Below are 57,671 nucleotides of genomic sequence, written 5' to 3'. Positions count from 1 at the left end.
AATATTTATATACTCCTGAAGCTCAACGAGAGTTTGCTAAAGTGGGTTTTCGTTCTGTTAATCCTACTATTGCCAAGGAAACAGCCAGCAAATACCCAAAAGTTAATCGATTATTCACGGTTAGCAATTTTGGCGGCTGGGATACAGTTCAAAAGAAATTTTTTAACGATGGCGCAATTTTTGATCAAATTCAAGGTTCTGGCCGTTAATTGTTATTAGAGTTCTTGCTTTTATTGGGGGTAAAGGGGAAGGGGTAAAGGGCAAAGGGGAAGGGGTAAAGGGAAAAACTCCTGCCTCTTGCCTCTTACCATAAGTTCAACTTTCCTAAATTTTTCTGATTAAATCCAACTTAAAAACCAAAAACTAAATTAAAAGAGTGGTTTGATTATCGACTAGATGGGGTTTTCCTTCTAGATTAACTGCATTAAATTTCTGAAAATAACGACGCACAGGGGGGGGAAATTCCGGAAAATCCAGCATGGCATCTCCGCCAGCAATATCTGCCCAGAAATTTCGTAACAGAGGCGTGAGAGGTTCAGCTTCTTCTACTGATAAATTTAGGGGAGGGGTGGTGAGTAACTTCATCATAAAAGGATAAGAGCGATCACCCAACCATTGACGAGACATTTCCGGTAAGTTGGGCCAGCCAGGAACGCCATTAACCCGATAAGATTTTACTTCTATTTCCTGTTGTTTTTGGCCTTTATATTGCACTTGTATAATGCGATAGGGATGAGGATAACTCACCAGTGAGCCTGTGGTAATTTCATATATTCCCTGTTGATAAGCCACATCTTGAACGTGCAAATGGCCTGTAAAAATGAGCTTGACTCCATATTTATGCAATAATTTAAATAAAGCCGGCGCGTTGCTTAACATATAACGCCGTCCTAAAATATGATGAGATTGTCCGGGTAAATGTTCAATCACATTATGATGAATCATTACCATGACTAATTGATCTTTAACTTCGGCTAAAGTTTTCTCTAACCAAGTTAATTGTTGCTCATCTAGATAGCCAATTTGTTGTCCTTCTTGATTAAATTGATTAGAGTTTAAGCCAATTAATTGAACCCCAGGCAACAGTTCACAATGATAATAGAGTTGTTGAGGGTTATGATAACCAAAGTTAGGATAATAATAGGGGAAGTCTTTTAAGCCAATAGATTGATCAGTGGGAAATAAAGTAGGAACATCATGATTACCCGGAACAACGTACACTGGAAAAGGTAAAGCTTCTAAACGTTGTCGTAACCATTGATGATTTTCGGGTTCTCCATCTTGGGTTAAGTCTCCCGGAAGCAGCAGGAAATCTAGGTCAAGCCGCTCTAAATGAGTTAAAACTAATTCTAAGGCCGGAATGCTGACTTCTACTAGATGAAAACGGTTAGGAACATTTCTGATGGTTTCAGAAATAGCAATGTGAGGATCGCTGATAACAGCAAAGCGAAAGTTCATCATGGGTTCTCGCTAATTATATTGATCAGGTCTATTTTTTGAGGATATACAGGAGGGATCAATTTTGACAAGAGTAAGAGTACGTCAACACGTTAACCCACTCAGTCATAAATATAGTAACCCAATCAGCATCCCCAATTGGCAGGAAGTATTTGCTGATACTGCTCTACCTTTACATCTAGACATTGGTTGTGCTAGAGGTAAGTTTTTATTAAAGATGGCATCTTTATATCCTCAAATCAACTTTCTGGGGATAGAAATTAGAGAACCCTTGGTTAAAGAAGCTCTTGTCCAGCGTGAGCTACTACAATTATCTAATCTTCATTTTTTGTTCTGTAATATCAATGTTTCTGTTAGCCCTTTACTCGAGTCTTTACCTGAAGGGGTTTTACAGTGGGTAACCATTCAATTTCCCGATCCCTGGTTTAAAGTTCGTCATCTTAAACGCCGGGTTGTTCAACCGGCTTTAGTGGATGCTGTGGCTAAATATCTGAGAAAAGATGGATTATTATTTTTACAGTCTGATGTGGAGTCTGTAGCTCTCGAGATGTGCGATCATTTTCAGCAAAATCCTTGTTTTCGTAAAACTCATCAAGAACCTTGGTTACAGACTAATCCGTTTCCGGTTCCTACTGAACGGGAAATCGCCACTTTAAATAAAAATGAGCCGGTTTACCGGGCTTTGTATCAAGTTTAGTCATTAGTCATTGGTCATTAGTCATTAGTCATTGGTCATTATTATTAGTGGAGATGTCAATCATTCGTTAGGCTGTTAACTGTTATGTTTCTAATTTTGAAGGCTGTTATTAAGAGAATCAATAATTGCACTGGCCAAGGAGCTAAAATTAGACTTACCAGTAAAAAAATCACTGTAACAGCCCCTGTTAAATAAGTAATTTCGTCGTTCGCTGTGTAAGCAATGTAACCAGTTACTAAAGCGGTGATGAGGGGTATTAAGAAAACTAAGTACATTTTTAGCTGCCTTCCTCTTCAATAAACAATAGATAATTTATTTTTAGCTATTGAGCTAGATGTTCCCTCAAATCATTACCATCTGTCTGCTGATGGTTAGATTTAGCAAAGACTGCGACTAACTTTTAAAAGTTGTAGCATCTTTGTTTATGCAACGGTACCTAAATTTAGTGCAGAAAAATTTTCATTTTTTGCCTCGATGTCAATAATGTGATCTAACTGAGAGTACAGTCAGTCAAGCTTGGAGCGCATGGATGAAATCGAGACATTTACTATCAAATGCTGATTTTGAGCGTCTCCTCTCAATGCCGACGAGGTTAGCTGACGGGCTAGAACTGAGAGATGTTCTTCTCTAGAATACGCACCATAGAGATTAGCCCCTGATATCGGTTCCCCCGTTCCCGACTTTCCCAAATTTTTCTTAGGGTTGATTTGGCAAGGTTTAGGATTAGGCTGACTTACTCTACTAAAGCCATTTTTTCACTATAACACTTATAGAGCAATCTGACAAGTCTTTATTTAGGATGCTTATGTTCTAACTCGTCAGTCTTATCGTAAGCTAAAAAAGAACAACTTAAATATTATTGCCTATGGACTGGCGTTCTTTTCAGGTTGTCCTATCTCGCTACCTTGAGTTCTGTAGCCCTATGCTTGCCCCATTTCGCCGTTTTTCGGGGTTTCAATGGGGGATGTTGGGCATTTTTCTCTTTTCGCTCTTTTTGCGCTTTTGGAATTTAAGTCAGTTTAATACTTTGGTCTTTGACGAAGTTTATTATGCTAAATTTGCCAATGATTACTTAATCGGAACTCCTTTTTTTCAATCTCATCCGCCTTTAAGCCAATATCTAATTGCTTTTGGAATTTGGTTAGGTTCTCATCTACCCGCATCCCCCGATACGGTTAATAACTTAACGGGTTCTATGCGCTCTACCTTTAGCTATCGCTGGTTAAATGCGCTCACAGGTTCATTTCTTCCTTTAATTGTCGGTGCTATCGCCTACCAACTGACGGACCGCCGGAATTATGCTTTGATAGCCGCCGCCTTAGTGGCTCTTGATGGCTTATTTTTGGTAGAATCTCGCTATGCTTTGAATAATATTTACTTAATCTCTTTTGGGTTATTGGGGCAATTATTTTTTCTTTTAGCCCTCAAAAAACCACAGGTTCAATTCCGGCTCTTAATCATTGCCGGGGTCTTTTTTGGCTGTTGTGCGTCTATTAAGTGGAATGGATTAGCCTTTCTCTTAGGCATTTATTTGATTTTAGCGTTATATAATCTAAAAAAAATTCCTTTTCCTCCTCAATTGTCTTTATTTATTAGCCGCCTAACTCGCCCCGAAAAAATTTTAAATCATTGTCAAAACATCAACTTATTTCAGTTTTTTGTGGCTTTATTGCTGGTTCCTCTATTAATTTACAGCCTTCTTTGGATTCCTCATCTAATCGTCAATCCTGAGTATAATTTTTGGGAAGTTCATCGAGAAATTTATTTATTTCATCGACGAATCGGCGGCAATAGTCCTACTGTTCATCGTTATTGTTCTCCTTGGTATAGTTGGCTTATTATGTGGCGACCTGTGGCTTATTTCTATGAAACAGCCCAAACGAACCAAGGAAAAGTTATTTATGATGTTCATGCTATGGGCAATCCGATCTTATGGTGGATGTCTTTTCTTGCTATTTTGATCGTATTGATTTTATTCGGGCTACAAATTTTTAATAAAAAAACCGACAATTTCTATCCTTCGGAAATGATTATTTATTTAGCTTTTAATTATATGGCTAATTTGCTACCTTGGATGGAAATTAGTCGTTGTACTTTTCTTTATCATTATATGGGGTCTTATTTATTTACGATATTAGCCTTGGCTTGGCTCATTAATCAATGGTTAAACAGCCAACTTATATTAGAAAAAACTACAGGGGTAGTGACTCTGGTTCTGATTATAGTTGCCTTTATTCATTGGTCGCCCATTTATTTAGGAATACCTTTGTCAGACCTGGGATTTAAAATCAGATTATTATTCCCCAATTGGATCTAATCACCAATTTAGCGGCTTGAGTCACTGTTTAAAGGCTTAAAAATGCCTCAATATCTTATTTTTTTAGGGTTACCTGTTGTTCTCTGTCTCTGTTTTACCCTTAATGGAAGCCCACCTATTTATATTGAGTGGGCATTCATTTCTCAACATCTTCTCAGTAAAAACTCATCTAGGTTTTATCATTCTTATTTAATCTGAAAAAGTTATAGCTTATCTGAAGATATGATCAATTATGCTAGTTAACAGATTTCCCCTCTCTTGTTACCTATTGTTGGGCTTGTCCATCGTTTCATTGAACCTTGTTGTACCCATCAAAGGCGCTTCTCACACAACTGTTTCTGCTGTTACTCCCAAAGGGTCTGTTAAAATGCCAATTGCCGCAGCACCGAGAGAAGAAACCGCCGTTTTTGCTGGGGGATGTTTCTGGGGAATGGAAGCCGTTTTTGAGCATATTAAAGGTGTTTCTAATGTCGTTTCTGGCTTTTCTGGTGATAATCAAGCAACCGCCAACTATGAAAAGGTTAGTTCTGGAAACACCCAACACGCTGAATCAGTAAAAATTACTTATAATTCCTCACAAATTTCCTACAGAAAATTATTGGAAATTTACTTTTTGGTTGCTCATGACCCAACCCAATTAAACCGGCAAGGTCCAGATATTGGCAGTCAATATCGCTCAGTTATCTTTTTTGTGAATGACCAGCAAAAACAAATGGCACAAGCTTATATTGCTGAACTTAAGGGAGCGCATATTTTCCCAAAACCCGTTGTAACTCAGCTAATTGCTTTAAAGGGTTTTTATCCGGCAGAGGAATATCATCAAAATTTTGCCGCTCATCATCCCAATCATCCTTACATTGTGAGGTATGATTTGCCAAAGCTTCAACGGCTAAGGGAAACGTTTCCTTTGCTGTACAAAAAATAGTCCCCTAGGAGTTGGGATTTTTTAAGATAAAATTCAGCTTATTCTCAGGTTATGAGTAAATACTTGTAATTGTCCACCGACTTATCACATAGAAAAAGTATGAAGACCAAAATGTTCTGTTTACTCGCGGGTTTATTTTTTATTATTAGTTTAAGTGGTTGTTCTGGTAATACCACTAACACAAGTGATACTGCACCCAATTCTAATGCAGCACCGACTAATACTGATAGTCCAAGTAATAGTAATCAAGGCGATACTATGAAACAAGGCGATGCTATGAAACAGGGCGATGCTATGAAACAGGGCGATGCTATGAAACAGGGCGATGCTATGAAACAGGGCGATGCTATGAAACAGGGCGATGCTATGAAACAGGGCGATGCTATGAAACAGGGCGATACTATGAAACAGGGCGATACTATGAAACAGGGCGATACTATGAAACAGGGCGATGCTATGAAACAGGGCGATGCTATGAAACAAGGCGATGCTATGAAACAGGGCGATGCTATGAAACAGGGCGATACTATGAAACAGGGCGATACTATGAAACATTGAAAAATAGAGCGGTTCTCAATCTGCTGAGGTACAAATTTATCTGTATTTATCTGTCCCTTCAAGACCGTTCCTTTCGTCAGGGCCCGGCTGCTGGGCTGAAGGCTACGCGCACGGTTCTGGGCAAGGTTCATCTGTAAACAATTTCTTCGTCATATATAGCAACCCCTCCTGTAATTAGGACAGCTTGACTCATTTACATCTGTTTTCTGACAAGAATTTCCCTTCTGACTTCTGCTATAAGTACCTGGACATAAATAAAGCTTTCTGTATTAAGAAATGTATTTCTCTCCTAACTCTTACCCATTGCCCTTTCCCCGCAACCCCATTGCCCAATCTTACAGTTAACTTTAATTTTGTCCACCTACTTACCTCACGAACTTGGGAAACGCTATCTAATTTTTTAGCCAGAAAATACGTCTAAATTTCGCTTAGTTTATGAAAAAACATTGGATAAACAACAACTGGCTTAAGCGGCGACAATTTTTAACTTACCTGGGAATGGGAATAACAGGAGTTGGAGCAGTGGTCATGCCTCATCATTTTGACGTTAAACAATCTTTAACTGCTTCTACCTCGTCAAATAATGCTAATCCCATTGATTTTAATAAGAGACTTACTGCCTCATTTTCAAATAAAGCTCTGCCAGATTTTCAAGGGATTACTGAATGGTTAAATTCTAAACCTTTAACCATTGCGGATCTTAAAGGCAATGTTATCTTAATACAGTTTTGGACTTTTGCCTGCATTAACTGTCAGAGGACTATACCTTATATAGTTCGCTGGCATAACCAATATAAAACTAAAGGATTAAAAGTCATCGGGGTTCATACTCCTGAATTTGCCTACGAACGAGAGCTAAAAAATATTAGACGAGCAATGGAACAAAGGCAAATTTCCTATGCGGTTGCAGTAGACAATGATTATAAAACCTGGAATGCTTATAGTAATCAATACTGGCCTCATTTATTCTTAGCTGATCGTCAAGGTTTAATTTGTTATGACCATATAGGAGAAGGAGCCTATCAAGAAACAGAACAAATGATTCGTAAGCTTCTAGGTTAATATTATGTCTGCTACTGTCCTATCAGTTGGATTAGCTTTTTTAGCAGGATTTGTAACTGTCCTATCGCCTTGCATTTTACCTATTATTCCACTGTTAATAGGGCGCTCTTTTCAATCTCATCGTTTTGGCCCAATGTTTTTAGTCTTTGGATTAATCAGTGGGTTTGCGGTAGCCGGAAGCCTTTTAGGAGTGGCAGCTAGTTGGTTGAGTGAATTAGCTGGTATACTCCGAACTGTAGCACTTGCCCTTTTATTTATTTTAGGACTGTTGGCGATTTTTCCCCAATGGAGTTATCGTTTATTTAGTCTTATCCCTGTGGGAAAATCGGTTAAACAGGCTCTACCATTGGGGCTTTTAGGTGAATTTTACTTGGGAACTCAACTAGGTTTATTGTGGACTCCTTGTGCTGGTCCAGTGTTAGGAAGTATTCTAGTTTTAGCCGCCGTTCAACATCAGATTTTTGCGGCTTTTGCTCTTTTAGTAACCTTTGGAATGGGGTCTGCTGTTCCGTTATTGGTGATTGCTTATGGTGGACGTTATTTAAGTCAGCGACTATTAGGTTTACGTTTCCACAGCTACAGATTACAACGACTTGGGGGAATCTTGTTAGTAGGAGGAGCCATCATAATTCTGTTGGGTTGGGATATTAAAATTCAACTTTTACTAGCTCCACTTTTTCCCAAATTACCACTATAAAAGTTATGTTTAATCTATCTAAACGGACTAAATCTTCTAAACTTCCACGTCAGGCATTACTGGCTAAAGTTTTTCACTGGACGAATCTCATTAGTTTACTGTTAATGATCGGCAGTGGATTACAAATATACAACGCTAATCCAGTATTTGGCGGACGTTCAGGTTGGCATTTTCCCTCACTATTTTTATTAGGAGGATGGTTAGGAGGCGGCAGACATTGGCATTTTGCGGCTATGTGGTTATTTTCACTTAATTTACTCGGATATGGTCTTTATATTTTTCTGACTCGACGCTGGCAACATCGGTTTATGGGAGCCAATGATTTAAAAGCTTTACGAGTTAGTTCTAATCCTAAAAGAAAAATCTATGGATGGCATCGCTTAGTTTATACGGCTATTATTCCTGTATTAATAGGAGCGATTATTACTGGTTTAGGAATGTACAAACCGGCTCAATTGCACTGGATTGTCGATTCTTTTGGAAATTGGCAAACCCTAAGAACTGTTCATTTTCTAACTATACCGATCCTAATTATTTTTACTTTATGGCATGGCTTTTTGGCTTTTAAAGTAGGTGGAATACGTCTAATAAAATCGATATTTGCTACGTTTTGAGAGAGGATTGTCAAATAATGAAACGGATTAACTTTTCCCGTCTGTCACGTCGTCAAGTGTTGGAGCTATCCGGTCTTTCTGGATTAGGATTATTACTGAATAGTTGTGGCTCAACTTTTTTTGAGGATAAAGTTAATAAAATTTTTGAACCCTTAAATCAGTCTGTTGAAACTTTGTTATTTAATCCAGAAAAACCCGTCCCTGAGTTTCCTGCTAGTGCGATTCAAGAGGAGGCGTTATTAGTTAATACCTTTGATTTAACTCCCCAAATTGACCCAGAAACTTATCGACTAACCATTGATGGCGCAGTCAATCATCCTATACAATTAAGCTTGACTGACCTCAAGAATATGCCCTTTACTTCCATGACCATTCGCCATGTCTGCGTAGAAGGTTGGGCGGCAATAGTGCAATGGGGTGGGGTACGCTTACGGGATTTAGTGGCGATGGTACAACCCAAATCTCATGTTCGTTATGTTTATTTTAAATCAGCAGATGGCTATTATGAAAGTTGGGATTTAGCTTCAGCATTACATCCTCAAACGTTAATGGTTTATCAAAAAAATGGTCAGCCGCTTCCTGTGGAAAATGGCGCACCACTTCGATTAGCTTCTCCGATTAAACTAGGTTATAAGCAAAGTAAGTGGGTAACACAGATTACTTTGGTCAATCAATTATTTCCTCGGAAAGGCTATTGGGAAGACCAAGGTTATGAGTGGTTTGCAGGTCTTTAGTCATTTATACTAAATATATGTAATGTAATTCAAAACAAGAAATGACCGTTACCCTAACCGTTCCTGCTACTACCGCTAATCTTGGTCCAGGCTTTGATTGTCTAGGAGCCGCTTTAACCCTTTATAATCAATTTAAGTTTACTCTCACTTCAGAAACCGAAGAGAAAATTCTCGTAAGCGGCGCAGAAGCAGAACGGGTTAGTCGAGATAAAACTAATTTACTTTATCAATCTTTTGCGCTTTTCTATCAACATCTCAATCAACCGGTTCCTGCTGTAGAAATTGAGATCAAATTAGGGGTTCCTTTAGCCAGAGGGTTAGGAAGTTCAGCCACAGCCATTGTAGGGGGTTTAGTGGGGGCAAATTATCTAGCCGGTAACCCTTTAACTCAATCTGAAGTGATGGAATTAGCCATATCTTTAGAAGGACATCCCGATAATGTGGTTCCCGCTTTATTGGGAAGCAGTCGCTTATGTGTGGGGGAAATGGGGAATTGGCAAATTTGCGAGATTCCCTGGTATGACAAACTGATTCCCATTGTGGCTATTCCGGATTTTGAATTATCTACTCAAGAAGCGAGAGGCGTTTTACCCACTCAGTATAGCCGCGCTGATGCTATTTTTAATATTGCACGTTTAGGGTTATTGTTACAAGGACTCGAACAGGGGCGAGGAGACTGGTTAGCTATGGCGATGGAGGATAAGCTGCATCAACCCTATCGTCAAGGTTTAATTAAAGGTTACGAAGCGGTGAAACGAGCGGCTATCGCAGCCGGGGCTTATGGTATGGTAATCAGTGGGGCAGGTCCCACTTTACTCGCTTTAAGTTCTCAGGGTGAAGCGGATAGGGTGACTGAAGCGATGAGGGTGGCGTGGGAAAATGAAGGGGTAGCGGCGCAAGTGCAAGCACTCTCTTTAGATATGGAAGGGGCCAAAATTGTTAATTAAAGTCTGATCTTTAATTTCTGCAAAGTAGTATTTTACTTCTAATTAGGAGGTCGGAAAATGAATTTTCTCCTTTGTCCAAAGTCCAACCTTTATGACTGGCAGTATTTTAGAGTGGGAACTGGCTGACCATTAATTGTGTAAGCGGCTCCGGGAATTAAAATAAACTCGCTGGCACCGACTCGGCCATTTGGACTGCTCCAATCATAGGTATAGCCGAGACCAGTAAAGGGTTGGAGTCCTGGACGGATACTTATATAGTACAGGTTCTCGAAAAAGAGCTTATAGTCTGAGATTGATGCATCTGGAGTTGCTCCAATTACTTTAGGGATCTCGTCTCCCCACTTTCTATTACATTTTGTATCTGTAATTTCTGGATCAACGCAAGGGCGAAACAGATCTTTAGGATTGACCCACAGTTCTACAAAGACATCATAATTCCACTTAGGATCTAATCCAAGATACTGCTTTAAACGTAGGTTTAAGTCTGCTTCTGTGGCATTTGGATTATTTCGTAAATATTGTTTACAGAACTCTTTAACTTGAGGAGCAACTGTTACCCAGGTTAGTTTATTTCTTTTCTCCTCCGGGCTATTGCTGAAAGGTTTTATGTATTGATCATAAGTACGCTGGCTTTTCCAGGTCACAACTAAAATCCTTGTCTGAGTTTCATCCCAGGATGATTTTAGGAACGGGTTGTCTGGCGTAATTTGAATTAAATTATCAAAATCTTTCCCCTCTTCATCAACCAAAGCTGCATCTCTAATAGCAGACCTGTATCTTTCTTGTAAAGATGTTTCAATCGGCTGGGTAACTCCTTTCTGGAGCAAGCAAACTGATCCACCTAGAACAACCAAAAACAGGGTTATAGACTTTTTGAAGCTTTTATTTATCATGGGAGTGACTATAGGATGATTTGCTAGGTTGATGTTGAGTATACTCACATCTTGCACCTTTGAAAATACTGAGTAATTATGCTTAAACACTCAGCTAAGAAAATAAGCACTTAATCCGCTAAAATAGTCGAGTTTTAAGGTGTGATGAGTAAATTTGCTGATATTCAAGATGTCAATTTTAGAATTTGATCAAACAGATAATTATTCGCTAAATGCCTCAAATTCTTTCTCAATTCAGTTTGCTGAGGCGGAATTTGTTCAATCAATTCTAAAATGAGATCATCGCTACATTCACAAGCCGCTTGATGTAGTTGTGTCAGCCACTCAGTAGGCATCAAAGCGATTTCAGATTGAAGACTTTTAAGAGTCGCGGCTGATGAATCTTTCTCAGCAACCTGATAAGAATAAGAATGATCATAAATATATTGAACCCCCAAATGTTGGGCCATTTTTTCCCATAGCATCTCTTCTCTAAAAGGCTTACGCATAAAATCATCACAACCGGCCGATAATACCATCGCCCGGTCTTCTTCAAAAGCACTAGCCGTTAAAGCAATAATAACGGTTGCTTGCCCTCTAATACTAGACTTAATCTGTCTAGTCGCCTCATAACCATCCATAACCGGCATTCTCATATCCATCCAAATTAGATGAGGGTTCCATTCTTCCCAAATTTCTACCGCTTCTTTTCCATTAGTTGCCTCTCGTACATCAAACCCCATTAAAGTCAAAAGTTTCACCAATAATAGACGACTTTCAAGACGGTCATCCACCGCTAAAATTCTATATTTAGGCTGATGGGGAACTAAACCCATGACTTTCTTTTCGGGATGATTCTTTTTAATTTGTTTAGCTTCTGCCAATTGTGCCTGAATATCAAAAGCGAATAAACTCCCATTACCTGGCACACTACTCACGCGAATTTCTCCGCCCATCAGTTCGACAAACTTTTTACTAATGGGTAAACCTAAACCAGTCCCTTGATTAGATTTTCTACCCGTTTCTGTTTGTCCAAAGGCTTCAAATAAATTATCGATTTCATCAAGAGCAATACCCGGCCCAGTATCTTCAACTTCAAAGGTAATAGTCGCCATTTTAGGGGACTCTAGCGGCACTTTCCCCCCGCTTTTAACCCGCAGGGTAACGCCTCCTTCATCAGTAAATTTAATGGCATTACCGATCAGGTTGATTAACACTTGACGCAACTTTCCTTCATCGGTTTGAATATATTGGGGAACATCAGAGGCGCTATCAAAAATTAATTGTAATCCTTTTGCCTCTGCTCTGAGCCGCAGCATATCTTCTAAACTATCTAAAAGCCGATATAAATCAAAACTACTCTGATTAAAAGTCGTTCTACCGGCTTCTATTTTTGACATCTCTAAAATGTCATTAATTAAATCCAATAAATGCTCACCACTGCGGCTAATAATCTCTAAATTCGTCTTTTCCTCTTCTTTTAAAGCGGAATTCCTGGCCAATACCTGAGTAAACCCTAAAATTGCATTGAGGGGAGTTCGCAATTCATGACTCATACTAGCGAGAAACTCACTTTTTGCCCGATTTGCATTATCTGCCGCTTCTTTGGCCTGTTTCAAGGCTTCTTCAGCTTGCTTACGTTCGGTGATGTCTCGTACAATGGCAGTAAAAAGAATTTTTCCCCGTTGAACCAGTTTAGAAATAGAAACCTCAGCCAGAAACGCTGTGCCATCTTGGCGACGACCAAAAACCGGATTTCTTCCCCCCATTTGTTTTGCTGTCTGGGAGGCTTTGGCAAATGTATTGATATACTGCTGATGAATTTCGCCATAGTCAGAGGGTAAAAGTAAGTTAAATGACTGTCCTATGACCTCCTGAGCTTGATAACCAAAGGTTTTTTCGGCCGCATGGTTAAATAAAGTGATCTGTTGATTTTCATCAATGGAGATAATCGCTTCATTGGCATTATCTAGAATACCTGCAAAGCGTGCTTGTGATTCTTCTAGGGCGGCTTGTGCTTCGTGACGGGACTCAGCGATCGCAATAAATTCTCCGATCAGTTTTAATAAGTGTACATCTTCTTTCGTCCATGTTTTATGAGAGCCGGCATCTAGTCCTAAATATCCTACTGTTTTGCCGGCGTTAATCATGGGAACAATTAACACACAAGGAGTTAAACTCTTTAAGAGAGCTTCTTTTTCGGCTGTCGCTTCTGAGGGCAGGTCTTGTAAACGATTAATTTTAACGGTCTTGCCGCTTAATAATTGCTTTGTAAACCAAGGAAAAGTATCGACAGATTGGTTTTGGCATTTTTCAAGCTCTGATACAATTTTCGGGTTATGGGGATTACACCATTCATAACTCATACTCCATGAAGCTTGACAGTCTGAGAAACGAATAATATAGGCGTGTTCACTCCCTGTACATTCCCCAAGAGCTTGTAAAATAAAATTGATAGCTGTATTCAGGTCTTGATCGATCAAGGGTCGAGAAATACAACTGAGTAAGTGATCCCGTTTGGCTTGTTGTTCTAAGGCTTGTTCTTTTTGTTTGCGATCTGTTATATCTCGACTAATGCCGATAATTCCTAAGACTTCGCCATCTGACCCTAATACGGGAGTGGTGAAAGTATCTAAAAGGCGACGGTTTCCATTTTTGTAGGCTACCCATTCCTCATTGCGGTGGGAATTGTTTTGTTGCATCAACAGGGTATCATAGTGGTGTATTTGAGAAGCGATCTTACGGGAAAACAAATCAAAGTCGCTTTTGCCAAGGATTTCTTTATCTTTGCGTCCCAAAAACTCGGCAAAGGCTCGATTACAGACCCGGTAAATTCCTTGAGCATCTTTATAAAATATTAAGTCAGGAATACAATCAATCAGAGAGCGTAATAAACTCTGTCTGGCTTTTCGATCGCTAATATCGGTATGAGACCCTGCCATTCGCACGGGTTTACCGGTTGCATCCCACAATGCTTGTCCTCGAGAGAGAATCCATTTATAACTGCCATCTTTGCATTGCAGGCGAAATTCCACGACATAATAGGCTGTTTTGCCTTCAAAGTGTTCATGTAATACTTCCATCACCCGTTCTACATCTTTGGGATGAAGAAGCTTTCTCCAAGTTTTAAAATGGTTTTCTAGTTCGTCGTCTTGATAACCTAACATTTCTTTCCAACGGGGTGAGAGAAACAGTTCATTAGTTTTTAAGTTCCAGTCCCAGATCCCGTCATTATTCCCTCTTAAGACTAATTGCCAGCGTTCTTCGCTTTCGGTGAATTTTTCTTGTATTTCTAATGATCTTTGCTGTTCTTGGCGGAGCTTATCGAGTTCCGCTTGTAATTGTTGGTTCTTTAGTTCTAAGGCTTGGTATTGTTCTAAGGTAGCCATAGGGATTAAAAGGGAAAACCGGTTAAAAGAATTTTAGCTCCTTTAGAAGTAATACATTAATTAATTTTAGTTTTCGGAAATTTCAAAGACGGTTTTCCCAAAGCTAACTAATAAGACTGATATGTTTCAAAAATGCTTGTCTTGCCATTCTTTTCAAACCCCACCACTGAAAAGGGGTCTTTTCGGTTGCCCATTTCCATTCCTGGAGTTCCCACAGGCATTTGAGGGACGGATAGCCCTTGTAGCTCAGATTTATTCAGCACTAGCCGCTTAATGTCTTTTGCCGGTACGTGTCCTTCGATCACATAGCCATCAATTAAGGCTGTATGACAAGATGCTAGTTGTTCTGGGACTTGATACTTTTCTTTTATACTAAAAACATTTGGCGTTTTGATATTGGTTACTTTAAATCCCTGTTTATTTAAATGCTTGATCCAGCCTTCACAGCAACCACATGAGGGATCGCTATAAACGACGATAGAATTCTTTTCTAGAAGAGGGGTTTTTTGCTCCCAAATGCTTTGATTTTCTGCCCAGGCTGCCGGAGAAAAAGCCATGATTAAAATGGGTAAGAAAATTAGGAGAAGCAAAATTTTTTTTAACTTCATAAAGTTAGGCAAAAATCTACATTGAGCTACTTTTAATTATAGCTATTTTCTCCTCTTCTGATTCGCTTGAAAACAGCACAGCTTGTTAATAGAGTATGATTAGATAGCCGCACGAATTATCCCTCCTTCAACGCGAAGAGGGGCCCCATTAGTGGCTCTTGATAAGGGACTCGCCACATAAGTAACTAGATTAGCCACTTCTTCGGGTGTAGCAAATCTCTGTAACAGGGAGGACGGACGCAGGGTTTGAAAAAATTCTTTTTCTACCGTCGCAATATCTTTACCTTGTGAAGCCGCCATTTGAGAGACAAATTCTTCTACCCCTTCAGACAGGGTTGGCCCGGCTAATATGGAATTAACGGTTATTTCTGTCCCGGCTGTGGTTTCTGCTAATCCTCTGGCAATCGCAATCTGAGCGGTTTTGGTCATGCCATAATGAATCATTTCTGCGGGAATATTAACGGCTGATTCGCTGGAGATAAAAATAATTCTGCAGTTCTAAATAACTGCTCTGATTTTAGCAACAGTTATCAATTATGAATCATTAGTCAATTGTCTATTTTCCACTGCCTGTTAACTCACGACTCATGACTATTGACTATTGACTAATGACTATTGATTAATGAGCTTTACGCTGCATTATCTTCTTTTTCTTCAGCGTTATCTGAGTCATCTCGTCGGCTACGATATTGTCGGTTGCCTCTCCCTGTATTTTGGGATGACTTACGACGAAACTGACGAGCGTAGGCTTGATTTCTTTGTGCTTTCTCTTTTTTTAAATTTCGACGTTTTGCCACAGTAATTCCTCATTCATCCCACTTTATATCATAGAGTGATCGAAACTGTCAATCAATAGCACTCTTGACTTTTTATTGTATTAACAATTGTCTAGAAACGAGATTTATTTCTATAGCCTCCCCCATCTCGACTTCGGCTGTTTTCACGCTCTTTGGCTTTATTGACTTTCAGTTGTCTGCCCATCCATTCAGCCCGATCTAATTCAGCAATGGCTGAATCTTCCTGAGAGGTATTTTCCATTTCTACAAAAGCAAAACCTCGACGGCGACCAGTTTCTTTATCTACTGGCATATAAACTCGTTTAACTTGTCCATAGTCAGCAAAAATTTCGTTGATGTGCTTTTCTTCCACTTCAAAAGGGAGGTTTCCAACGTAAATCGACATTAATTGTCTCCTGAATCAAAAATGTGGTGAGAGATTCAGACCCTAGCAGAGCAGCCTTCCAATATTCAACACAGAACTAGAATCTGTCAATACCGAAAATTAACTAATTCTACAAATCCATACTCTCTATGGAGATTATAACACAATAAGGCTATGGGATGTAGGGAATTGAGTTAAGCGTTAACACTCTTTGAAAAATTTGAAACTGATAGGGCTTAACCCTTCCACTGAACGGTTTTATGTGATATAATACTACCCTCAAATAGATATTGTTTTTAAGGTAGCTGATCACAGTTGGCTAGTCTTTGGCTTAACCCCTTGCTCATTTGGGCGAATAGAGTCAAAGCTACCGAACTAAGTTGATCGACATCGGTGTGAATGTGAGGAGTGCAAAATGAAAAACATTATTTTTAACCATCAGGTTATTCGTAACTATCTGATTACTGCGGCGACGGTCATAACTATGAGTATACTCATAGGGGATTTGTTCCATAGTCAGGATAGAATCGCTCAACAAGATAGGCTCAATGGATATGCCCCTTTTCTCGGTGCTGGATTTGTCAATTATGGCAAAGAGCTTCGAGAACCTTAATCGTTGAGAAACCTATCTAAAAATCCTCACACAGCCAATCTCAATCCGTGTTAGGATTTAAAAAGTATTAGATAACACGGATGAGTAAAACCACAATTCGTCCTGCTCGGATTAGTAAAGTCTTACCCAATTCCATAGCGGCTGAAATAGGATTTGAGCCGGGAGATAAGATTATCTCTATTAATGGCACACAACCGAGAGATTTAATTGATTATCAATTTCTCTGTGCCGAGGAAATTTTAGAACTAGAAGTCATCGATGCCAAAGGAAAAACACATCATCTAGAAATAGAAAAAGATTATGATGAGGATTTAGGGCTAGAATTTGAAACGGCTCTATTTGATGGTTTAATTCAATGTAATAATCGCTGCCCTTTTTGCTTTATAGACCAACAACCCCCCGGTAAACGAGATAGTTTATACCTAAAAGATGATGATTATCGTCTCAGTTTTCTTTATGGAAGTTATTTAACCCTAACCAATTTAACAGCGCGGGAATGGGAAAGAATCGAACAGATGCGGCTGTCTCCTCTATTTGTTTCAGTTCATGCCACTGAACCGGAAATTCGCACGCGCTTATTAAAAAATCCTCGGGCCGGAAAAATCCTAGAACAATTACAATGGTTTCTTGAGCGGCGGCTACAAATTCATGCTCAAGTGGTGGTCTGTCCGGGCATTAATGACGGTAAACATTTAGAAACAACATTACTCGATTTAGCCCAATTTCATCAAGGAGATATTCCGGCTGTAATTTCGGCGGCTGTGGTGCCAGTGGGGTTAACTCGGTTTCGTCCGGGGGAAGATGAATTAATACCAGTTAGTCAAGAAAAAGCCAGAGAAGTCATTGCTCAAGTTCAAGAATTACAAGCTAAATTTAGAAAAAAATTAGGCACGAATTTTGCTTGGTTAGCCGATGAATGGTTTTTAATTGGGCGACAAGATTTACCGCCAGAATCTCATTATGAAGATTATCCCCAAATCGGTAATGGTGTAGGGTCGATTCGTCAGTTTATTAAAGCGTTTAAAACTTCGGCAAAAAAATTATTGCCAGCGACTATTACTCCGGCAAAACAATTAACTTGGGTGGTGGGAAATGCCGTAGAAAAAGCGTTTGAGCCTTTGGTACAACAGTTAAATAAGGTTGAGGGTTTAACGGTAAGTTTGGCTCCTTTAAATAGTGGTTATTGGGGACAAGAAATTACCGTGACAGGGTTGTTAACTGGGCAAGATTTAATCGAGGGTTTACAAGAAAAGGATTTGGGAGAGGGGATTTTATTGCCTTCTGTTATGCTTAAACATGATGAACCTAAGTTTTTAGATGATCTGACGGTGGAAGATGTGCAAGAGCGGCTCAAGGTTCCTATCTTTACGGTTGGGGGAATTGAGGAGTTACTTCAAGTTTGTGTTTCAGGAAAGGGAAATTAAGTTTATTTCGCGCTCATGACTAAAATGGTCTATCAGATCACAAAACAGATTAATTAGCGTCCTAAATAGGTTAATCTGGTTTTTGTGATAATCTGTTAAACCAAAGGAGATCACCTTGGAACGCACTTTTGTAATGGTCAAACCCGATGGGGTACAACGCGCTTTGGTCGGCGAGGTTATTCGCCGTTTTGAAGCTAAAGGGTTTACGTTAGTGGGACTGAAAATGGTGCAAGTGTCCCGAGAACTCGCTGAAAAACACTATGATGTTCATAGAGAACGTCCCTTTTTTGGCAGCTTAGTTAATTTTATTATCTCTGCCCCTGTGGTGGCGATGGTTTGGGAAGGTAAAGGTGTCATTGCTGCGGCGAGAAAAATTATTGGCGCAACTAACCCCCTTAATGCTGAACCGGGTACTATTCGCGGAGATTATGGTGTTGACATTGGCCGCAATTTGATTCATGGTTCTGATGCTCCGGAAACGGCGGCGCAAGAAGTTAGTCTTTGGTTTGGTGATGAGTTAGCTAACTGGGAACCGACGATTAAACCCTGGCTTTATGAATAGGGCATTGTACTAATTTTATCGCCTTATCCCCTGCCCTGGAGTGATCCCCCCAACCCCCCGCGAGGGGGGAAAATCTGAATTTTAGACCCCGAATTTTCGATAATAACTGCTAGTTCTAGCTCATTGTTTTAAACCGCTAAAAATTTCTGAATGATATCTTGGCTCAAATGACGGGTTAAACCCGAGGCAACAATGCCGCCTTTTTGCATCGCATAATATTTATCCGCTTGCCGCACAAAATGTAAATGTTGCTCCACTAATAATACAGATATTCCTGTGGTTTGAATAATCTGCCGCACGGCGGCTTCTATCTCTAAGATAATCGACGGTTGTATGCCTTCGGTGGGTTCATCTAATAAGAGTAATTGGGGTTTCCCCATTAAAGCACGAGCGATGGCTAATTGTTGTTGTTGTCCGCCGCTTAAATCTCCTCCCATCCGAGATAACATGGTTTTTAAAACGGGAAAGAGTTCAAAAATTTCGTCAGGAATTTCTTCTTTAACTTTTCTCGGTTTTTGACGTGCTTCTAACCCTAATAATAAATTCTCTTTTACTGTTAAGCGAGGAATGATTTCTCGTCCTTGGGGAACATAACCTATTCCCTGTTTAGCCCGTCTATCTGGGGATAATTTGGTAATATTTTGATTGAGATAATTAATCGTGCCGGTTTTGGGTTTTAACAGCCCCATAATAGTTTTGAGTAGGGTGGTTTTTCCTACCCCATTTCGTCCGATGAGACAAACCATTTCTCCTCTAGCGATGCTTAAGTCTACCTCTCGAAGAATATGACTTTCTCCATAATAAACATTTATATTAGAAATTTGTAACATCGGTGGAAATAAGATGTTATCGCTTTCTCGAGTCGCTGTTATATCCCCTTGAATCATCGGTTAACTCCTGCTGTAACTTTGGCTTCAATTTGCTGTACTACTTCTGTGGGTAAATTCAATTTTTCTACTAATCTTTGATAAGCCCGTAACTCATATTCATTGCTCTGGGTTTCATCAGAAGATACACTGATCACTTGATAACCTAACTTAAGAATTAATTCTCGTTCCTCATCACTGGTTATTTCCTTCAGTAAATTATCAATATCAACATCAGTCAGCAAATAATCTTTTAACTCTTGTTGTAATCTTTCTTGTTCTTCACTATCTCGGGAAAAGACACGACTTAAACGAGAGATGATAATATTTACTTCTTCGGCGGCTAATTTTCCATCAGCCCAAGCTAGAGAAGCCATGATGCGGAGAATTTTTAATTGATGAGAGGAAATACTCGGTTTAGTGCCTAAGTAAACTTCAATGACTCGCGGATTATTTTGCACGTCATCCATGCTGCCTTCACACAACACAGAACCCTGATGTAATACGGTTACTTTTCGCGCAATTTGTCTGACGAATTCCATATCATGTTCAATGACAATAATCGAATGACTCTCGGCTAAAGCTAATAATAATTTCCCGACATTTTCCGTTTCTTCATCTGTTAACCCTGCCACCGGTTCATCCACTAATAATAAATCCGGAGATTGAGCCACTAACATACCAATTTCTAAGCGTTGTTTCTCTCCATGAGATAGTAAGGCGGCGGGTAAGTCGGCTTTAGCCATTAAGCCTATGGTTTCTAATAAACTACTCACTTGACGCTGTTCTGAAGCCCGAGGACGACTAAATAAGCTGGAAAAAACATTTTTATTTTGATTAGCCGCTAAATCTAAATTTTCTTTTACGGTCAAGTTTTGATAAACTCTTGGCGTTTGAAATTTACGACCGATTCCTAAGCGGGCTATTTTATGTTCAGGCATTTTTTGCAAATTACGCCCTTTAAACAACACTCGTCCTACTGTTGGTTGCACTTTGCCGGTAATGACATCTAAAAATGTTGTTTTTCCAGCACCGTTGGGGCCGATTATAACTCGTAGTTCTCCAAATTCCATACTAAAATTTAGCTGGTTGAGGGCTTTAAATCCGTCAAAGCTTACGGTTAAGTTTTGTATTTCTAGGATTTTTTGGGTCATGGTTTTGATATTTTTCCACAAATGAATGCAGATGAATCGGGATCAATTAGAGGTTTAATCGATGATTTTTTCTTTTTCTTGTTGAACTTCGGGATTTTCATCAATAGCGGGATAAGTGACTAGGCGTTTTTGCCAACCGAATAGGGAGCGAATTTTGTCTAGTCCTCCGATGATTCCTGCGGGAAGTACCGTCACGACAATTAAGAATAATGCCCCTTGGAAGAATAGCCAAATCTCGGGAAATTGTTCACTTAAAAAAGTTTTGCCCCAGTTGACTAATAGGGTTCCTACGATAGCACCAATTAAGGTTCCTCGACCTCCTACCGCTACCCAAATAACCATTTCAATTGAGAAGGCAACTTCTAAGGAGGGACTCGGGGCAATAATGCCGCTTTGGACTGTATATAAGGCCCCAGAAATGCCAGCAATGGCCCCAGAAATCGCAAAAACTACTACTTTAAAACCGGTGGGGTCATATCCGGAAAATCTAACCCGAATTTCATCATCTCGAATAGCTTTTAATAACCGTCCAAACCGTCCACTTGTTAACCAGCGACAGAGTAAATAAACCAGAATTAAACACAAGATGGTTAATTCATAAAAAACTAATTGAACGCCATCCGAACCGACTAAAGCCCCGAAAAGGGTTTGAGTGTCGGTTTTTAATCCATTAGTTCCATTAATTAATTGTTGTTGTCCATTAAAAAAGTTGAAGAAAACTAATAAAGCCGCTTGTGTTAAAATGGAGAAATATACCCCTTTAATTCGATTGCGGAAAATTAGATAACCCAATAAACCCGCCACCAAACTAGGAATGACAATAATGGCGATAACCGTAAAAAATAATGAATGAAAAGGTTGCCAAAATAGCGGCAGTTTGGTCACTCCATAAAGGGTAAAAAATTCTGGCAGTTGTCCGGCAGGGAGTTGTAAATTGAGGTACATGGCTAACCCATACCCCCCAAGGGCAAAAAAGATGCCATGACCTAAACTTAAAAGCCCGGTATATCCCCAGATTAAATCAATGCCTAATGCGGCTAGACAGAGTGATAAAAATCGTCCTAATAATTTGAGCCTAAATTGTGAAAGGATAAAAGGCATCAACAGAGCTAAAATAAGAGCAACACCTCCTATAATGGCTCCCTCTAACAGGAATTGACGTTGACGCTTTTTAACTTCTTCCTTTTTGGGTGAAACATCTACAGTTAACATTTTTATTCTTTAACACTTCATCATTTACAGTTCTGCTGTGCGTCCTTTTTGAGGAAAGAGTCCAGCCGGTTTTATTTGTAAAAAGGCAATAATTAGCACAAAAATCATCACTTTTGCCATACTACTTGTGGCAAAAAAAGTCAAGATATCTGTTAACCCTTTTAACGGTTCAATCGGCATTAAAATTAAGGCTAAGGTACCGGAACCGATGAGATAGTTTAGAATGCCAATTACTAAAGCCGCAATAATCGTTCCTAACAAATTACCGACCCCACCAACCACCACTACCATAAAAGTATCTACAATATAATTTTGTCCTGTATTAGGACCTACTGAACCTAAAAAACTAATCCCACAGCCAGCAATTCCCGCTAACCCAGAACCCAAAGCAAATGTTAAAGCATCCACGCGATTTGTCGGGATACCTAAACAAGCACTCATGGTCCGATTTTGCGTCACTGCCCTAATGCGTAAGCCCCATATAGAACGATTTAAAAACCAATAAATTCCTACCACACAAAGAATCGTCAAAATGATAATAAATATCCTTGTATAGGGCATCTGAAAACTGCCGATAGGTAGCCCACCTCGTAACCATTTAGGGGCAGTTACATCAACATTTCTAGCACTAAACCAAGGCTTGATTAAAGCGAGTTGTTCCGTTTGGTTGATGGCTATGCCGCTAACCGTAGCAATGGCTAAAGAAAGCGGGAGAGTAATAGCGATCACTCGGGGTTTTATGCTGTCCCAATTGGGGCGATTTTTCAAGACCCACCAAGACACAAAAAATAAGCCGCAAAAGACAACAATACTAATCACTAAAAGCCAGCTTACACTGCGGACAAATTGCTGTAAAATGAGACTCACTCCCCAAGTGGCTAATAAAGTTTCTAATGGTCGCCCATAGAGAAAACGAATCACTCCTCTTTCTAAAAGTAACCCCGTTAAGGCGGCTACTAAAAAAGCCAACGGTAAGGCAAAAAAGATGTAATAATTAAACCAAGGATCGCCTAAAACTTTAAAGCCATTTTGCACCACAAAAGTCGTATAAGCGCCTAACATCATCAATTCCCCGTGAGCAAGATTAATCACTCCCATGAGTCCAAAAACGATGGCTAGTCCGAGGGCGGCGATCAGTAATACTGAACCTATACTAATTCCGTTAAATAAACCTTCTATTATTTGTAACATTTTAGTCCTTAGTCATTAGTTGTTAGTCCTTTTAGTCTTTAGTCTTTAGTCATTAGTTGTTAGTCCTTAGTTGTTAGCCCTTAGTTGTTAGTGACTGATCACAGGTTAAGCATTACTCATTATTTATTAACGTGTTTTACTCTTAACTGATGACTAATGAATATTAACTAATTACCAACGACTAATAACTAATGACCAATGACTAATGAGTAATGACTAATGACCCATGACCAATGACTAATGATTATTAAACTTTATCAGTTTTATACTTGCCGCCTTTCTTAGGATCAGTCCAGTCGCAGGCGTACCCCTTAGTTTCAGGAACATATTGATTCCAAGGAATCGGTTTAACCGGTCCTTCACTTGACCAAACAATGTCAAACATTCCATCATCTTTCACTTGACCAATTCTGACAGTCTTAGAAATATGATGATTCGGAAAAATTTTCACTTTGCCTTCTGGGGCTTCAAATTCTTGACCAACGGCTGCCAGGCGAACCTTATCTAAATCATTGGCGGTTTTGGCTTTTTCTACTGCTTGTTTCCACAAATAAACCATAATATAAGCCGCTTCCATCGGGTCATTGGTTACCCGGTCTTGGCCATATTTAGCTTTAAATGCTTCCACAAACTTTTTATTGGTGGGAGTATCAACGGTTTGGAAATAATTCCAACTGGCATATTGACCGGCTAAATATTCTGGCCCAATTTGTCGCACTTCTTCTTCGGCAATACTAACAGACATAACAGGATATTTATCGGGTTTTAGTCCTGCGGCTTGTAGTTGTTTAAAGAATGCCACATTACTATCTCCGTTAAGGGTATTAAAAATGACTCCCCCATCCGGTAAAGCCGCTTTAATTTTCGTAATAATAGCGGTCACTTCTGTATTGCCTAAAGGTAAGTAATCTTCCCCTACGGTTTCGCCGCCTTTAGCCTTTAACTGTTCCTTGATAATGGTGTTAGCGGTACGAGGAAAAACATAGTCAGAACCGACTAAAAAAAACTTTTTCCCTTTATTTTTTAATAACCAATCTACAGCCGGTTCAATTTGTTGATTAGGGGCTGCACCGGTATAAAAAACATTTTTAGAACATTCTTGTCCTTCGTATTGGACAGGATACCACAACAAATGATTTTTCGCTTCAAAGACCGGTAAAACCGCTTTCCGACTGGCAGAAGTCCAACAGCCGAAAATGGTAGCAACTTTATCTTGATCGATCAGTTTAGTGGCTTTTTCAGCAAAAGTCGGCCAGTCAGAAGCCCCATCTTCTTTAATGACTTCTATTTTTTTACCTAATACCCCACCGGCGGCATTAATTTCTTCGATCGCCAATTCTTCAGCTTCGACAACGGTCGTTTCACTAATGGCCATTGTGCCACTCAGAGAGTGGAGAAGACCGACTTTAATGGTATCGCCACTCGCCGCCGTTTTCCCTGTATTAGCGGCAGTTTGGTTAGAGGTAGCAGAGGGAGTTGAGGAGGTTGTCGTGGTATCGCTTCCGGTACAACCTTTGAGGAGTAAGCTGGCTATAAATGCACCTGAACCATACAATAAAAATTTTCTTCTACCTAGTTCTTGAGCCATAATGCTTTTGGATTAACCTCTTATGTAGATCTTTCTCGAGAATGATGTCACTGACGAACAGAATAATCAGAGATTGTATGGTAAAACTAGGTTAACCGAAAAATTGTAACATTGGATACAGTATATTAAAACTTAACTCGAAAAAATTCTCAGAGTTTGGCAATAATAAGTTGAATACAAGAGACGAATTCTAACATGGATTACTATAAGCTAGTGCTGCCCGAACACTTAAATCACTACGGTAATTTATTTGGTGGGAATTTATTAAAGTGGATTGATGAATTCTCTTATATTACGGCAAACTTAGAATTTCCGGGTCATCAGTTTCTCACCATCGCTTTAGACAATGTGATCTTTCGTCATGCCGTGAGTAATGGTGAAATTTTAAAGTTTTCTGTCACTTGCCATCATCTAGGAAAAACTTCTGTACAGTACAGTGTGAAAGTTTTTGGCACCCGAGATGATCAGCAACATGACCTTATACTATTCGAAACAAAAATTACTTTTGTTAGCGTTGATCACGAAGGCAAAAAACAGCCGATTCAACCGAATTAACTGAGGACTAAGCAGTAGAAATTTAATTTTAATAACAGCGAGGAACTTTTGGCTGCCGGTAGTTTAGGGGTCGCTAATATGATACTCTATCCCCTAATTAATTTAGCAACAGTTAGGGAGATAGCCATGAGCAAATTGCGGGTTGGATTATTATTTGGCGGACGTTCAGGAGAACACGAAGTCTCGATCAATTCGGCAAAAGCTATAGCCAAAGCCCTGAGTTCCGAAACAAATGCGACCAAGTACCAACTTATCCCTATTTATATTCGAAAGGATGGCTGTTGGCAAGCTCCAGAAATTGCCCAAGCGGTTTTAGAGTCAGGAAAACCCCTCTCCACAGAAAGCGATGACTCCGTTGGACTTTGGCAATTTCCCCCAAGTGTGAATGAAGTAGATGTGTGGTTTCCCATTTTGCATGGTCCTAATGGGGAAGACGGCACCTTACAAGGGTTACTCACCTTGATGCAAGTTCCCTATGTGGGTAGCGGTGTATTAGGTTCGGCTGTGGGAATGGATAAAATTGCCATGAAAACCGCCTTTAAGCAGGCCGGGTTGCCTCAAGTGCCTTATATGACTCTGACTCGCGCTCAAATTTGGTCTAATTCCTGCGTCTTTCCTAAACTCGGGGATGAAATTGAACAAACTTTAGGTTATCCCTGTTTCGTCAAACCGGCTAATTTAGGTTCATCTGTAGGCATTGCCAAAGCGCGAACTCGTTCGGAATTAGAAACTGCCCTCGATGCCGCCGCTAGTTATGACAGACGCATTATTGTGGAGGCTGGCGTGAGTGCTAGAGAGGTAGAATGTGCCGTTTTAGGCAATGATAATCCTAAAGCCTCTATCGTCGGCGAAATTACCTTTAATAGTGATTTTTATGACTATGAAACTAAATATACTGATGGACGCGCCCAATTATTAATCCCTGCTCCCATTCCCCCTCAAATAGCGGCTCAAATTCAAGAAATGTCTTTATCTGCCTTTGCGGCGGTGGATGCTGCCGGCTTGGCGCGGGTAGACTTCTTCTATGTGGAAAAGACTGGGGAAGTGCTAATTAATGAGATTAATACTTTACCGGGATTTACGGCTTTTAGTATGTATCCTCAACTTTGGGAAGCCTCTGGGATTCAGTTCCCTCAATTGGTTGATCAGTTAATTCAGTTGGCTTTAGAACGTTGTCAATAAAAAATTTTTCTGTTTGAGTAGGGGATTTCCCCTACTTGATTTTACAATTTTTCAAACAAAATCCCTGTTCAGGTTCAAGTTTAAGTTTAAAAAAGGGAATCTTAAGAGTAAGACCGGATTAAAAATTATATATTTGAGTATTATGAGTCAAGTTTCTCTTTTGCATCAAGCTAAACAGGGAGATGCTAACGCGATCCTTAATCTGCTTAATCAAAGTTTGGCTTTTAAAAAGGTTCAAATTGTCGTCGCTACTCTTGAAGATAATTGCCTACAACTGAAGCTGGAAGGAAAACACGGACAAGTTCCCAATCAGCATAAATTGATTCCTTTTATTAAAGAGGAAATTACCAGTTTACGCCTTGAAATCGTGCATAAATTAGAGTTAGAAGCTTCGGTAGAAGGCTCTGATACAGCCGCTTGGCAGGCATCAATTACTCTAGACGAACATACAAATCGTATAGCAGAATTTACTCATATTTTATCTGCTAAGACTGATGAAATAGAACCCGAAGAAGTCAGTCTAGAACTGCGGGCAAAACGCGGAGAAGTGGCGGCTATTTTAGAATTATTAAATCAAGAATTAGAACCGAAAGATATCGCGGCTGAACTGAGATTAGACCGGGGATATTTACAAATTTTATTAGAAGCACATTATGCTCTTGTTCAAGATAAAACTGTAGAGAGCATTCGGAACAAATTAATAGAAGCTAGACTGCCTCTGGTAAAAAAAGTCACAATTTATGCCAAGAAAACTGATGTCAATATTCCTTTATGGCATCAAGATTTTAAAAATTCTAATAAATCTATAAGCAATAATTCTCTTGACTCCTCGGGGAATTCTGAACCGACTCATCAACCTGAATCTTCTTCTATATTAAATAAATTTTTCAACCGTAATTTATTTTAATTGACTGGTCAAAATAATTTAAAAGTTTTTTTCTCCTTGATCTATATGTTTTAAAGGGTATCGGAACACCAATACCCTTTATTTTTTTGGTTAAATGGGTTTAATTTTAGTCGTTTATTTGAATCCAACAGCCGCTTGCCAAACAAAGGCCAGCAACAAAAAGAATAAAGGGATCAAAGGTAAAACATCGACTAAAGGATCGAAGATTTGATAAGCTTCGGGTAATTTTGCTAACAGCAGTGCCAGTTCCATGTATCTGTGTACCTTCCCAAGACATTGTTTTATAGATAAGGGGCATTCTATCATAGATTTGACACTCTGCTCTCTAAAGACAAGCAGATTATTTAGTCATTAGTTATTGGTCATTAGTCATTCCCCTTTGCCCCTTCGGAGCATCTAGCATTACGCTTCTTTAACATTGCTCCCCTTGAGTCTCAGTTCTACGGTAATGTAAAGAATTGTTCATAAAAACTTCTAAGAAAAGCACATTTTCCATGACATCTGTCGCACCTCACAAAAAAGCTAAAGCCCTCAAACCCGGTAGTCGTCGCCCTGCTAAAGAACTCTGTAGCGAGTGCGGACTATGCGATACTTACTATATCCATTACGTCAAAGAAGCCTGTGCTTTCCTCAATCAACAAGTTGCTGAACTTGAAGCCGCAGCGCATGGACGTAGCCGAAATTTAGAGAGTCAAGATGATTGGTATTTTGGTGTCCATCAGGAAATGATGGCGGCGAAGAAGAAACAACCTATTGAGGGGGCGCAGTGGACAGGGATCGTTAGTACCATCGCCTGCGAGATGCTCACCCGAGGTATGGTAGAGGGGGTTGTTTGTGTGCAAAATACCAAAGAAGATCGTTTTCAACCGATGCCTATTTTAGCCACAACTCCAGAACAAATTTTAGCCGCCCGCGTCAATAAACCGACTCTTTCCCCGAATCTTTCGGTTTTAGAACAAATTGAACAGTCGGGGATGAAGCGCTTATTAGTTATTGGGGTAGGCTGTCAAATTCAAGCGCTGCGGGCAGTAGAAAAGCAGTTAGGCTTAGAAAAGCTTTATGTGTTGGGGACTCCCTGCGTAGATAATGTTAGCCGCGAAGGGTTGCAAAAGTTCCTCGAAACTACCAGTAAGTCTCCGGAGACGGTGGTGCATTATGAGTTTATGCAAGATTTTCGCGTCCATTTTAAACATGAGGATGGATCGATTGAAACGGTTCCTTTCTTTGGGCTGAAAACCAATAAACTGAAGGATGTTTTTGCCCCTTCTTGTATGAGTTGTTTTGATTATGTCAATTCGTTAGCAGATTTGGTGGTGGGGTATATGGGGGCCCCTTTTGGTTGGCAGTGGATTGTTGTCCGCAATGATACCGGGCGCGAAATGTTGGATCTGGTACGGGATCAGATTGAGACTCAAGGGGTGATGTCTTCGGGCGATCGCCGTCAAGCCGTACAGAATAGTATTCCGGCTTATGATAAAGGGGTAACGCTTCCCATGTGGGCGGCTAAGTTAATGGGTGTGGTGATCGAAAGAATTGGCCCGAAAGGGTTAGAATATGCGCGGTTTTCTATTGATTCTCATTACACTCGTAATTATTTGTTTGTTAAGCGTAATTATCCTGAAAAGTTAGCGGCTCATGTGCCGGAGTATGCTAAACGGATTGTAGGACAGTATAAGTTACCTGAATAGTTGGGAGCGATCCCCCCTAGCCCCCCTTATTAAGGGCCCCCAGGGCTGTTTCATTCTCTCAAATTCCCTAACCCTGAAGGGAAAGGCTCTACGGACAGAGCAATCCTACGCGGGCTATCTGACGAATTATGAGCCTTTTAGCCGGGAGCAGGCTTCGTTCGTGAGCTAGTGGCTTCAGCCTGAGAGCATTTCAAAAGAACGAAACAGCCCTGGGGGCCTTATTAAGGGGGGAGAAATATTGAAAATTTTTATTAATAATTTTGTTTATTCGGGAAGATAGTCTATATCTAAAACCTGTTCTAGAGTATAAGGACATTCAGCAGGAAAAATATCTAGTTTAGTTTTGTTGAAAGCTGATCGCCTAGCTTTTTGATAAATGGCTTCAAGAATAGATGCGGCATAATTATATAAAGTTTTAGAATCTAGCAAAATTTCTAATTCATTTCTAAAATTATCAATTTCCTCTGCCCATCCATCGCCAGAATAATCTCTTTCTTGAGTCCAATATTGATAGAGAAGCAAGTGTTTGAGAAGTTGACGCAGATAACTTTCTACTGCATTTTTTTGAGATTTTCCCAAGTCTTCTATCTCCTCGAGCAGATGTTGCCAATCTAGATTATCTATATCCTTATGGCGGATTTGCTCTGCTGTTTGCTCCAACCAAAGAACATAATCTTCCTCATAAAGTTTTTCAATTTCTTGCTTTAAGTGAACAGTCATTTTCACCTTTAATAATTTAATCCATTATAATAACTATAACTCTATTACAGTAACTTCATCCTAGTTGGCGAACTCATAAACTGAAAGTATATTTATCAGGAATTTGGTCATGTTCTATTGATTACAGCTATCGTATTCTGTTTAAGTTCGTCCGAGAGGAAGACAGAGAGGAAGATGATATTTTATTAGTGACTCTAGGTTCTCATGATGAAGTTTATTAAAAAATAGGCGGCTAAACTTGATGCTGTCATTCTATCCCCATTAAGCGCAAAAAATGCACCTGTCCTGAACTATCCCCCGCTACAATGGTCACGCCATCGGGTGCAACAGCACAGCAAGTTATCCACGCTTCTGCGGTAAAGGTAGCGATACATTCTCCTCTGTCTAAATCCCAGACTTTGAGGGTCTTGTCATCGCTTCCAGAAATAACCTTTTTTCCATCGGGAGTAACAGCTACTGCATTTACCCAGAAATTATGACCCGTGAGAGTGTATTCTAGCTTCCCTGTGGCTAAATCCCAGATTTTGAGGGTCTTGTCCCAACTCCCAGAAATGACCTTTTTCCCATCGGGAGTAACAGCTATTGCATTTACCGAGTAATTATGACCCGTGAGAGTGTATTCTTCCTTCCCTGTGGCTAAATCCCAGACTTTGAGGGTGTTCTCCCGACTCCCAGAAATGACCTTTTTCCGATCGGGAGTAACAGCTATTGCATTTACCCAGAAATTATGACCCGTGAGAATGTATTCTTCCTTCCCTGTGGCTAAATCCCACACCTTTAGGGTGTTGTCCGAACTCCCAGAAATGAGCTTTTGCCCATCGGGAGTAACCGCTACTGCATTTACCCAGAAATTATGACCCGTGAGAATGTATTCTATCTTCCCTGTAGCTAAATCCCAGACTTTGAGAGTTTTGTCATCAATCTCAGAAATGACCTTTTTGCCATCGGGAGTAACTCCTACTGCATTTACCGAGTCATTATGGCCCGTGAGAGTGTATTCTAGCTTCCCTGTGGCTAAATCCCAGATTTTGAGGGTCTTGTCCCAACTCCGAGAAATGACCTTTGTCCCATCGGAAGTAACAGCTACTGCACTTACCGAGTCATTATGGCCCGTGAGAGTGTATTCTAGCTTCCCTGTGGCTAAATCCCAGATTTTGAGGGTCTTGTCCCGACTCCCAGAAATGACCTTTGTCCCATCGGGAGTAACAGCTACTGCATTTACCGAGTCATTATGGCCCGTGAGAGTGGATTCTTCCTTCCCTGTGGCTAAATCCCAGATTTTGAGGGTCTTGTCCCGACTCCCAGAAATGACCTTTGTCCCATCGGGAGTAACAGCTACTGCACTTACCCAGTCATTATGACCCGTGAGAGTGTATTCTAGCTTCCCTGTGGCTAAATCCCAGACTTTGAGGGTCTTGTCGTCACTCCCAGAAATGAGCTTTTTCCCATCGCGAGTAACAGCTACTGCATTTACCGAGTCATTATGGCCCGTGAGAGTGTATTCTTCGTTCCCTGTGGCTAAATCCCAGACTTTGAGGGTCTTGTCGTCACTCCCAGAAATGACCTTTTTCCCATCGCGAGTAACAGCTACTGCATTTACCGAGTCATTATGACCCCTGAGAGTGTATTTTTCTTTCCCTGTGGCTAAATCCCAGACTTTGAGGGTTTTGTCCGAACTCCCAGAAATGACCTTTTTCCCATCGCGAGTAACAGCTACTGCATTTACCGAGTCATTATGACCCCTGAGAGTGTATTTTTCTTTCCCTGTGGCTAAATCCCAGACTTTGAGGGTTTTGTCCGAACTCCCAGAAATGAGCTTTTTCTCATCGGGAGTAACAGCTACTGCATTTACCGAGTCATTATGGCCCCTGAGAGTGTATTCTTCTTTCCCTGTGGCTAAATCCCAGATTTTGAGGGTGTTGTCCCCACTGCCAGAAATGACCTTTTTCCCATCGGGTGTAACCGCTACTGCACTTACCGAGTTCTTATGACCAGTGAGAGTCCGAATTAAAGGTTGTGCTAGTGGTGTTTTAATAGTAGGACTCAGCAGACATAACCAAGATTTATCCTTGTATGGGGGTGCTGTTTCTAATAACCGGTTAATCTGAGGCAGATATTTAAAAGGAAGGAATAACATCCAGAATTGTTTATCTGATTGAGTAGTATTTTTGATCAAACTCTCACCGAACATATACAACGCTTTTTGTATCCATTTTAATTCTTTCCAACTTTCGTGATTTTGAATTAAATCATAATCATCAATTAACGCCGCTACACCCATCCTTTCTAATTTAATTTGCAAAAAATCAAAATCTGTCAATAAATGACACAAGCGCTTATATTGTCCTTCCTCGGCTAAATGGTAGGGTAAAGATTGTAAAGTGTATTCCCTTTCTTCAGGAGACATTGCCCTTAATTTATCGGCCAACTTACTCATCTTCCCCATCCTCCTCATCCCCATATAACTCTTGCCACAAAGTATCCGCAATCAACCCATGAATATTACGAATCTCAACCCCCGCCGCTTTCACCATTTCATCACTTTGAAGAAAATCCGCAAAACTAGCATGATAAACCTTATACCGAGACTCCCCCTCAATCCTATCCTCGATTAAAAACTGTGACCACTCCCTTAAAACATCTTGTACTGTATATTCACTAACCTTAAGTTCCCCAACCGTTGCAAATTTAGCAATTAAGCCGCGAGAAATCGGGCGACGAATAACAGTTAAAAGATAGACTATATTAATTTTAGTCCGATCCATCCGCATCAAGCGCCAGTGGTCTCGATAATAATTCGTTAGCCCTTCCGGTAAATCCTCTAACTTTAAATCTTGATAATAACCTGCGGCAATTTGAGGCAAGACATAGCGCAAATACATAAAATTATTTTCGCTTTTCTGCGCCACTTCTTCAATAAACTTATCTCGGGTTATCCCTTGTTTTTTAATCCAGTTCCTTAACTTTTCTTGATACTCTGGATCATCTTCCACTAACAAGCGAATATAAGCCCTAATATCTTGTTTAGACTTTTCTGAATAATCCTTAAGATACAATGTTTTTGCTGGTGCTTCAATCAAAAGGCGGCTTTTAACGGCTTCTTCATCTCTACGGGTCAGGAAAAAATAAACATTCTTCGGTAAATAACGCGGTAAATATAAAACATTTGCCCCTTCTGTTTGACTGTTTAAATCAACTTCATCCAACGCATCAACAACAATAATTAATTTTTCACCTCCTGAGAGTTTCTCGCTGACAGTTTGCAATAACTCTTTTAAGACATCTCCATCTTCATTTGCTCCTTTTGAAAAAGAATCTTCCCCTAATTGATAACGGTAAATCAACTGATGACAAACATTATCCAGAAATTGATCCGCTCGATTTTGACTATCAGACCTAACATTAAAATAGTAAATACAGTCAGGATTTTTGTTGACATATTGAGAAGCGATCGCGCTTTTTCCTTCCCCAGGATTAGCAACTACAGTAAAATAACCTCTGTCATGGTTTTTGAGAAAGTCTTGAAACCCATCAAAAACAAATTTACGCCCCACAAAGCGCCTTGTTTTTTCTTCGATTAAAGCATCAAATTTTTTAGTATATTTAAATAATTTTTCACCTTTCCATTCTCGCGGCTCAATAATATCTGTGGGTTGTATTCCTAAAGTTTTGGCAAGGTTTTCAATTTGATATCTTTCTAAAACACTATTGCCTTGTTTTTTACCGATAAATCTTTTATAATCATCAAGAGAAACATTAGAGTCTTTTGCTAGTTTTTCTTGAGTGAAGTTTTTATTTTCTTTATATTTCTCTTTTCTGATATTTTCTAACTTATCAATTTGTTGTTCTGTTAACTTAAATTTATCTGATGGTTTCATAATGATTATCCTTTTGATTCTACTTTTTTAATAGCTATGTTGTGGCACACTACTTTTGATTTTAAGGTTTGGTTTTGGTGGGTTACGGCGGATTGTTAATTAATCCGTTGGTTTTAGGAGTTATCGCCGCCTAACCCACCCTACAAATATTAGCCCGCGCAGGCGGGCTTTGTCCGTATAGCCCCACCATATGCGGGTGTGGGTGTAGGCGTTTATGGGGTTAGGCAATCAAAAACCTATATTTATTTAATAACAAAAGTAGCCTTAATTCTCTAGGGCAAAAATATTTATATTGCTGCCCTAATCGCCCTAATAAATAGGGCAAAATTTCTGAATTAAAAGCCCTAAATTGCACTTTGATTAAAATTTTAGGCCTGCTAAATTAAAAATAAGAAAACGTCAATTAGCTCTAAAATAAGATAACGACTATGAGACAACATTTCAAGAAAACCTTAAACAACCTCAAACAAATTCTCTTAAACCCAGCTACAAGAGAACTTCTCGGTCAGGTCATCCAACTGTTATCAATTATTGTTACCTTACTTAAACTATTCCTCTGGGATTAATTGCTCAACTACTGGGGATTTGGATAAATTTCCGTTACAACCCGAGTCGGACTGGTACTGGTAACAGTAATATTATTATCCCGCAGGATACCTGTAGCCTTATCCCCGGTTAAATTAAACACAGGATTAAGCTGTTCATAAATCACATTCCCCGTAGCGGATACCACCTGAGAAGGCATATTCCACTGTAAATCTTTAGCATACAATTTCGCCCCAGTTCGCTCATTTATCCCTTGTACCCCATCCGATAAATAAGCTACTTTTTGATTAAAGTTGACTTGAGCGCGATTCCCTGTCATGCTAATTTGTTCTTTAGTATCCACCAATCGAATAGGGGTTTCTGAACTTACCACCCGAGTCTGATAATTCCAAACAATTTGATTAGAAGCTACCTGTAAAGGCGGCTCAAGAGATTTAAACTCAATATTTTGTTTAATGGTAATAGTTTTCGCTTTTAAATCAATCTCAGAACGATCAGTCGCCACTTGATCAGTTATCACTTTATCATTGTAACGAGTGACTTTCAGTATACGATCACTAATTACTTGATGCTTGGGAATAGTCCAAATTAAATGGTCTGCTCTTAACTGTAATTTTGGTTCTTTGGCGGTGGCGACAATATCCCCATTCAATTCTAATTTTTGTTCAATTGTCTGATATTTTCCCTCTTTGGCGCTTGCTTCTAATTGAGCGTGACTTCCTTGAAGTTCCTTGCGGATGATTAATAAAGAGTTTTTCGGTCGCCATTCTACCTCTTGAGAACGGATAATAGCCCCGTTACGGGGATCTGTGGCGATGATATTTTGTTTTAAGAAAATTTCTTCTCCGTCTTTATAAACTTCTCCTTTGTCTGCGCTAATATATAAAACTATTTTGCCATTTTGATAAATATTTCCCTTGATTTTGTCGAGCCGCGCTACTTCTCGATCTTTACTATAAGTCGCTTTTTTAACTTGAATTTTCCAAAGGCGTTTCCCTTCAGCATTTGATTGTTCGAGCGTCGCATTATTTAACAGTAAGCTGCTTTCAAGATCTAAAGATTCTTTTTCATCGGATTTATCCTTAGATGACTTTTGATCGGGACTTTTTTGTTGACAAGCTGTAGTAGCTAGTAATAACAGTAAGATGATTAGGGTCATCATCCCCAAGAGCGGCTTTTTGGCGGCATGAATATACCAGTTCATTTAAAGTGTTTTTTTGGCTTATTAAAGGTTTATTATTCTACTTTACTATCTCACGTAATGGGTGAGCCTGAGCTAAGTAACTAGAAATATTCTCTGTTGCATGGCTTTTGAGCGGCAACAGAGAAAACCTCTACAATTGTGCATCTTTTCAGCAATTGAGTGTTAACTTATCGCGGAGGCTCTTGCTCTAAAACCCCTAAACTGTGAAAACTGCTATAATTCACATGAGCTTTGGCGTGTTTCTGGATATCCTCCTTAATTTGATCTAAATCCACGTAGCGATCAGCCACATTAATCAAACTATCGCTAGTCATTGAGCGTAGACTGACCACTTCTACTCTGGCCCCGCGATAACTCACAGCATTAGCGGCATAAGCTAAATCGCCATCTCCGCTTACAATGACTGCTGTATCATAAGACCCCACCAAGGACATCAAGTCTACGGCAATTTCCACATCTAAGTTAGCTTTTTTGGAGCCATCAGGCAGTTGCACTAAGTCTTTAGCAATGACTCGATAACCATTACGCCGCATCCATAATAAAAACCCTTGTTGTTTTTCGTTAGAGCGATCTACACCGGTATAAAAGAAAGCTCGTAGTAATTTTGAGCCATTGGTTAAACGAAAGAGTAATTTGGTGTAATCAATTTCGATCCCCAGTTGTAACGCGGCATAAAACAAATTTGAGCCATCAATAAAGATAGCAACACGACCTCGATTTTCTAATATTTGTTCTTGAGTAAAAAGAGTATCTGTTTCAAAATCATCAAACATTTTCTTAATCCTTTGCTTATTATAAAAAACTGGGTTGGGCTTAAATAAATCTGGACTATTCATGAGTTTATATCCTTTCTGCTTATTGCAGAGGTTTGCTTTTCCCACTTCGTCCTAATCCTTAAAGGTTTAGGCATCTGAAGGGGGTTCTAGTTTCGTAAATATTGGCTCTGGTTTACTGAGATTTGGATTGCCTGGAAAATTTCCCCATTTTGTCTGGTCTTTAAAGCTAAAATTTCGGTTAACTAGCTCGAAATCATTGAAATCCACGCTAAAACCCAACTGTTGATATATTCGTGTACTTAAATTGGGAATTATGGGCGATAACAAATATGCAGCTAGTCTAACTGATTCTAAAACGGCATAGAGAATTTCTTCAACTTCTGCCTGTTTTTTTTCTTTATAAAGACTCCAGGGGGCACTTTCATCAATAAACTTGTTACAAGCACGTATTAGACTAAAAATCTCCTCACAGGCTTGGTTAAACTTTAATGCCTCCAGGCACTCCCTCACACGCTCTGATAACCCTTCTCCAATAATTTTTAAAGGATTATTATTGTCTATCTCAGTCGCCTTTAGTGCAGGGCCTTTTCCTTTACAGTATTTTTGCACCATTCCTAAAGTGCGGTTGAGTAAATTCCCCAAATCGTTTGCTAGATCCGCATTAAGAATATTTACAAAGCGGGTTTCATTGAAATCACCGTCTTTTCCAAATTCTATCTCTTTAATAAAGTAGTAGCGCACAGCATCTGCACTATAACGGTTTAATAAATCGAAAGGATCTAACGTATTTCCTAGACTTTTGCCCATTTTTAGCCCGTCTTTAGTCAAGAAACCGTGACCAAAAACTTGTTCGGGTAAGGGCAATCCGGCTGACATTAACATGGCAGGCCAATAAATAGCGTGAAAGCGTAAAATATCCTTGCCAATTAAATGCAAGTTAATCGGCCACCATCGAGAAAGGGCATTTTTTAAGGTAGGTTCGTCATTTGGATCTAATAAAGCTGTTATATATCCCAACAATGCGTCAAACCAAACATAAATAGTGTGATTGGGATCACTAGGAACCGGAAAACCCCAATCCAGATTGACTCGTGAGATAGAAAAATCTTGCAATCCTTGTTTAAGAAAACTAAGAACTTCATTCCGACGACTCTCGGGACGAATAAATTCTGGCTTTTCTGCGTAAAATTCTGCTAATTTTTGCTGATATTTAGAAAGACGAAAAAAGTAGTTTTCTTCGTCTCTCCATTCGGCTTTTAAATTAGTGTGAATTTGACAACTGCCATTTTCCGTTAGTTCTCGTTCTTCTTTAAATTCTTCACAAGCGACGCAATACCACCCTATTTGTTGATCCAGATAAATATCCCCTTGATCCCACACCCGTTGAAAAAATTCTTTCACAATGGATTGATGGGGTTTAGCTGTTGTGCGGCTAAAGCGATCATAGTGGATGTTCAGCTTATCCCATAAAGACTCAAAACTGGTAACAATCTGATCACAATGCTCTTGGGGAGCTAATCCCTTGGCCTCTGCTGTCCGTTGGATTTTTTGTCCATGTTCATCAGTTCCTGTGATAAACATTACCGAATATCCCTGCAATCGCTTCCATCTAGCGATTACGTCAGCAATCATAGTAGTATATGCACTGCCGATATGCGGGACATCGTTTACGTAATACAGAGGAGTCGTTAATGCAAATTTCTTGTTACTAGCTTGGTTTTCATTCATGAAATTTTATATCAATAGGTTAAGCTACCCCGAGGGATGGATTATTAAATATATATCGGGGCTACAAATATCTATTCTATGTCGCTTTACTTCTCTTTTACCTTGTTACTTTATACAGATTCAATAAAAACAATCTTAAAGCCAATTATGATCCCCAAAATAATTCTCACAATGCCCCAAATACAAGCTTCAATCACTCTTGCTTAACTCAATAATAACGTAAAGTAATGTTAAGCTAAGAAGAGTAAACGTTAAATGTTGCACTTTGAGAGTCGCACCAATGGAGCAATTATGTTGCCTACCGCACCACTTCCAACTGCTCAGGGTCTTTTAGGAGCAACAGGACTAAAGATGTTTATTCACCATGAAAATCGTATACCCACTGAAGCGGGGGCTGTACTTGTGGTGAGTAATCATCGTAGTTTTATGGATGCTCCGGTTTTGATCCAGGCATTAAGACAGCCTGTTCGGATCGCCTGTCATCATTATATGAGCAAAACGCCAATTTTACGAGAATTTATTCAGTTGTTGGGCTGCATTCCTTTAGAATCTTCAGGTAGCCGCCAACAGGGTTTTTTTGAGCAGGCGAAAAGCTTGTTACAGTCTCATCAATGGGTGGGAATTTTTCCCGAGGGAGCAAGCCCCATGCTTAATCTGACTCATCCGCAGGAGATTCAGGAGTTTCAGCGAGGTTTTGCTCATTTAGCCTTAAAAACCGCGATACCGGATTTGTGGGTTTTACCCGTAGCCATTGGTTCTATTGAAGAGAGTTTGATGCCGGGGTTTCCGGTGCGTTTATTAAGTTTGTTTGATCCTTCTGAGCCTTTATTTGAGCGTAGTGGCAGTCACCCGGTGGTGGTATATCAGCGAATTAATGTCTTAATTGGTCGTCCCTATCGGATTTCTGCACTAGATCGTCAACGGTATCATGGAAAAGGTGCCAAGGAGGTTGTTAATCAATTAAGCGACTATTGTCGTCAAGAAATTACTGATTTGCTTCGCTTGAGTTTTTAAGCGATTGTGATTGATTGTAAGTAGAAAAACTAGAAAAGCGTTTGAACTATGCCGCGTTTAAGTTTTGTCATCCCCACCACACCCAAGCCAGATTGTCCCTTATTTGTCTTTTTACCAGGGATGGACGGAACAGGATTATTATATCAACGACAGGCAGAAGCTTTATCTCAATGGTTTGATGTACGCTGTTTGTGTATTCCGGCTGATGATCAAAGCAGTTGGGACAGTCTAGCCTATCAAGTGATCACGTTAATCGAAAAAGAATTACGCATAAGACAAAAATACAGCAAAAGGGGCAACGCGACCCACTCACCAACCCATCAAGAGGTTTTTCCTGATGTTTCGCCTTCGGTTTATTTATGTGGAGAGTCTTTTGGGGGATGTCTAGCCATTCAAGTCGCTCAAAAAGCCCCTTGGCTGTTTAGCGGCATGATTTTAGTCAATAGTGCCTCTTGTTTTAATCAACAACCTCTGTTAGGTTGGGGTATCCCCTTAACCCGATGGATGCCAGATTTTTTACATCAGACTTCTATGATTGGCTTATTGCCTTTTTTGGCCTCCTTGGGCAGAATCGACGCTAGTGATCGCAAGGCACTGATTGCAGCGATGAAAGCTGTTTCCCGAAATACGGCTGTTTGGCGGTTATCTTTATTAAGAGATTTTTCGGTGAATCCCCAAAATTTAAAAAATTTAACTCAACCTGTCTTGATTATTGCTGGTGCGGCTGATCGTCTGCTTCCTTCTGTAGAAGAGGCAAAAAAATTAAAAAGCCATCTTCCCAATGCTCAAATGTTAGTGCTGCCTTATAGTGGTCATGCTTGTTTACTCGAAACAGATGTGAAACTCGATCTGATTCTTAAAAAGCATTATTTACCCATGAAGTCTGGAGTGGGTACAGTGAACAGTTGACAGTTGAGAGTAAAATATAAGATTAAATTCGGTTAAGAAAGCGAGAGTGGCAGCGAATTTTTCGGGATCTTCTCACAATTTAACCGGATTTAATTTAACTTGATCACTCAGTTGCTCATGAATCCCAATCCCGATCCGCATTCGCCTGAAACGTCAAACCTCTCTGAACCCGTCCTGATTACTCAGCGCTTTATAGAGGCCACACAAAAGCTTAATCTGATTTTGTTGTATGCTCTTTTAGTGGGGATCGTTACCGGATTTATTGGCACTTATTTCCGCCTAGCAGTTGAACAAATTCTCCACAGCCGCTCACACTTAGCCACCGTGCTGGAAAACAATCCTATCCTCAATTATGGGGTATCTATAATTTTATCAGGCATCATGGGATATATCGCTTTTTGGTTGATGCGGCAATTTGCTCCTGATACCGGAGGCAGTGGCATTCCTCAAATTGAAGGCTTTCTCGATGGCGTGTTTCCCATCCGTTGGCAAAGGGTTCTACCGGTTAAAATTCTGGGAGGATTGTTAACTCTAGGTAGTGGGATGATTTTAGGGCGCGAAGGACCCACCATTCAAATTGGGGGTAGTGCCGGCAAGATGGTTGGGAGTTATTTTCGGGTTTCCGTTGAAGAGATGAGAATCCTGGTAGCCGCCGGAGCCGGTGCCGGTTTAACAACGGCTTTTAATGCTCCTTTAGCGGGGATTGTTTTTGTTTTGGAAGAAATGCGCCCAGAATTTAAACATCCTATCAGTTCTACTCGCTCTATCGCTTTGGCTTGTGTGAGTGCCACTATTACCACTCGCCTGATCAACGGACAACAAGCCGTGATGAGTATTACTCATTTTGATATTCCTCCCTTAGATTCCCTGTGGATATTTGCAATTTTAGGCCTATTTATTGGCGTAATTGGCTATTTATTTAATTTTTTTCTGGTTCGAACCTTAAACTGGTTTGCCAGCTTAAAAGGCTTGGCTTATCAATTGACAGGGTTATCTGTCGGAGCCATTATTGGACTAGCCAGTGTGATCTATCGCCCCATTACCGGCGGGGGTGACGATACCATCTATTGGGCTTTTGATGTGGAATCGCCCGGCTATGTTTTGATTTTAGTTTTTCTGCTACGTTTTGTCTTGACGATGGTTAGCTATGGTTCAGGCGCTCCCGGCGGGATTTTTGCCCCGATGTTGGCTTTAGCAACCATCTTTAGTTTAGGTGCGGCTAGAGAGTTTCATGGTTGGTTTCCCCAATTGCTGCCTGAACCGGCTGTCTTAGCCATTGCTGGTATGGGCGCTTTAGTAGCCGCAACCGTTCGCGCCCCTTTAACGGCTATTATCTTAACGATAGAAATGACTGATAACTATTTGCTGATTCTGCCTTTATTGATCACCTGTTTAGTCGCCGCCATGACGGCTCACGGATTGGGAGGAGAACCGATTTACAGTGTTTTGTTAAAACGAATGTTGGCTCATACTCATGCCAAATCGGATTAAAGTTTAATTTTATTATTATAAAGTTAAATAAATTCATAAACCACTAGCAAAAGTTAAAAATTTAAGAAATTTGTTACCAATTTGTCACTTAAATTTTTTTTAATTTAAATAACAGACAAAGCGAGGAAAATCTGATAGTATGATGATGAGCAAATAAACTTATAAAGAAAAATGATCAGGTTAGGCTCAGTGTTCCTGTCAAAAGCCAAAACAGAGCCAGAAAACAAAAGGAAGTAGTAAATGCCGCCCTATTTCCTACCCAGTTCAAAAAATTGGGGCAATCTGCGGCTTTAAAAACTATGGCAACGCAATATTTTGAAGAATACCAAAAACAGTTCATCGAATTACAACAAAAATTCTTTGACACCTGGCTCAAAAGTCTTCCCAACGGCAAAGATGCCATTAAATTTCCCTTTCCGGTACCTGATGCTGTAGACAAAAGTATAGAAATCCAAGAAGAATTGGTTAATGATTACTTGGCGGCTCAAGAAACAGCGATCAATCTGGCTTTGGATACACAGAAAAAATTCTGGAACAACTATTTTGAGTTGATGAAAAAAGCAAGCACTGTCAAAGTTTAAGCGACGTTGCCAAGAGCAAGCCTGTGGGCAACTCACCCCCGAAAGCTTATGTTCTTTTCGGGGCCTCTCCCCATCAATGACAAGCTAAATATTGACGATAAAATATACTCCCTCAAATCATATTGGTTCCCCTCGAAAGCGAAGGCGCGGCAACAGTTCGTATTCGCTCCTAAACGGGGGAACCTTCTTGTTGATAAGTACATTTGTGCTAAATGGCAAGCTATATAATTTTAGTTACAACCATAGCAGATAGCTATAAAATAAAAATTAGAAAATTTGCTTAAATCTTCATTTTTTGGAGATGAACAAGTATTTTTGTACGATCCCGAAGACGATTACCAGTTTTCAGGAGCTAAAAGCCAACTAGATCATTTATACGATCTAGCTGGTTGAAGGTAGTCCAAAAGACTGACCAAGAAACATTTTTAGATTAAGTAGGATTAAACCCCATCCTCGCAGCTATACCCAAGAAAAGCTGTAAACCTTCCCTAACCTGACCCAAGCAATTCTAACTAATCTCTGGTGAAATAATTAAAAACAAAGTTATGGAATATCGAGGAAAAATAAGTAAGAATCAACGCCCTAGCCAAGGTCAATATTTAACCTCATTTCAGCGTAAATTTTTACAAAAAAGTCTTGAAGATCAGTTGCCAGATACCTATCGCCAGCGAATTTTAATCATGTTGCTGGCTGATGAAGGCAAATCTCAAAGCCAAATTTGTCAGCACTTAAACTGTTGCCCCGCTACGGCCAGACATTGGACCTTGATGGCGCAAACGGGTAGGGCACACCAATGGCAAGAACATCCCCTAGGTCGTCCCAAAATTGTCAATGAGCAATATTTACAACGGTTGAAAGAACTGGCTACAAACAGTCCACAAGACTACGGTTATGCCTTTCGGCGGTGGACCGGATATTGGCTCAGTCAACATTTACAAAAAGAGTTCGGCATAGAAGTTCATCAGCGTCATATTAATCGACTGCTCAAACAGATGGGATTATCCACTCGGGGAAAACTTCAACCTCAACAACAGGAGTTTGAAACATCCAAAACCGCTCAAATTTCCATTGACGACTTGCCAGTCAATCATCTGTCGGATAGTTCTTCTCTGTGGTCTTTTAACCTAGTCAAATCCTAGCTCTGTAACATTATGGGACAAAATTTACTCAAGAATCTTTCAGAGCAAGACCTCAATCATGTCCTAGGTTATACCCTATCGGAAGCTCAATGCCAACGATGTCTCAAGTTAGCTCAATACCTTACCCCCAAAGTGGGAAAATTCTGGCAAGGAAGCGAGGCTAAAGCCGGTATCTATATTGTGATGGCGGGTAAAGTGCGGCTGTTAGATAAAAACGATGAACTCATTGCTACCTTAGAACCCGGTCAAGCTTTTGGGGAATTTACCCTTTTCGATGAAGCTAATTTTACTGCCTATGATGCCAGGGCTTCATTAAATCTACAACTTGCCTTTCTTAACAGAGAAGTAGTCTATCCCTTGCTCCAAGAGTATCCTGCCATCAGAGAGCATTTATGGCAGCAGGCTCACTCACGGAATGCTTTACTGGTTAAATCAATAGAAAATCCTGATTTGAGTTCCGTTGAGCCAGAAAAATCCTCTAGCTGGTCCCTTCCCCCAGAAGACCTCAAGTCCCAAAAAAAGATCAGCAAAGCTTTCTTTCCTTCTCCTACTTCTCGCATTGGACATTGGTTACAGCGCGTCACCCGCCGCTATCCCTTTTTCGCTCAACAAAGCGGCTCTGACTGTGGGGCGGCAAGTCTGGTCATGGTGTCTCGCTATTGGGGCAAACGCTTTAGTGTCAACCGAGTGCGGGACATAGCCAATGTAGACCGCAATGGCGCTTCTTTGCGAGGACTCGCCGCCGCCGCCGAAAGTGTGGGGTTTTCCACTCGCCCGGTAAAAGCCAGTTTAGATCAATTGGCAAAACAAACCTTACCGGCTATCGCCCATTGGGAAGGCAAACACTATATTGTGGTCTATGAAGTTACCCGAAAACAGGTAATCATCTGCGATCCGGCTATAGGTCAACTGACTCTAACCCATCGAGACTTTAAAGCGAAGTGGACCGGCTATGCGCTTTTGCTCAGTCCCACAGTCCTCTTTAAAGACGCTCAAGAAACTACTACCCCCTTCTGGCAATTTTTTGAATTAGTCAAACCTTATAGCTTGGTGATGCTAGAAGTGTTTATCGCTTCGGTGTTGATCCAGATTTTCGGACTCATTACCCCTATCTTCACTCAAATTATTTTAGACCGAGTGGTGGTACAACGCTCTGAACTGACGCTGTTTGCCGTTGGGTTAGGATTGCTAATTTTTGGCATTTTTAGAGTGATGATAACGGGGTTACGGCAATATTTACTCGACCATACCTCTAATAAAGTTGATGTAGCCCTGATTGTCGGATTTATTCGTCATACGTTGCGGCTTCCCCTCAGTTTTTTCGAGTCTCGCTATGTGGGGGATATCATCTCTCGAGTTCAGGAAAACCGCAAAATTCAGAGTTTCTTGTCAGGAGAAGCTTTAGCTATCCTGCTAGATTTACTGACGGTATTTATCTATGTTGGTTTGATGTTTTGGTACAGTTGGAAAATGGCTCTCTTAGTGTTAGTCATTGTACCGCCGTTTTTACTGCTGGCCATCATTGCTACTCCTTTTTTAAGGCGAATTTCTCGGGAAATTTTTAACGCTTTTGCCACTGAAAGCAGTTATCTGATTGAAGTTCTATCCGGCATTCGTACCGTCAAATCAACGGCAGTAGAACAGACGGTTCGTTGGCATTGGGAAGAATTACTCCATCAAGAAATAAAAAAGGGGTTTTCGGGACAAATTATCAGTAACCGCCTGCAAATTTTTAGTAATTTAATTGAAGCCTTGATGACAACGGCTATGCTTTGGTTTGGGGCTTGGTTAGTGATCAAAAATCAATTAACCATTGGGCAATTAGTAGCTTTTAATATGTTACTTTCCCAGGTGATTAGCCCTTTTCAAAGACTTTCTGTTCTCTGGAATCAAATCCAAGAAGTTTTCATCGCTGTTGAGCGAATTAACGATGTTTTAGAGGCTGAACCTGAAGAAGATTTACACCATCAACTTCGTCAAAATTTACCCCCTATTAAAGGTAATATACGCTTTGATAAAGTCACTTTCCGTTATCATCCCGAAAGCGATATTAATGTGTTAGAAAATCTCAGCTTTGAAATCAAATCAGGACAGATGGTTGCTTTAGTGGGGCGCAGTGGTTCAGGCAAAACCACTATTTCTAAATTAGTGTTAGGGTTATATCCCCCTACCGATGGCAAAGTCTTGATTGATGACCATGATATTACTACTCTTTCTTTACGTTCTTTGCGGCATCAAATAGGGGTAGTAGATCAAGATACTTTTCTGTTTGGCGGTACCATTCGGGAGAATATTAGTTTAGGACATCCTAGTGCAACTCTAGAAGAAATTATCGAAGCCGCGCGATTAGCCGGAGCCGATGAATTTATCAAAAAGCTGCCTATGGGATACGAAACACAAATCGGTGAAGGTGGGGGAATGTTATCAGGAGGACAACGGCAAAGAGTCGCTATTGCTAGAGCTTTATTAGGGAATCCTAAACTGTTAGTTTTAGACGAAGCGACCTCTCATCTAGATGTCGAATCAGAGCGAATTATTCAGAACAATTTAAACAAGATTCTACGGAATAGAACGACTTTAGTAATTGCTCACCGTCTCTCTACGGTACGCAATGCTGATTTAATTTTAGTCTTGGATAAAGGGATCTTAATTGAGCAAGGGACTCATGATGAATTAATGGCAAAACGAGGTCATTATTATTATCTCAATCATCAACAATTAGATGTGAGCTAAAAATTCCTTAATTTTATTGACAAAATTCAAAAAATATGCCTAATGATTTAAATGGTAATGTAAAAGTTGCGGTTCAAATTGATGAAGAAACAATCAATAAATCTGAGCCAATTATTGAATCCGTTCATGATTGGTCTTATGCCACCAAAGAATTGTTAGATACACTTCCTAAAGCATGGACAAGAGGACTGCTCTATTTTTTATTAATTTTTGTTTCCCTTGTTTTACCTTGGGCAATATTTTCTAAAATTGATGAAACCGGAACCGCTAGAGGCAGAATTGAACCCGAGGAAGAAACCGTTAAACTAGATGCGGCGGTAGCTGGTACGGTGTCAGAAATTCGGGTTAAAGAAGGAGATACAGTCAAAGCGGGACAAGTTTTATTAATGTTAGAATCTGACTTAGTGAAAAGTGATTTAAAACAAGCTCAAGATAAATTAGAAGGGCAATTAAATCGATTGAATCAATTAAAATTACTGAAATCTCAATTAATATTTGCGCTTTCCACTCAGCAACAACAAAACAAAGCCGGAGAACTGGAAAAACAAGCTCAAATAGATCAAGCACAGCAAAATTTAGACAATCTGAAAACGACTTATAACTTACTCGAATCTGAGAAAATCGCACAACTGAATCAAGCAGAAGCTACCCTAAAAAATAATCAAAGGGCTTATAAATTAGCTCAGATTCGGGTCGCCAATAGCCAACGAGAGATTAAACGATATAAAGAAGCCTGGGAAGAAGGAATTGCTTCAGAGATTCAAGTGGTAGAAAAAGAAGACATCGCCCAAGAAAAGCAAGGAAACTATGAACAAAGTCAATCAGACGTGGAACAAGCTAAACTTCGTCTAGCTGAACAACAAAGTATTTTTCATAAATCTATTAAACAAGCAAAATCGGATATTGAGCAAGCAGAATTAAGGCTAAAAGAACAACAAAGAAGCTTACAAACATTGATTCATTCTAACGAATTAGCGAGGTTAAAAATAGAGGAGCAACTGAAAAATATTGATACAGATACGGCTTCTCTAAAAGCGGAAATCGCCCTAAGTAAAAGCCAGATACAATCCTTACAATTTCAATTATCTCAACGAACTTTAAAAGCGCCTGTTAGCGGCGTAATCTTCCAATTACCGATTCAACAAGCCGGAGCAGTGGTACAACCGGGAACCCGAGTGGCTGAAATTGCTTCTCAAAAAACCCCGTTAATTTTGCGGGCACAAATGCCAACCACTGAAAGCGGTTCTTTAAAGAAAGGTTTACCAGTAAAAATAAAATTTGATGCTTATCCTTATCAAGATTATGAATTAGTAGAAGGTAAGTTATTAGAAATTTCTCCCACCACTTCCCAGATAGATACTGCTAAGGGCAAAGTCGAAGTTTATAAATTAGAAATTGTCCTCGCTCAGACTTGTGTTAAAACGGCTAATCAGTGTGTTGCTTTGCGTCCTGGAGATACCGCAACCGCAGAAGTGATTGTGCGGCAACGAAGGATTATTGATTTTGTTTTAGATCCGTTTAAGAAGTTGCAAAAAGGAGGTTTAAAATTGTAGGAAAAAAATGCTTCTTTAGCCCCTCTGGCGGGTTTGTAGAAGATATAAACGAAAAATGATTGATTTATACAAGCGTTTTATTGAGGATTACAACTATGTCGATCACAATTACCCCTAGCGATATTTTTAAAGCTGTTCAAATATCTTGTCAAATTCCTGAATTCATTGAACAAATTGTTACTCGTAAAATTATTGAAGAAGCGGCTAAAAAAGCTGGCATAAAAATAGAAACCGAAGAACTTCAAAAAGCGGCTGATGAGTTCCGTTTAGGGAATCAACTGCAAAATGCAGAGGACACTTGGAAATGGTTAGAGAAATATAGCCTTTCTCTTGATAGTTTTGAGGAGTTGGTTTATATTAATTTGATCAGTAATAAGTTAGTTAATCATTTGTTTGGTGATAAAATAGATGCTTATTTTTTCCAAAATCAGCTAGATTATGGAGGAGTAGTTATGTATGAAGTGGTACTAGAAGATAAGGACTTAGCTCTGGAATTATTTTATGGAATTCAAGAGGGGGAAATGAGTTTTTATGAGGTAGCACATCAATATATTGCTGAGCAAGAATTAAGGCGAAAATGTGGGTATTTAGGAATGGTTAACCGCAAGAATTTAAAACCCGAAATTTCAGCAGTCGTTTTTGCCGCAAATCCGCCTCAAGTCCTGAAACCGATTATTACCTCTAAGGGGGTTCATTTGATTTTAGTGGAGGAGATTGTTAAACCCGAGTTAAATCAAAATTTAGCTCGAAAAATTGCGGCTGATTTATTTACTGACTGGTTGAAGGAGCAAATAGCACAGGTTGAAGTCATTAAACAGTTAGAGGTTCAAATCAATTAGTCTATCTCTAAAGGAGTATAGATATCTTCAGAACCTGGGTTTAGATAGGGATGTTCTAAGTCAATTCCTATTTCTTCAAAGTGTTTGATGATGTATTTCATGCGTGCTTGGGGCGATTCATTATTTTTTTGATGCGCCTCTAACAAAGCATTTGTTATGATTTGACAGCGATTCATGCTACAATCTTCCATGAAATAAAATGGTTTTTCAGGATCTTCTGCTAAACCCAATCCTGGAGCAAGCTTCTTAGTAAATGCAGGAATAGAAATTTTAAAGTAAGATTGATTGTTTCGATAAATATTTTCGCTGACTTGAGCAACTTGAGCATATTCTTCCTTATAAAACCGCAGAAATGCTGAGTAATGTCCTCCATAATCAACCGGATTATATCTCACTAAAAAATTAAAGAAAACTCCAAGCTCATTTAGCCCAGTCGTAAGCTTTTTCATAATAGTAAATGCTCCTTCAGGACTAAAATTATAATAGAGCAATATAGCCTGTTTACCGGGTGGAGAAATAGCATTACCAACAGCTACATAATAGCCTAGTCTGAGTTGATGAGATGGCATAGCAATGGCAACAGTATCCCCCACATCCGCCAATTGTTGTTCTGAGGGGAGATGACGCTTAGGTTCAATATTGAGAATTACTCCTAAATTTTGCACAGCAAGGCTGCCATCAGAGTCTTTTCTAATCACTTGGAAGTTAGGAAAAAAACTTCCTTGACCTTGATTATTATGATGAAGTGTTGTGCAAAATTCCCAATCGACTTCTTCATGAGTGTTTTCTAGTCCAATTGGGTCATCTAAAATCTTAGTTGATTTTTGAGGTTTTAAATGATTTCCCTCATGGGAAATGTCATAAAGTAATTTTTTTAAGTGTGAATTAAGATACTTTTCCTGAATCGATTTAGGAAGCTTTTGTAGTTGTTTGACCAATTCAGCCGAAACCTCTGGAAGTTGGTAAATCTTATGGTTGACTAAAAAATCAGCCGATTGGATTTTAATATGAGTAGCAATGTCATGAATTAATTCTAATCCTTCCATCATTTTGAGCAATTTTTATTGAAAATTAAAAGAAGATAAAAATTCTGCTTGGGTTAAACCAAAAACCGATTTAAACGATTTTTCTGGGGAACAAAGTAAGTTTTTAGCAACCTGAAGAATACACATACTTTGATTATTAAATCCCCGAAAGGCTCTAATTATCTCTACAATATGGTAAATCAAAGCCAAACCAGCAAACTCAACAACTCGCTTGAGAAATTCAGGGTAATCATTTAAAATTTCCGGCCAAGTGTTCAGGTAAGCTTTAGTGAGTCCAACGATTGAAGGTTGTATTTTATCTAACGGAGTTATAGCGAGTTGGAGGGATGTCTCTAATTTGATATCAGGATGAACAATTAAGCTCGTTAACCATAAAAGTAAATATTTAGAAATTATTGTTCCTAAATCAAAAGCCGGATCTCCCCAACTACATTTTTCCCAATTAATCAATTTAATTAAATTTTGTTTTTTTTCCTCTGATTGAGAAAAATAATTTTTCTTATTTTCGGTAATTAATATATTATAAAAATCTAAATTATTATGGGTTAAACAGTAATATTTTACCTGAGCAATCACTTCTTTTACTGTTCGGTTTAAGCTCTCAGACATTTGAAAAAAATGAATTAATTTATATGAGTCTGGAGGCATGGTAAAGAATCTTTCTGGTTCTAATTTATCTTGGAGATGAATCGGGTAAGGAAACTGATAAACCAGCTTTCCATTGTTCATTTCATTCATGACTCTATAGCAAGCCTCAGATGATAAACTCTGCCGATGCAGTAAAGCTAAAGCATGACCGACTGACTCAGCCATAAAGATAGATAAATTGTTTGGGTTTTGGCAACACCCTTTGAGGTTAATATAATTTTTAGGATATTGATAAACAAAGATTGAGTTATCTAAATCAAAATGAATATTTTCATAAGATAAATCCAAAGTAGAGGATAAAACTTGATAAAATCTCAACTCATCAGCAAGAGGGAAATTTATGGGATTGTCATCATCATCATAATAATAACGTTCTTGTTTAACAACAAGATTAATACCTTGTCGCAAACTAACCAACAATGTATTATGGCTTGCGATTGTAATAGATACTAAATCTTCAGGATGACACAGACCAAGATTTATCAAATAAAATAAAACATTATTAGAACTTAATTTTATGCTCATAATTGTTTATATTTTTACTCATTAAAGTACGGGAGTTAAGTTTAGATGAATAACTAAATCTCCCGTTTTTTAAGTGACAATTAAAAATTTAACTTATGCGTTTCCGCATTTACCAATAATTGTCCAAGCTGTATTACTACAGCATCTTCCAATCACAGTCCCTACGCCACCAACAACTTTATTAACTTCATCATCTTTTAGCTCATTGAGAAAGCCCTCAGAATCTTCAAATAATTCAGCACCAGCAGGCTTAATGTCATTAATCTTAATATCAGCCATATTTCCTCCAATCAGTTATTTAGGAAGTTTTTTAAGTTTTCTTCTTATAAGAATAAAAAGATTTCCTCCTCAAAACAACCCCTAAACTCGACTTAAACCGACATAAAGCCTACATTTTTTTTAAATAATTCCCTAACCGACAACATCCCTAATAATGCTCTCCTACCGAAAAATAAGCTTTTCAGGGTTACTCAAGCCGCAAAATTAAGAAAAAAATAAAACAGTTATGTCCAATTTTTTAGTCGGACACACAAGAAAAAATAAAGCCGGCAAAAACAGGCTTTATCGTATTAATATTATTATTGGGTCTCGAACATATCTAAATTTAATTGACTCGGCTAGTTTTTTCAAAAAAATTAAAAGACCTAAAATATTCTCTTTTAACCCTTCACCCATACCTTATAAATAAACATCCTCAGAACCGCCATTTAAATAAGGACGCTCTAAATCAATCCCTAAACCAGCAAATTGCTCTAGAATTGCCTTCATTCGTCCCTCGGGAGAATTATCGCTTTGATACCACGCCGCTAATAACCCATTAGCAATAATCTGACAGCGATGAGTGCCAAAACTCTCTTGCTCACTAAACCGATGGGCCGGTTCTTCAGCTAACCCTAAACCCTTAGCTAACTCTAAGGTAAATAGCGGAATTTCCGGTTTAAAATAAGTTTGCGTTTCCTGATAAATAGCCGCTAAAATTTCTCTAACCGTCTGATAATCCTGCTTATCAAAATACAACACCCCAGAATCATGTCTTTGATAATCTTTAGGGTTATACAACACCTTAAAACTAAAAGGAATTTTTCTCTCATTTAACTGCTCAGTCACACAGGCCATCACCGCCGCCGCACCATCAGGACTAAAATTAAAATAAACTCGCACTGTCGCATCGGGTAACTGAGTCTCCTCTGCACGACTAAACCCCTCATTTCCCACCGCCATATAAAAGCCGCTTTGCACCCGATTTTTAGGCAGTTTTATCTTAACTCTATCCCCCACAACCGCCATTTTTTGCTCAGGTTGAAGATGTTTATCTCGTTGAATATGAAGCCTCAACCCTCCCTTAGTAACCGCCAAAGAACCATCAGTTTCTTCCCGTAAAACCTGCCAACCAGCATCAAAATATCCCGAACCTTTATTACTTTGATCTAACTGTTCATAAAAAGCTACATCCATTCCTAAAACCGTATTATTTTCTAAATCTTGGGGCAAATTTTGAGCGTCTGTATCCAGAGCTAATGATGCTTTCAGAGAACCATTATAATAGATACCATAGAGAAATCCCCGCAGTTGTAAACCCAGATATTTTTGCTGCATGGGTTCGGGCAGTTTTTGGAAACGTTCCCTCGCTTCTTCATCAATTTCTAAGGGTTTATAAAGGGGATGGCAAATGGAAAAATCTGATTTAATCTCAATCTGGTAAACAATATCCGCTAAAGCATCCCTTAAATTGGCATTAATTATTTTTTCTATTACTAGCATAATCTTTAACCTTTAAACAGCCGTCGAATAAATTTCTGAAGTTCCAAAAATTGTCCCCATAGACTGACTCGGAGAGCCTAATAACTTTTTCGCCACCTGTAACATAGCAATGCCGCTATTACCAAAAGTTTTTTGATATTGAATCATCGCTTGTATTTGCCCAATCAACGCTAATCCTGTAAATTGAATCACTCGTTCTAAAAAATCTGGACGAACTTGTAAAATATTAGGAAAAGTGGTCAAATAAGCTTTAATTAATGCCGCTATAGAAGGCTGAAGTTTTTCTAAAGGAATAATTGCCAGACGTAAAGATTCCTCAATACTGAGAGATTTATTCATCACTAAACTCCCTAACCAGAGTTGTAAATAACTAGCAATCATCATCCCTAAATCATGAGCCGGATCGCCCCAATTAGCCCTTTCCCAATCAATAAATCGGACAATTTTATCAGAAGAAGATTCCCAATTATTATGGAGCAAAATATTATTTAACTTCAGGTCATTGTGAATAAGACAAGAGGGAGTAAAGGCTTGCCCCAATTCGGCGATAGACTTTCCTAAACTATCATATTTTTGATACAGAGCAAAAAATTTTAAGCCATCTGCCGGGACAACACTAAAAATTTCTGGGGGAATTCTTTCTAATCCCTCAATTAAATCAGTGACTCGATAATTGAAGGAATTAACGCTATTTTTCGCCCAAAAATCTTGATAAACTTTATGGTCAAAAGTCTCCCGATGAAGAAGCCCTAAAAATCTCCCTATTGCCGAAGGGATGTGCGGCGGAAAAATCTTTTCCTTCAGATAAAAATCACTCCCATCTCGATAATTATCTAAATATTTAAATACTAAAATCGAATGATTTAAGTCAAACGTTAAAATTTCTGGGAGAAAAGCCCGCAGACTTTCTAATTGAGAAAAATGATTGACCAAATTTTGAATCTGCCATTCTCCTAAAAATTCCCCTATGGCTTTGCCATCTTGTTGATGACGTTCTTGCTTAACCAACAGTTTAGATCCATCAGGAAGGGTAACCAATAAATTAAAATTCTTGGCTTCAATTAGCTCAACTTGAGCCAAATTTCGTTCTGCTATATTAAATAATTTTTGCTCAGAAAGATAGTCAAAAACATTAGATGAGTTGAGTAAAAATACCATAAGTCCTAATTTACTATCAAATTAGATCTACTCTAATCATTTCTCAAAAAGGATCAGTATTCAAGAGAACTCACTCTTTTTCTAAGACTCAACTCTATGCTTTATGTCCTAAAAAAAGGTGAGCAATTGCCCACCTTGAAAAGGGTTTTAAAACTCATTAAGACCTAGCTTTAAGCCAATCTACAATGGTTGGCGGTAAATCCTTTTGAACTTTCCCACTCACATACATTCCGATATGTCCCACCGGGAAAGACTTAAGCGTATAATCACTGCTGTTGACATATTTTTCTAAAGCCTTAGAAGACACGGGATCAACTAAATGATCCTGTTCAGCATAAAGGTTTAAAATCGGCATGGTTAAGTTTTGTAAATTTACTCGTTGATCGCCGATCACCACCTCATTTTTAATCAGCTTATTGCCTTGATAAAAGTCTTTCATAAACTGGCGATAAGCTTCCCCCGCTTGATCCGGACTATCAAAGATCCACTTTTCCATCCGCATAAAATTAGTGAGCTTATCCTCATTTTCCATAATATCGGGAAAATCGAGATACTTTTGATAGCCCAACTGTAACGGTTTCAGCATCAAAAACTCTAAATTCAGGTAATCCCCGGGCACATTTCCCATCGCCTCGATCATCAGATCCACATCAAGCGCCTCGTTGCCGATGGTACATCCTCCCCGCATATTTAACAGCGTACCCGGCATCCGAAAATCAATGGGAGCAACCATCACAATTAGATTTTTCACCTTTTCAGGGTGAAGGGCACTATAACAAACGCTAAAAGTTCCCCCTTGACAGATGCCTAACAGATTAACTTTATCGATATTGTGCGTTTTGCGGATATAATCCACACAATTATCAATGTAGCCGTTGATATAATCATCTAATGTCAGCCAGCGATCGGCACGGGTAGGATATCCCCAGTCAATCAAATAAACATCTAAGCCCAATTTGAGCAAATTAGCGACTAAAGAGCGTCCTTCCTGCAAATCCACCATAAAAGGACGGTTTACCAAAGCATAAACCATCAATAACGGGATATGTAACGGTTGCGCCACTTGAGGGGTAAACCGATAGAGGATGACTTTATCCTCTTTATAAACGGCTTCTTTAGCTGATACGCCGCTTTGAATATCTTCTTCCCGCAAGCGGCTTAAATTATCCAGCCCTTTGAGCATCTTTTTGGTGATTTCAGTATATTCGTGGACGGCATCTTCTAAACGAATCTGATCTAAAAACGGTAACATAGCTGTTGATTTCCTCGTTTATTATTAATGGTTTATTAGGCTTGTTCAAAGTTGAAAACTCTCTTTCCCCTCATATTTAGCGACAATCTTTTTCAGACTCTTTACTTCTTTGCGTAGCTCATAAATGGTTTTATGAATTTCATCTACTTCGCTGCGAACTGGCATATTGAGTAATTTTAAATACAGTTCAATCAACTCTTGTTGTTGAATTCTATAAGCATTGAGAGAATTGAGAAATGTCCCCCTAATCTTCAGATTTTCTTCCTGAGAAAAGGCTTCAGCAAAGACATCATCAGCTACCTGACTCCAGATAGTTTGAAACTGCCGCCAATCTTTAACGGTTTTTCCTTCTTCGGCTAAACTTACTAACTTTTTCATCAAAGCTTCAAACGAGCGAACTTGAATATCTCCTAATACCAATTGATAATCAATACTCGCTTTGTAAAAATTCCGCCAAGCTTCAAAGCCTTCTAATAATTTGCGGTTAAATTCTCGTGGCAATCCTAGGAGCGGCGTTTGCATCAAAGATCCAAAAGACTCTTCATAGAGCATATTCCAATAAAGATTATTCAGTTCAATTAAAGCCGAACGCTGTCCCGAGGCGGCTCTGCCAAAAGTTTCTGTAAATAACCCGAGAGGATCAACCCAAAGTTGGTTGAATTTTTGCATTTGTTGCAGATACAGTTTCCAGAGTTCGGCACTATCTTTAGTAATTTGAAGAGAACCTTGAGAATAACTGGTTAACTGCTTTTGCATCTGCTCTATAGATTTGCTGAGAATCTGTTGCCAATCATCTCCTTTTTCAATTTTCGGAAAAATATCTTTCCAAGCATCTACAGAAAGCTTGAGAAAACGGACAACCAATTCTCGATTATCTAAAAATCGTTGAGTTACTTCGGTTAATTCTGGTGCCGTCTGAGGAATGGGGTTAGAGGCGGGAACAGAACTCATTAAATCAAACCAGCTTTTCCACATTAATGTCCCGGTTTGTGTCCAAATATCGACAATTTCAGTAGCGGTGTCAGTCCAAAGCTTGCTTGAAGAATTATTGGTCATTGTTATCTCCTGGCGGGTTGTCTGAATAGATTATTGACACTCCCCAGCCGCGCATGCGTGGGGATTCTTGGTTCACAGAAGATGCTTGCTCTGACAGGATTACTCCAATCAAAGTAGAGGGATCTTCTCCCCCATTAGCCGTAGCTAACGTTGAAAGAATCTCACTTTCAAAAGCTTTAGATCCCGTATGCCCTACGGTACTTAATCCCTTCTGTAGGATGTTTAATGCCGCGTTGACATCTCTATCTAAAATACAGCCACAAGAACAAACATGTGTTCTAGTTGATAGAGATTTTTGGACTTTTTGCCCACAGTTAGAACAATTTTGAGATGTATTGTGAGAAGGCACGGCAACCGTTACCTTTCTATATTTCATCCCAAAATACTCCAACCAACCCCTAAATAATGACCATCCTACATCTGATATCGAAAGGGCTAAATGCCGATTTTTAACCATGCCTTTCACATTTAAATCTTCATAGGCTATCAAATCGTTAGATTGAATTAAGCGGAGTGCCTTTCTCTTGGCAAACTCTTCTCGCTGCCTACTTACCCTTAAATGCTTTCGAGCATATCGACATCTCGCTTTGTGATAGTTTCGGGATTGTTTGTGTCCCTTGCGGAACTTTTTAGATTTCTTTCTATTAGCCCTATTTAATTGACGCTCTGCCTTCCGATAAAATTGTGGAATAGGTTCAATATTTCCTTGACTATCCGCATAGAAATATTTCAATCCCACGTCCACCCCTACCGCTTTTTGAGAAGGGATTAACGGTTCAACCGTATCTCTAGGGTCTAACTGAATTGAAAACTGCACGTAATACCCATCGGCTCTCCTAATTATTCTTACTCGTTTTATTTGTTCAATTTGGTAGTAGTTTAAGTCTTTAGTCCCTATCAGCTTTAGCTTACCGATGTTTTTCTTATCAGTGAAAGTGATATGCTTTCTATTTTCTGATAGCTTCCATCCTGAGACTTTGTACTCTACCGAGCGAGTATTTTTTTTAAACCTTGGATAGCCTTTCTTTCCCGGTATTTTTTTCTTACAATTATCAAAAAACTTGTTGATTGCTCTAAGTACCCGCTCTACGGCCGTTTGACAGGCATGAGAGTTTAAATCATCAACAAATTTGTACTCTTTTCTTAACCTCGTGTTGTATCGAAAAAGTTCTGTTTTGCCAACACCTCGATTATCCATCCAATAACGAAGCACTTTATTACGGACAAACTGAGATGTCTGTATAGCTTCATCAATAGCTTGGATTTGTTGAGGTTTGGGTTTAACTTTGCACTCTACGACAAACACGATTTGATACTCGACTATTAGATATCAATATTGTAGCATAGGTTTTGAAAAGCCGTCCCTTCGTTGTCACTCAGGACAAGCCTAGAAGGACGGGGCTTGCACCCAAAAATTTTCGGTCAATAGTCAATAGTCATTAGTCATTACTGGGTTAGAATTTACTAACACCTAGCCTAGAGCTTTTACTTTGTTAAGTCATTTTCTATTTTATTAATTTTTGACTAATCACCCAAGGCTAATGACTGATGACTAATGACTACTGACTAAGTGTGATGTGCCCCATTAACTCGCAAAACTTCCCCAGAAACGTAACTACTCGCCACCGGAGAAAGCAAATAAGCGGTTGCCCAAGCAATGTCTTGAGGTTCACCAAAACGACGGAAAGGAATTTCAGCCGTAATTTTATCTCTGACTTTTTCTGGGATCGCTTGAGTCATTTCAGTATTAATAAATCCAGGGGCGATGGCATTAGCCCGCACATTATAACGGGCCCCTTCCCGGGCTAAAGATTTCACCATACCGATCACGGCGGCTTTAGTGGCTGAATAATTTACTTGTCCGGCGTTTCCTCGGTCCCCAGATATAGAACTAATGCAGACAATAGAACCTGCATTTTGCTCATACATCCCCTCTAAAAAAGGCTTAATCGTATTCACCACCCCTTTGAGGTTAACATTAATGACGGCATCCCAATCTTGGGAAGTTAGCTTAGTAAAAAAGTTGTCACGAGTGATCCCCGCATTAGCCACTACGCCATAAACGGGTCCGAGTTTTTCTTTAATGGTTTTTGCCGCCTCTTCCATAGAGGTGATGTCTGTCACATCGGCTTT

54 protein-coding genes, 1 pseudogene and 1 riboswitch (2 of these 56 cut by a window edge) are annotated in these 57,671 nt (G+C 39.4%); of the genes and pseudogenes, 26 read left to right on the top strand and 29 right to left on the bottom strand.

Annotation, left to right across the window (positions count from 1 at the left end; genetic code table 11):
• On the top strand, positions 1-209 hold the final stretch of the coding sequence (locus CYAN7822_RS06735; protein ID WP_013321488.1) for a sulfate ABC transporter substrate-binding protein. Its footprint begins 907 nt before the window's first position; the window shows 209 of its 1,116 coding nt (coding positions 908-1,116); the start codon falls outside the window, past its left edge; it ends in the stop codon at positions 207-209.
• 154 nt (positions 210-363) lie between these two features.
• Here CYAN7822_RS06735 and CYAN7822_RS06730 read toward each other — a convergent pair whose 3' ends face one another.
• Complete coding sequence (locus CYAN7822_RS06730) at positions 364-1,458, bottom strand: metallophosphoesterase family protein (protein ID WP_173362900.1); 1,095 nt, start codon at positions 1,456-1,458, stop codon at positions 364-366.
• Positions 1,459-1,522: 64 nt separating this feature from the next.
• On the opposite strand from CYAN7822_RS06730, the gene trmB reads away from it, so the two are divergent.
• From trmB to thrB, 9 genes are all read left to right on the top strand, one after another.
• Complete coding sequence (trmB, locus tag CYAN7822_RS06725) at positions 1,523-2,155, top strand: tRNA (guanosine(46)-N7)-methyltransferase TrmB (RefSeq protein ID WP_013321486.1); 633 nt, start codon at positions 1,523-1,525, stop codon at positions 2,153-2,155.
• Positions 2,156-2,721: 566 nt separating this feature from the next.
• Positions 2,722-2,878: riboswitch (cyclic di-AMP (ydaO/yuaA leader) on the bottom strand.
• 199 nt (positions 2,879-3,077) lie between these two features.
• On the top strand, positions 3,078-4,472 hold the full coding sequence (locus tag CYAN7822_RS06715) for a dolichyl-phosphate-mannose--protein mannosyltransferase (protein ID WP_049802676.1): 1,395 nt from the start codon (positions 3,078-3,080) through the stop codon (positions 4,470-4,472).
• Between the two features lie 292 nt (positions 4,473-4,764).
• Positions 4,765-5,397, top strand: coding sequence for a peptide-methionine (S)-S-oxide reductase MsrA (gene msrA / locus CYAN7822_RS06710; protein WP_216701568.1), 633 nt, complete (start codon positions 4,765-4,767; stop codon positions 5,395-5,397).
• A gap of 99 nt (positions 5,398-5,496) precedes the next feature.
• Positions 5,497-5,955 (top strand): hypothetical protein, encoded by a 459-nt coding sequence (locus tag CYAN7822_RS06705; protein ID WP_063820727.1) that lies wholly within the window; start codon positions 5,497-5,499, stop codon positions 5,953-5,955.
• Between the two features lie 435 nt (positions 5,956-6,390).
• Entirely contained in the window at positions 6,391-7,017 is a 627-nt protein-coding gene (locus CYAN7822_RS06700) for a thioredoxin family protein (RefSeq protein ID WP_013321481.1), read from the top strand.
• Positions 7,018-7,021: 4 nt separating this feature from the next.
• Positions 7,022-7,714 carry a cytochrome c biogenesis CcdA family protein gene (locus tag CYAN7822_RS06695; RefSeq protein ID WP_013321480.1) on the top strand — a complete coding sequence of 231 codons (693 nt, stop codon included), beginning with the start codon at positions 7,022-7,024 and terminating at the stop codon, positions 7,712-7,714.
• Between the two features lie 5 nt (positions 7,715-7,719).
• Complete coding sequence (locus CYAN7822_RS06690; protein ID WP_013321479.1) at positions 7,720-8,328, top strand: cytochrome b/b6 domain-containing protein; 609 nt, start codon at positions 7,720-7,722, stop codon at positions 8,326-8,328.
• A gap of 17 nt (positions 8,329-8,345) precedes the next feature.
• Positions 8,346-9,062, top strand: a complete 717-nt coding sequence (locus tag CYAN7822_RS06685) for a molybdopterin-dependent oxidoreductase (protein WP_013321478.1) — start codon at positions 8,346-8,348, stop codon at positions 9,060-9,062.
• A 41-nt stretch (positions 9,063-9,103) separates the two neighbouring features.
• Complete coding sequence (gene thrB, locus CYAN7822_RS06680) at positions 9,104-10,009, top strand: homoserine kinase (protein ID WP_013321477.1); 906 nt, start codon at positions 9,104-9,106, stop codon at positions 10,007-10,009.
• An 89-nt stretch (positions 10,010-10,098) separates the two neighbouring features.
• On the opposite strand, the gene CYAN7822_RS06675 is transcribed toward thrB, so the two are convergent.
• The 6 genes from CYAN7822_RS06675 to CYAN7822_RS06655 all read right to left on the bottom strand — a co-directional run bounded on the left by CYAN7822_RS06675 (position 10,099) and on the right by CYAN7822_RS06655 (position 16,060).
• On the bottom strand, positions 10,099-10,902 hold the full coding sequence (locus CYAN7822_RS06675; RefSeq protein WP_049802507.1) for a hypothetical protein: 804 nt from the start codon (positions 10,900-10,902) through the stop codon (positions 10,099-10,101).
• A gap of 164 nt (positions 10,903-11,066) precedes the next feature.
• Positions 11,067-14,270, bottom strand: coding sequence for a PAS domain S-box protein (locus CYAN7822_RS06670; protein ID WP_013321475.1), 3,204 nt, complete (start codon positions 14,268-14,270; stop codon positions 11,067-11,069).
• Between the two features lie 107 nt (positions 14,271-14,377).
• Positions 14,378-14,878, bottom strand: coding sequence for a DUF411 domain-containing protein (locus CYAN7822_RS06665; RefSeq protein WP_013321474.1), 501 nt, complete (start codon positions 14,876-14,878; stop codon positions 14,378-14,380).
• Positions 14,879-14,977: 99 nt separating this feature from the next.
• Positions 14,978-15,358 (bottom strand): SDR family oxidoreductase, encoded by a 381-nt coding sequence (locus CYAN7822_RS06660; protein ID WP_280990126.1) that lies wholly within the window; start codon positions 15,356-15,358, stop codon positions 14,978-14,980.
• Positions 15,359-15,507: 149 nt separating this feature from the next.
• Complete coding sequence (locus CYAN7822_RS38620) at positions 15,508-15,675, bottom strand: hypothetical protein (protein WP_013321473.1); 168 nt, start codon at positions 15,673-15,675, stop codon at positions 15,508-15,510.
• A gap of 91 nt (positions 15,676-15,766) precedes the next feature.
• On the bottom strand, positions 15,767-16,060 hold the full coding sequence (locus CYAN7822_RS06655; protein WP_013321472.1) for an RNA recognition motif domain-containing protein: 294 nt from the start codon (positions 16,058-16,060) through the stop codon (positions 15,767-15,769).
• Positions 16,061-16,454: 394 nt separating this feature from the next.
• Between CYAN7822_RS06655 and CYAN7822_RS06650 the strand changes: the two genes are divergently transcribed.
• From CYAN7822_RS06650 to ndk, 3 genes are all read left to right on the top strand, one after another.
• Complete coding sequence (locus CYAN7822_RS06650) at positions 16,455-16,652, top strand: hypothetical protein (RefSeq protein WP_013321471.1); 198 nt, start codon at positions 16,455-16,457, stop codon at positions 16,650-16,652.
• A gap of 80 nt (positions 16,653-16,732) precedes the next feature.
• On the top strand, positions 16,733-18,076 hold the full coding sequence (locus CYAN7822_RS06645) for a TIGR03279 family radical SAM protein (RefSeq protein WP_013321470.1): 1,344 nt from the start codon (positions 16,733-16,735) through the stop codon (positions 18,074-18,076).
• Between the two features lie 115 nt (positions 18,077-18,191).
• The gene (gene ndk / locus CYAN7822_RS06640) at positions 18,192-18,638 is read left to right on the top strand and encodes a nucleoside-diphosphate kinase (RefSeq protein WP_013321469.1); all 447 of its coding nucleotides are present in this window, start codon (positions 18,192-18,194) and stop codon (positions 18,636-18,638) included.
• A 128-nt stretch (positions 18,639-18,766) separates the two neighbouring features.
• Here the strand turns inward: ndk and urtE are convergent, their stop codons facing one another.
• The 6 genes and pseudogenes from urtE to urtA form a co-directional block, all read right to left on the bottom strand.
• A complete protein-coding gene (urtE, locus tag CYAN7822_RS06635) occupies positions 18,767-19,468 on the bottom strand; it encodes an urea ABC transporter ATP-binding subunit UrtE (RefSeq protein ID WP_041933551.1) in 702 nt (233 codons plus the stop codon).
• A 53-nt stretch (positions 19,469-19,521) separates the two neighbouring features.
• Positions 19,522-19,881 carry a hypothetical protein gene (locus CYAN7822_RS40355; protein WP_425365335.1) on the bottom strand — a complete coding sequence of 120 codons (360 nt, stop codon included), beginning with the start codon at positions 19,879-19,881 and terminating at the stop codon, positions 19,522-19,524.
• 42 nt (positions 19,882-19,923) lie between these two features.
• Positions 19,924-20,658 (bottom strand): annotated as a pseudogene (gene urtD, locus CYAN7822_RS40350) (urea ABC transporter ATP-binding protein UrtD); the annotation flags it as partial.
• Between the two features lie 54 nt (positions 20,659-20,712).
• Complete coding sequence (gene urtC, locus CYAN7822_RS06625; protein WP_013321466.1) at positions 20,713-21,870, bottom strand: urea ABC transporter permease subunit UrtC; 1,158 nt, start codon at positions 21,868-21,870, stop codon at positions 20,713-20,715.
• Positions 21,871-21,894: 24 nt separating this feature from the next.
• Positions 21,895-23,061 carry an ABC transporter permease gene (locus CYAN7822_RS06620; RefSeq protein WP_013321465.1) on the bottom strand — a complete coding sequence of 389 codons (1,167 nt, stop codon included), beginning with the start codon at positions 23,059-23,061 and terminating at the stop codon, positions 21,895-21,897.
• Between the two features lie 247 nt (positions 23,062-23,308).
• The gene (gene urtA / locus CYAN7822_RS06615; RefSeq protein ID WP_013321464.1) at positions 23,309-24,649 is read right to left on the bottom strand and encodes an urea ABC transporter substrate-binding protein; all 1,341 of its coding nucleotides are present in this window, start codon (positions 24,647-24,649) and stop codon (positions 23,309-23,311) included.
• Positions 24,650-24,844: 195 nt separating this feature from the next.
• On the opposite strand from urtA, the gene CYAN7822_RS06610 reads away from it, so the two are divergent.
• The 3 genes from CYAN7822_RS06610 to CYAN7822_RS06600 all read left to right on the top strand — a co-directional run bounded on the left by CYAN7822_RS06610 (position 24,845) and on the right by CYAN7822_RS06600 (position 27,293).
• On the top strand, positions 24,845-25,204 hold the full coding sequence (locus CYAN7822_RS06610) for an acyl-CoA thioesterase (protein ID WP_013321463.1): 360 nt from the start codon (positions 24,845-24,847) through the stop codon (positions 25,202-25,204).
• A 126-nt stretch (positions 25,205-25,330) separates the two neighbouring features.
• Positions 25,331-26,386: a D-alanine--D-alanine ligase family protein gene (locus CYAN7822_RS06605; RefSeq protein ID WP_041933550.1), complete on the top strand. Its 1,056-nt coding sequence runs from the start codon at positions 25,331-25,333 to the stop codon at positions 26,384-26,386.
• Between the two features lie 142 nt (positions 26,387-26,528).
• Positions 26,529-27,293, top strand: a complete 765-nt coding sequence (locus tag CYAN7822_RS06600; protein ID WP_013321461.1) for a hypothetical protein — start codon at positions 26,529-26,531, stop codon at positions 27,291-27,293.
• A gap of 114 nt (positions 27,294-27,407) precedes the next feature.
• On the opposite strand, the gene CYAN7822_RS06595 is transcribed toward CYAN7822_RS06600, so the two are convergent.
• On the bottom strand, positions 27,408-27,545 hold the full coding sequence (locus CYAN7822_RS06595; RefSeq protein ID WP_041933160.1) for a photosystem II reaction center protein K: 138 nt from the start codon (positions 27,543-27,545) through the stop codon (positions 27,408-27,410).
• A 242-nt stretch (positions 27,546-27,787) separates the two neighbouring features.
• Here CYAN7822_RS06595 and CYAN7822_RS06590 point away from each other — a divergent pair, with 242 nt between their 5' ends.
• Positions 27,788-28,981, top strand: a complete 1,194-nt coding sequence (locus CYAN7822_RS06590; RefSeq protein WP_013321459.1) for a Coenzyme F420 hydrogenase/dehydrogenase, beta subunit C-terminal domain — start codon at positions 27,788-27,790, stop codon at positions 28,979-28,981.
• Between the two features lie 264 nt (positions 28,982-29,245).
• Here CYAN7822_RS06590 and CYAN7822_RS06585 read toward each other — a convergent pair whose 3' ends face one another.
• The 3 genes from CYAN7822_RS06585 to CYAN7822_RS06575 form a co-directional block, all read right to left on the bottom strand.
• Positions 29,246-29,701 carry a DUF29 domain-containing protein gene (locus CYAN7822_RS06585; protein ID WP_013321458.1) on the bottom strand — a complete coding sequence of 152 codons (456 nt, stop codon included), beginning with the start codon at positions 29,699-29,701 and terminating at the stop codon, positions 29,246-29,248.
• A 247-nt stretch (positions 29,702-29,948) separates the two neighbouring features.
• Positions 29,949-32,138, bottom strand: a complete 2,190-nt coding sequence (locus tag CYAN7822_RS06580) for a beta-propeller domain-containing protein (RefSeq protein ID WP_013321457.1) — start codon at positions 32,136-32,138, stop codon at positions 29,949-29,951.
• Entirely contained in the window at positions 32,131-33,579 is a 1,449-nt protein-coding gene (locus tag CYAN7822_RS06575) for a P-loop domain-containing protein (RefSeq protein WP_013321456.1), read from the bottom strand. The genes CYAN7822_RS06580 and CYAN7822_RS06575 overlap by 8 nt, the downstream gene beginning before the upstream one ends.
• 428 nt (positions 33,580-34,007) lie before the next feature.
• Here CYAN7822_RS06575 and CYAN7822_RS37500 point away from each other — a divergent pair, with 428 nt between their 5' ends.
• Complete coding sequence (locus CYAN7822_RS37500) at positions 34,008-34,145, top strand: hypothetical protein (RefSeq protein WP_013321455.1); 138 nt, start codon at positions 34,008-34,010, stop codon at positions 34,143-34,145.
• 8 nt (positions 34,146-34,153) lie between these two features.
• On the opposite strand, the gene lptC is transcribed toward CYAN7822_RS37500, so the two are convergent.
• From lptC to metG, 3 genes are all read right to left on the bottom strand, one after another.
• Positions 34,154-35,329 carry an LPS export ABC transporter periplasmic protein LptC gene (lptC, locus tag CYAN7822_RS06570; RefSeq protein WP_013321454.1) on the bottom strand — a complete coding sequence of 392 codons (1,176 nt, stop codon included), beginning with the start codon at positions 35,327-35,329 and terminating at the stop codon, positions 34,154-34,156.
• Positions 35,330-35,496: 167 nt separating this feature from the next.
• Complete coding sequence (locus CYAN7822_RS06565; RefSeq protein WP_041933549.1) at positions 35,497-36,102, bottom strand: LabA-like NYN domain-containing protein; 606 nt, start codon at positions 36,100-36,102, stop codon at positions 35,497-35,499.
• A 129-nt stretch (positions 36,103-36,231) separates the two neighbouring features.
• Positions 36,232-37,833 (bottom strand): methionine--tRNA ligase, encoded by a 1,602-nt coding sequence (gene metG, locus CYAN7822_RS06560; protein ID WP_013321452.1) that lies wholly within the window; start codon positions 37,831-37,833, stop codon positions 36,232-36,234.
• Between the two features lie 255 nt (positions 37,834-38,088).
• Between metG and CYAN7822_RS06555 the strand changes: the two genes are divergently transcribed.
• The 8 genes from CYAN7822_RS06555 (at position 38,089) to CYAN7822_RS06515 (ending at position 48,092) form a co-directional block, all read left to right on the top strand.
• Complete coding sequence (locus CYAN7822_RS06555; protein WP_013321451.1) at positions 38,089-38,847, top strand: lysophospholipid acyltransferase family protein; 759 nt, start codon at positions 38,089-38,091, stop codon at positions 38,845-38,847.
• A gap of 48 nt (positions 38,848-38,895) precedes the next feature.
• Positions 38,896-39,756: an alpha/beta fold hydrolase gene (locus CYAN7822_RS06550; protein ID WP_013321450.1), complete on the top strand. Its 861-nt coding sequence runs from the start codon at positions 38,896-38,898 to the stop codon at positions 39,754-39,756.
• Positions 39,757-39,873: 117 nt separating this feature from the next.
• Positions 39,874-41,247: a H(+)/Cl(-) exchange transporter ClcA gene (gene clcA, locus CYAN7822_RS06545; protein WP_013321449.1), complete on the top strand. Its 1,374-nt coding sequence runs from the start codon at positions 39,874-39,876 to the stop codon at positions 41,245-41,247.
• 299 nt (positions 41,248-41,546) lie between these two features.
• Positions 41,547-41,828, top strand: a complete 282-nt coding sequence (locus CYAN7822_RS06540; RefSeq protein ID WP_013321448.1) for a hypothetical protein — start codon at positions 41,547-41,549, stop codon at positions 41,826-41,828.
• Positions 41,829-42,373: 545 nt separating this feature from the next.
• A complete protein-coding gene (locus tag CYAN7822_RS06530; RefSeq protein WP_013321447.1) occupies positions 42,374-42,967 on the top strand; it encodes a helix-turn-helix domain-containing protein in 594 nt (197 codons plus the stop codon).
• 12 nt (positions 42,968-42,979) lie between these two features.
• Positions 42,980-45,700 (top strand): peptidase domain-containing ABC transporter, encoded by a 2,721-nt coding sequence (locus tag CYAN7822_RS06525; protein WP_013321446.1) that lies wholly within the window; start codon positions 42,980-42,982, stop codon positions 45,698-45,700.
• Between the two features lie 35 nt (positions 45,701-45,735).
• A complete protein-coding gene (locus tag CYAN7822_RS06520; RefSeq protein WP_013321445.1) occupies positions 45,736-47,253 on the top strand; it encodes a beta-barrel domain-containing protein in 1,518 nt (505 codons plus the stop codon).
• 95 nt (positions 47,254-47,348) lie between these two features.
• A complete protein-coding gene (locus CYAN7822_RS06515) occupies positions 47,349-48,092 on the top strand; it encodes a peptidylprolyl isomerase (protein ID WP_013321444.1) in 744 nt (247 codons plus the stop codon).
• On the opposite strand, the gene CYAN7822_RS06510 is transcribed toward CYAN7822_RS06515, so the two are convergent.
• The 9 genes from CYAN7822_RS06510 to phaB all read right to left on the bottom strand — a co-directional run.
• Positions 48,089-49,141, bottom strand: a complete 1,053-nt coding sequence (locus CYAN7822_RS06510) for a T3SS effector HopA1 family protein (protein WP_049802506.1) — start codon at positions 49,139-49,141, stop codon at positions 48,089-48,091. The two genes, CYAN7822_RS06515 and CYAN7822_RS06510, sit on opposite strands and share 4 nt — an antisense overlap.
• A 12-nt stretch (positions 49,142-49,153) precedes the next feature.
• Complete coding sequence (locus CYAN7822_RS06505) at positions 49,154-50,311, bottom strand: phosphotransferase family protein (RefSeq protein ID WP_013321442.1); 1,158 nt, start codon at positions 50,309-50,311, stop codon at positions 49,154-49,156.
• A gap of 93 nt (positions 50,312-50,404) precedes the next feature.
• Positions 50,405-50,590 carry a hypothetical protein gene (locus CYAN7822_RS06500; protein WP_013321441.1) on the bottom strand — a complete coding sequence of 62 codons (186 nt, stop codon included), beginning with the start codon at positions 50,588-50,590 and terminating at the stop codon, positions 50,405-50,407.
• A 399-nt stretch (positions 50,591-50,989) separates the two neighbouring features.
• Complete coding sequence (locus CYAN7822_RS06490; protein WP_013321440.1) at positions 50,990-52,072, bottom strand: T3SS effector HopA1 family protein; 1,083 nt, start codon at positions 52,070-52,072, stop codon at positions 50,990-50,992.
• 12 nt (positions 52,073-52,084) lie between these two features.
• Positions 52,085-53,230 (bottom strand): phosphotransferase, encoded by a 1,146-nt coding sequence (locus CYAN7822_RS06485; protein WP_013321439.1) that lies wholly within the window; start codon positions 53,228-53,230, stop codon positions 52,085-52,087.
• A gap of 157 nt (positions 53,231-53,387) precedes the next feature.
• Positions 53,388-54,482, bottom strand: coding sequence for a class III poly(R)-hydroxyalkanoic acid synthase subunit PhaC (locus CYAN7822_RS06480; RefSeq protein ID WP_013321438.1), 1,095 nt, complete (start codon positions 54,480-54,482; stop codon positions 53,388-53,390).
• A gap of 45 nt (positions 54,483-54,527) precedes the next feature.
• Positions 54,528-55,538 carry a class III poly(R)-hydroxyalkanoic acid synthase subunit PhaE gene (gene phaE, locus CYAN7822_RS06475; RefSeq protein ID WP_013321437.1) on the bottom strand — a complete coding sequence of 337 codons (1,011 nt, stop codon included), beginning with the start codon at positions 55,536-55,538 and terminating at the stop codon, positions 54,528-54,530.
• Positions 55,528-56,844 carry an RNA-guided endonuclease InsQ/TnpB family protein gene (locus CYAN7822_RS06470; protein WP_013321436.1) on the bottom strand — a complete coding sequence of 439 codons (1,317 nt, stop codon included), beginning with the start codon at positions 56,842-56,844 and terminating at the stop codon, positions 55,528-55,530. The genes phaE and CYAN7822_RS06470 overlap by 11 nt, the downstream gene beginning before the upstream one ends.
• 260 nt (positions 56,845-57,104) lie before the next feature.
• Positions 57,105-57,671, bottom strand: partial view of an acetoacetyl-CoA reductase PhaB gene (gene phaB, locus CYAN7822_RS06465; RefSeq protein ID WP_013321435.1) — the 3' portion only. The gene runs 156 nt beyond the window's last position; 567 of the gene's 723 nt are visible here — the last part of the coding sequence; its start codon lies off the right edge, out of view; it ends in the stop codon at positions 57,105-57,107.

It is taken from the genome of Gloeothece verrucosa PCC 7822 (genome assembly GCF_000147335.1).
Classification (GTDB): Bacteria; Cyanobacteriota; Cyanobacteriia; order Cyanobacteriales; family Microcystaceae; genus Gloeothece; species Gloeothece verrucosa.
The sequence above is the reverse complement of the archived record's forward strand: the minus strand, read 5'-3'. Positions and strand labels throughout refer to the sequence as shown.

Coding starts and splice junctions, on each gene's coding strand:
- CYAN7822_RS06685 (WP_013321478.1), top strand. CDS start 8,346: ATGAAACGGATTAACTTTTCCCGTCTGTCACGTCGTCAAGTGTTGGAG.
- CYAN7822_RS06550 (WP_013321450.1), top strand. CDS start 38,896: ATGCCGCGTTTAAGTTTTGTCATCCCCACCACACCCAAGCCAGATTGT.
- CYAN7822_RS06730 (WP_173362900.1), bottom strand. CDS start 1,458: ATGAACTTTCGCTTTGCTGTTATCAGCGATCCTCACATTGCTATTTCT.
- CYAN7822_RS06675 (WP_049802507.1), bottom strand. CDS start 10,902: ATGATAAATAAAAGCTTCAAAAAGTCTATAACCCTGTTTTTGGTTGTT.
- CYAN7822_RS06605 (WP_041933550.1), top strand. CDS start 25,331: ATGAGCAAATTGCGGGTTGGATTATTATTTGGCGGACGTTCAGGAGAA.
- clcA (WP_013321449.1), top strand. CDS start 39,874: ATGAATCCCAATCCCGATCCGCATTCGCCTGAAACGTCAAACCTCTCT.
- CYAN7822_RS06700 (WP_013321481.1), top strand. CDS start 6,391: ATGAAAAAACATTGGATAAACAACAACTGGCTTAAGCGGCGACAATTT.
- CYAN7822_RS06500 (WP_013321441.1), bottom strand. CDS start 50,590: ATGGCTGATATTAAGATTAATGACATTAAGCCTGCTGGTGCTGAATTA.
- CYAN7822_RS06565 (WP_041933549.1), bottom strand. CDS start 36,102: ATGTTTGATGATTTTGAAACAGATACTCTTTTTACTCAAGAACAAATA.
- CYAN7822_RS06580 (WP_013321457.1), bottom strand. CDS start 32,138: ATGAGTAAGTTGGCCGATAAATTAAGGGCAATGTCTCCTGAAGAAAGG.
- CYAN7822_RS06670 (WP_013321475.1), bottom strand. CDS start 14,270: ATGGCTACCTTAGAACAATACCAAGCCTTAGAACTAAAGAACCAACAA.
- CYAN7822_RS06525 (WP_013321446.1), top strand. CDS start 42,980: ATGGGACAAAATTTACTCAAGAATCTTTCAGAGCAAGACCTCAATCAT.
- phaE (WP_013321437.1), bottom strand. CDS start 55,538: ATGACCAATAATTCTTCAAGCAAGCTTTGGACTGACACCGCTACTGAA.
- CYAN7822_RS06585 (WP_013321458.1), bottom strand. CDS start 29,701: ATGACTGTTCACTTAAAGCAAGAAATTGAAAAACTTTATGAGGAAGAT.
- CYAN7822_RS06655 (WP_013321472.1), bottom strand. CDS start 16,060: ATGTCGATTTACGTTGGAAACCTCCCTTTTGAAGTGGAAGAAAAGCAC.
- urtC (WP_013321466.1), bottom strand. CDS start 21,870: ATGTTAACTGTAGATGTTTCACCCAAAAAGGAAGAAGTTAAAAAGCGT.
- CYAN7822_RS06505 (WP_013321442.1), bottom strand. CDS start 50,311: ATGAGCATAAAATTAAGTTCTAATAATGTTTTATTTTATTTGATAAAT.
- metG (WP_013321452.1), bottom strand. CDS start 37,833: ATGAATGAAAACCAAGCTAGTAACAAGAAATTTGCATTAACGACTCCT.
- urtE (WP_041933551.1), bottom strand. CDS start 19,468: ATGTTACAAATTTCTAATATAAATGTTTATTATGGAGAAAGTCATATT.
- CYAN7822_RS06665 (WP_013321474.1), bottom strand. CDS start 14,878: ATGAAGTTAAAAAAAATTTTGCTTCTCCTAATTTTCTTACCCATTTTA.
- CYAN7822_RS06555 (WP_013321451.1), top strand. CDS start 38,089: ATGTTGCACTTTGAGAGTCGCACCAATGGAGCAATTATGTTGCCTACC.
- CYAN7822_RS06540 (WP_013321448.1), top strand. CDS start 41,547: ATGGCAACGCAATATTTTGAAGAATACCAAAAACAGTTCATCGAATTA.
- urtA (WP_013321464.1), bottom strand. CDS start 24,649: ATGGCTCAAGAACTAGGTAGAAGAAAATTTTTATTGTATGGTTCAGGT.
- CYAN7822_RS06705 (WP_063820727.1), top strand. CDS start 5,497: ATGAAGACCAAAATGTTCTGTTTACTCGCGGGTTTATTTTTTATTATT.
- CYAN7822_RS06530 (WP_013321447.1), top strand. CDS start 42,374: ATGGAATATCGAGGAAAAATAAGTAAGAATCAACGCCCTAGCCAAGGT.
- CYAN7822_RS06690 (WP_013321479.1), top strand. CDS start 7,720: ATGTTTAATCTATCTAAACGGACTAAATCTTCTAAACTTCCACGTCAG.
- CYAN7822_RS06695 (WP_013321480.1), top strand. CDS start 7,022: ATGTCTGCTACTGTCCTATCAGTTGGATTAGCTTTTTTAGCAGGATTT.
- CYAN7822_RS06600 (WP_013321461.1), top strand. CDS start 26,529: ATGAGTCAAGTTTCTCTTTTGCATCAAGCTAAACAGGGAGATGCTAAC.
- CYAN7822_RS40355 (WP_425365335.1), bottom strand. CDS start 19,881: ATGGCTTCTCTAGCTTGGGCTGATGGAAAATTAGCCGCCGAAGAAGTA.
- CYAN7822_RS06490 (WP_013321440.1), bottom strand. CDS start 52,072: ATGCTAGTAATAGAAAAAATAATTAATGCCAATTTAAGGGATGCTTTA.
- CYAN7822_RS06595 (WP_041933160.1), bottom strand. CDS start 27,545: ATGGAACTGGCACTGCTGTTAGCAAAATTACCCGAAGCTTATCAAATC.
- CYAN7822_RS06520 (WP_013321445.1), top strand. CDS start 45,736: ATGCCTAATGATTTAAATGGTAATGTAAAAGTTGCGGTTCAAATTGAT.
- CYAN7822_RS06510 (WP_049802506.1), bottom strand. CDS start 49,141: ATGATGGAAGGATTAGAATTAATTCATGACATTGCTACTCATATTAAA.
- CYAN7822_RS06715 (WP_049802676.1), top strand. CDS start 3,078: ATGCTTGCCCCATTTCGCCGTTTTTCGGGGTTTCAATGGGGGATGTTG.
- CYAN7822_RS06590 (WP_013321459.1), top strand. CDS start 27,788: ATGACATCTGTCGCACCTCACAAAAAAGCTAAAGCCCTCAAACCCGGT.
- CYAN7822_RS06650 (WP_013321471.1), top strand. CDS start 16,455: ATGAAAAACATTATTTTTAACCATCAGGTTATTCGTAACTATCTGATT.
- thrB (WP_013321477.1), top strand. CDS start 9,104: ATGACCGTTACCCTAACCGTTCCTGCTACTACCGCTAATCTTGGTCCA.
- CYAN7822_RS06610 (WP_013321463.1), top strand. CDS start 24,845: ATGGATTACTATAAGCTAGTGCTGCCCGAACACTTAAATCACTACGGT.
- CYAN7822_RS06645 (WP_013321470.1), top strand. CDS start 16,733: ATGAGTAAAACCACAATTCGTCCTGCTCGGATTAGTAAAGTCTTACCC.
- CYAN7822_RS06575 (WP_013321456.1), bottom strand. CDS start 33,579: ATGAAACCATCAGATAAATTTAAGTTAACAGAACAACAAATTGATAAG.
- CYAN7822_RS06480 (WP_013321438.1), bottom strand. CDS start 54,482: ATGTTACCGTTTTTAGATCAGATTCGTTTAGAAGATGCCGTCCACGAA.
- lptC (WP_013321454.1), bottom strand. CDS start 35,329: ATGAACTGGTATATTCATGCCGCCAAAAAGCCGCTCTTGGGGATGATG.
- CYAN7822_RS06485 (WP_013321439.1), bottom strand. CDS start 53,230: ATGGTATTTTTACTCAACTCATCTAATGTTTTTGACTATCTTTCTGAG.
- CYAN7822_RS37500 (WP_013321455.1), top strand. CDS start 34,008: ATGAGACAACATTTCAAGAAAACCTTAAACAACCTCAAACAAATTCTC.
- CYAN7822_RS06515 (WP_013321444.1), top strand. CDS start 47,349: ATGTCGATCACAATTACCCCTAGCGATATTTTTAAAGCTGTTCAAATA.
- CYAN7822_RS06620 (WP_013321465.1), bottom strand. CDS start 23,061: ATGTTACAAATAATAGAAGGTTTATTTAACGGAATTAGTATAGGTTCA.